Here is a 57304-nt window from a genome sequence, read left to right on the forward strand (position 1 = left end):
AGAAATCAGCCAGTGCAAAATCATTCACACCGGCGGTACGGTATGTCGCGAGAACCGTTCCTGCGTTGGAGCCGCCGCCGCTCAGGCGTTACGCAATCTGTTCATCGATCTGGCCTTTATTTCCGCTTCGTCATGGAGCATGCGCGGCCTGTCAACGCCAAACGAAGACAAGGTGATGGTCAAGCAGGCGATTATCGACGCCAGCCGACGCCGGGTACTGTTAAGCGACAGCTCAAAGTATGGCAAGGTGGCAACCTATCTGGCGTTGCCGATCGGCGTCTTTGATACCATTATTACTGACGTCCATTTGCCGGAAAGCGCGCGTGACGCAATCTTGCAGGCAAATATCGCGCTGATGATCGCGGGAGAGTAAAAGCCCCTTTGTCGGGGTAGAACGAAGCGGGTTAGTTTCGTTTTACCCCTAATTTGTTACCGCTGGCGGTGAGCGGGTTACCATGCCGCTCAGACAACGGCATTTGCATACGGCGATTTTAATCCGATATGTAGATTTATTTATCGTTTTATGTAAATGATTTTGGCATTAAAAGAAACTGATAAGTGCACTCTATAAGAATTTAAATCGTAAAATAACCTTATCGGCAAAATAAAAAACTAACTTTATCTAAATTTAAAATTAATTATATCAATAAGCCTCGGGTTTGTATAACCTTGAATTAATACCTATGAGAATTTTCCTATACCAACGAAAGTCTTTGGGTGGAGCGCTATGGGGATGGCGGCTAATTAATTGATTTAAATCAAAATTAGATAATTATTATAATTTAATTAACTTTTTTAGGCATTGATTAATGTTTTTAAAACATACAACGCCCATCGCCAGATACAACAGTGGATACCATGAAATATAGAATCAATGGACATGTTCTTTTTGATGCAGACAGCGGAAGCCTGAGTTTAATGGATTTTTCTGATGATCCTCTTGCCGTTTCCAATCCCACTAAACGCCTGTTGTTGCTATTGATTATCAATCATGGGGAACCGGTTAGCCGTGAAGTGATATTTCGTAAGGTGTGGGATGATTACGGTATGGTATCAAGTAATAATAATCTCAATCAGTGTGTCAGTAAATTACGTCGCATACTCAAGACATTGGGGATTGATGACGAGGTGATTATTACCGTACCAAAGGTTGGATTTATGCTTAGCCGCGATATAGCAATCGAATGCGCGGATGAGCCGTCCACCACATCGGCGATAAGCGAAGAAGACATTATCGCCGCCGCGGTGTCGGATCGGTTGCCCACGGTGGACGCGCGCGTGGCACCCCCACGGAAGAAAAGGCGGCCGTGGCACCGTTGGGCGGCGATCGGCGTTGCCCTGGTGTTGCTGATCGCTCTGGCAGTCGGCATGACCATTTACTTCACCAGTTACGGCAGTAATCAGGAACGGTTTATCGGTGCGACCGATCGCTGCAAGGTATTTATGTCGACCTCCGGCTTGGCTTTTACCGCTCAGGGCTCTTTTAATCGCGATATTTTATCGTATGCCAACACCAAGCCCGGCAATTGTAATGCCGATGAGTATATTTTGGCGGTACGCAGTAATCAGGTTCATACCTACATATCGGGCATATCTCGCCTGTTTCTTCTGAAGTGCAAAATATTACGCGAATATCGCGTGGAGGTCTGTTATGGCCTGCAAGATGAACAATTTCACTGAATGGGTAAAACATTTAAATCTGGGACGTGTGTTGACGTATGGCTAAAGTTCAGGCGTGATGCCGAACAATAAATCCGCGACGCCAACCGGTGCCATTCTGCAAGGATGATATCGCAATGGAACCTATGCAAATAAAGATGGAAGCAGGTAACTTTATATTTTATGACCCGGTTTCCTGGGTTCATGAGGGATTAATGGTGCTGTTACAGCCCAGCATTATTGGTTTATACCAAGCGGTAGCCTTTAATCAGATCACCGCGGCTCTGGAAATGCAGCCACGTCAAACGGTGATTATGGAGCTTTACGGTGTCAACGAACGGGTGATCGACGGCGTACGTTTTATATTGGAAGCAAAAAATCTGTGGCCGGAAACCGCCTGGGTAGTATTTACCGATATAGAAAATTACAGCGTGTTGCATCTATTGGCATCGATACCGCAGATAGCGCTCGTATCAAAACGCGATGGCATGGCGTTATTACTGACCGGTATCGAATCCGCCCGTGCCGGGCAGGGTTATCAAAGCCCGTGCATTGCACAAACGCTGCTGCGCCACCCTTGTCCTGCACCGGTGAAAGGGCTTTCCGGCAGCGAATGGCGCATCATGGCGATGATGGTCGCTGGCCTGACCCCGCAACGCATCGCCATCAGCACGCGGTTGGCGTATAAGACGGTCAGCAGCCATAAACGCAATATCTTGAACAAATTGTGTTCGACGCGGACCGGTTTTATCAAGATGTTACTGACACTGCGTAAACGTGCCATATAACTCCCTCCTTTGCTGATTCCGATCGGTACGTTTTGAATGCCGGATGCGCTATCCGGCATTTTGCTGCTGCGGCATAAAACCGCTCCCCCCGCCGAAGCGCAGCAGACAACCGATACCAGGCCATCAATGCTGAGCATCTCTCAGACTATTCCCTGTCGTTAGCCCCTGGTGCCTATGCATAAACCCGGCCATCCGGCGAATGTGCACAGTCTTGCCTGCCGTTGCCCTGATGACACGTCGGCTGGATGTGGGGTGTGCCGCTATAGGGCACGCGTAGCCATGCTGAAGATAAGGTCCACGGTCCGATAACTTACCGTGCGGCATGGTGTGCAGTGCGGGACATGATCCCTTGCAACGAGCGTGGTTAATTGCTGCTTGGTAGGCAAAATCTCAAGGGGCTTGTTCTGCTTTGAATCTCTCGCCTTGTATTTTATACCTTAAATTACATTTATTTATATTAAAAATAGAATTAATTACTAAATTTTTGACTTTTAATAGTTAATGATTCTTTTGGATTGGTTTGGCGTTAAGATTTTTCCTGTCATTCGTCGACATCATCGTTTTGGCGGATATCGCCGGGAGAGATGTCCCGCTGGCAGCTGGCTTGCCAGAGCAAAGTGGAGATGACACAGCACGTCACGTCAAAGGACGAAAGAGAACGCATTCAACATTTAAGGGAGTTTTACCATGAAAAAAATGACACTGGCATTGGCTATCGTTTCTGCATTTGTCGCGGTGAACGCCGCTCAAGCTGCCGACGTTACCGCGCAGGCCTTGGCAACCTGGTCGGCAACCGCCAAGAAAGACACCAGCAGCAAACTGGTAGTAACGCCGATTGGCAGTCTGACTTTCCAGTACGCGGAAGGCATCAAGGGTTTTAACAGCCAGAAAGGCCTGTTCGACGTCACGGTAGAAGGTGATGCCACGGCGACGGCGTTCAAACTGACTTCCAAGCTGGTTTCCAACACGCTGACGCAGCTCGACACCTCTGGCTCTACGTTGGATGTGGGCGTGAACTATAACGGTACCGAGGTAGTGAAAACGGCAGAAACCACCATGATTGATACCGCCAACGGTATTCTGGGCGGCAACCTGAGCGCGCTGTCAAACGGCTATAACGTGGCCAGCCGTAGTAGTGCACAGGATCAGTTCACCTTCAGCATTATTGGCGCAACCACCGATGGCACCACGGCAGTTACCGATTACTCCACGCTGCCAGAAGGGATCTGGAGCGGTGACGTCAGCGTCGAGTTCAACGCCACCTGGACTATCTAATCCGCTGAGCTTTTGAATTTTGCAGGGGGGAACTTCCCCCTGCTTATTCACGTTGTTGATGACTGCCATCTGGAATAGCGCCATGAAACGATTCCATCTTGCCCTTTATCTGCTGCTTCCCCTGAGCCCGGCCGCCTTTGCCCTCGACGTTGGGGAAATCAGCGCCTTTATGCACAGCGACCAGGCACGCCTGACGAAAGAAATTAAAAATACTACCGACAGCGGTCGTCTGGTGAATATCAACGTTGAACGCATTACCAACCCGTTGGAATCCGGCCAGGTGATGGCGATGGAGTCGAAAGACGAAATGCTGCTGTCGCCGGCCAGCGTGATGCTGCCAGCCAACGCCCGCGAGGTGATCCGTTTTTATTACAACGGGCCGAGCGATGCCCAGGAGCGTTATTACCGCATTGTCTGGTTCGATCAGGCCTTGAGCGATGCAGAAGAAAATAACGCCAGGCGCAATGCCGTGGCGACCACTTCTGCGCGTATCGGCACCATTTTAGTGGTAGCGCCGCGCCAGGACCGCTTCGACTACCAGTTTACCAACGGAAAAATCAAAAATACCGGCAATGCCACCTTCAAGGTGGTGGCCTATGGCACCTGCCGGACCAACAAAACCCCCGAAGGGTGCAAGGAAAACTATTTCGTGATGCCCGGTAGAGAAAAGGCCTTTAGCCGGGTTGACGTCAATGACAAGAAAGGCCGAGTGGCCCTGTGGCACGGTGAGCGATTTATTCCGGTGAAATAAGCGTCGACACCCGATGTGCAATGACCAAGGAAGGGGCGCCATGACAATGGAACAAGGGAGGCCGATGTGAAAAGGACTCTGCGTAAGGTATTGACCCACTCGTTGATGGTGACTGGCGCGGTGATGATTCCTGTTGCGCTTTTACCGGCACAAACGGCGATGGCAGCAGGGTTGACGCAAATTGATGGCGTGCTGATACCGCAGGCTTTCAGCCAGGCATTGCGCGAAGGCATGAGTATCCCGTTATTGCTGCACTATGAGAAAAATAAAGGCATCAAAGACGATCAGCGTATCGGCCATGCGTTGCTGTTTCTCGACGCGCAAGGGGTGAAAATACGCCAAATAACGCTGGAAGATAATGAGGGCGGCGCCCGTCTGACCGAAGATACCATCCGGCAGATTGAGGCGCTGAATAACGTCGGCTTTAACCCGCAGCAACGTATTGAGCTGACGGAAAACGCCTGGCTGGCGTTGAATTTCCGTCAGCTCAATCTGCAACTGGTGGTAAAAGAATCGGCGATTGGCACGGTGTTGCGCGCGCGTTCCAATGATATTGGCGCGTCCAGCGTCGATACCCTCAGCAGCACGCTCAATTACGATCTGGGAATTTATGATTACCGCGCCAAGGCCAGTGAAGGCAATACCTCGAGCTACCTTTCGCTAAACAGCGTGACGGCGTTGCGTGAGCATCATGTCGAGTTGAACGGTTCGCTGTATGGCATTGGCAGCAATAATCAGGATGTCACCTGGTACAAGGCGATGTACGAGCGTGATTTTGCCGGCCGGCGCTTTGCCGTCGGTATGCTCGATAGCTGGAACCTGCAGTCGCTTGGGCCGGTTACCGCGCTTAACGCCAGTAAGATATACGGTTTTTCCTATGGCAACCGCGCCAGTTCCACCGTGTTTGACAATTCGCAGTCGCTGACGCCGATCGTGGTGTTTTTCCCCTCGGCCGGCGAAGTGCATTTGTCTCGTGATGGACGCTTGCTCAGCGTACAGAACTTCACCATGGGTAACCACGAAGTGGATACCGCGAATCTGCCGTACGGCATTTATGACGTGGAGGTATCGGTAGTGGTGAATGGCAAGGTGGTCAACCGGCATCGGCAGCGCGTCAATAAGCTGTACAGCCCCGATCGCGGCGCCAATGCCGCGTTATCCTGGCAGGTTTGGGGCGGGATGATCCGCATGGATCGCTGGCGGCGGCAAGACGACCATGACATTGCTGCCAAAGATGCCTATCTGGCGGGGATATCCGCCACTGGCAACCTGCAAACGCTCAACTGGGCGCTGTCCGGCTATTCGTTTGACGGCAATTCGGTTGGCGAGGGGCGTTTCTCGCTTCCCTTGACCGAGTCTATCCAGTTTACCCTGCAAAACATGGCGGCATCGGACAGTTCATGGAGTCTGGTGAACAGCCTCAGCGCATCGCTGCCGGGCGGCTTCAGCTCGATCTGGCTGAATCAGGAGAAAACCCGCATTGGCAGCAGGCTGTTGCAAAGCGATGCGGAAAACCGTGCGATTGGCGGCACGCTCAACTTTGGTGCGTTAACCCCCAAACTGGGTACCTTGAGCGTCAGCTATAACGACGATGTCAAAAACGATACGCGTTACTATAACGTTGATTTTTACCAAAATGTTTTTACCGGACGCTATGGCACGCTCGGCGTGCGCGCCGGCGTTCAGCGTTACAATAACGGCCGCTCAGGCTCCGATACCGGTAAATATATTGCCTTGGACTTCTCATTGCCGCTGGGGAACTGGTTCAGCGCCGGCATTTCCAATCAGAACGGTTATACCACCGCTAACCTTGCCGCACGTAAAGAGCTGCAGGATGGGCCAATTCGTACCGTTGGTGCCAACCTGTCACGGGCCATTTCCGGTGACACCCAGGGTGACAGTAGCTTGAATGGCGGCGGCTATGTCCGCTTCGATACCAAATATTCCACCGGGACGGTCAACGTCAGCAGTTCCGCCGACGGTTATGTCAATACCAGCCTGAGCGCGAATGGCAGCCTGGGCTGGCAGGGGAAAAACATTGCCGCCAGCGGCCGCAATGAGGGCAACGCCGGCATCATCTTCAATACCGGCATCGAAAACGATGGGCTGCTGGCGGCGCGCGTCGATGGGCGCGTGGTCAAGCTGAGCGGCAACAAAAACTATCTGCCGCTGTCCCCCTACGGCCAATATGACATTGAACTGATGAACAACAAGAACTCGGCAGAAAGCTTCGACATTATCACCAAACGCAAGAGCCGACTGACGTTGTACCCGGGCAACGTGGCGGTCATTACGCCCGAAATAAAGCAGATGGTGACGGTGTTTGGCCGCATCAAGGCGGAGGACGGTACGCTGCTGACCCATGCCGATATCAAGAATCACATCGGCCGCACGCGCACCGACGACAAGGGCGAATTCGTGATGGACGTCGACAAGAAATTCCCGGTGATCGACTTTGAGCACGGTGAAAACCAGCGCTGCGAGGTGGATTTGGACCTGAGCAAGGCACGCGGGGCGATTTGGGTCGGTGACGTGGTGTGCGTCGGGTTGAAAACCTATGCCGATCGTCAGCTGACAGGAGAAAAGAATAATGAGAGTTGATAAGGTGCTATTGGCTCTGGCATTGCTTGCCCCGGCGGCGCAGGCGGCGGTCAGCGTCACCACCTGGGCGGATGCGACAGCGACCAAGTTTGCCTTTGTCGAGAACAATGCCGACGATAACTATTTTGTCACGCCCGCCGGCGCGCTGGATCCACGCATGACCGGCGCCAATCAGTGGACCGGGCTGAAATACGGCGGATCGGGCACCATTTACCAGCAAAGTCTGGGCTATGTGGACAACGGCTATAACACCGGTTTGGTGGCCAATTACCGTTTTGATATGTGGCTGGAAAATGCGCCGATCAAAAATCCGTTCCTTGGCCTGCGCTGCATCAACTGGTACGGCGGGTGCAATATGGACACCAGCCTGATCCTGCCGCAAACCACCGATGAAAAAGGCTTTTATGCGGTGACGGTGCCCAGCGGTGGGCAAAAATGGATGCATGGCATGATGTCGCCGAGTTTTTACCAATACTTGAAACAGATGGCGCCAGGCGACAGTTTCAGCATGCAGATTAACGGCTGCCAGACTTCCGCCGCCTATGATGCGGCAGCCGGCGGCCGCTGCCAGGATCAGGCCAGCGGTAACTGGTACAAACGCAAGGTAACGCACATCAAGGCGGCGCACCTGCGTTTTATCAACACCAATGCGGTGTCGGAAGTGTTCGTCAACAGCGACGGTGTGCCGATCATCGGTGAAGGCAATGCCGACTGTAAGAACCAGAGCGTCGGTACCCGCTCCGGCATTATGTGCAAGATGGTCAGCTATGACCTCCAGACCGACGGCAGCGTCAGTAACACCTCGATTCACATTTTCCCGGCGATCAACAATGCCCCGCTGAATTCCGCGGTGGCGGCGGCCGATCTGCAGTTCAGCCTCGACGGCAACGGCTGGAAGTCGACCTCCGGCATCGCCAACTACTACAATTTTAACGACTTGAAGAGCAGTAACGCCATTTACGTCTTTTTCTCGAGTAACTTCTTCAAGCAGATGGTGCGGCTGGGGATTTCCGACAGCGGCACGCGAGATTTGATCAATTTCCGTTTCCAGAACACCAGCTCGGCGGAATCCGGCTGGTACGAATTTTCTACCTCTAACCAATTGATCATCAAGCCGCGTGATTTCAGCATCAGTATCATTTCTGATGACTATGAAAATAATCCGCATCGTGAAGGTTATGTTGGCCCGACGGAGCCGGCGCTGGCGTTTGATTATATTGTCACCACCAGCGGTAAAACCTCAGCCGACAGCGTGCGGATGATGGCCACCGGCCCGACCCAGGCGCTCAACGGCATCAATTACTGCATTTTTTCTTCGCCGGATAATTCTGCGCGGGTACCTTTTCCGGCGCAACTGAGCATTCGTACCAGCACCGGCGGTCAACAGGTGTTCGATGCCGGTTGTGACGGTCAGTGGCATGACATCACCAATGCGTTGTGGAGCAGCACGCCATGGAATGATATTTCCGGCGACGTCGGGGTAATGAATAAAACCAACGTCAGGTTTACCCTGCCGATGAACGATCCGATCTCGTTGAAAACGGTGGAGGGCAATGGCTGGTACGGCAATGTCAGTGCGGCGGGCGAGATCCACGTGGAAGCAACCTGGCGTAATATCAACTAGGAGAGGGATGATGAAGGGATTGTTGCCGTGGCTGTTGTTATTGCCCTTTTCCGTCAGCGCCATCAATGTCGGAACCCTGACGTTTGCCATGGATCAACACCAGACGTTTGTCTCCAAGCGGGTGCTGAATAACAACAAAAGCGCGCGCATCTACCAGGTTGCCATTCGCGCCGTCGATCGACCCGGCGAACAGGAAGTGCGTAGCCGGCCGGCCGACGGTGAAATGCTGTATGCGCCAAAACAGCTGATGCTGCAAGCCGGACAGGACGAATACTACAAGTTTTTCTATCATGGCCCGCAAGACAACCGCGAACGTTACTATCGCATTTCGTTTCGTGAAATACCTGCCAGTTACTTTGATGTGTCGCAACGCAGTCGCAACGGTGCCAGACTGGAGCCGGTGGTAGTGATGGACACCATTCTGGTGGTACGTCCGCGCAAGATAAACTTCGCCTATCAGCTTGATAAAACAGGTGGTTCTCTGAGCAATACCGGCAATACCTACTTCAAACTGTTGATTAAACCGGGCTGTGACAGTAGCGATGAAGACGGTCGCAGTTATTATTTGCGGCCGGGGGACCGGCTGACGGAAAAGACGCTGAGCTTGCGCGGGCAGAAATTTATTATCTATAACGACAGGTTTATCAATATCGATCGCAGTTGCGAGCAGTGACGGGGGAAAGCGGGGAGAGCGTCGGTTGCTCCCCCGCCATCGGGGTTACATATCCGGGAAGGTCAGGGTATTACCCGGCGCTTCACGATGAATATGCAGGAAATTCAGGTGTTTTTCATATTGGTCAAGAATATCGCCAATCACCTGTTCTTTGCTGTAGTCCATCAGGTCATTACCTTGGGTGCCTTCCATCAGGAAGGTTTCCAGCCGGTAATAGTGTGATTTACCGGAACGGGCGCGGTAGGTGAAGCCCGGCACCGAATAACGCTGCGGCCAGATCTGGTAGACAAAATTCTGTTCTTCGCCCAGACGCACCAGTAATTCCAGATGCGGCAAACGCTCTTCTTCGCTGGGTGGAACCTCGGTAAAATCGACCTTGGCGCCGCGCAGTTCCAGCTCGCGCGCCACCTCCTGCATCGCCGGGCGGCACACCAGATCGAGCATTTTCTGGGTGTATTTGGTGCCCGGGTAGTTCATCACCCGCGACAGGCGCTGTTTCCAGTTCAGCACATCGTTGCTGGATACCGGCGTTGGCGCCGACGTGTTCAGCGCACCGGCCTTGCGGTAATCCTCGACCCGCAGCGATTTGTACAAACCGGCCATCACAAAGAAAATCACGAAGCTGAACGGCAACCCCATGATCACCGTGGCGTTTTGCAGTGCCGACACGCCGTTGGTCATCAGCATGCCGATGGTCAACAGACCGATGGCAATCGACCAGAAGATGCGCAGCCAGTTCGGCGCATCGTTGTTGATGTCGGCCAGGCGCGAGGTAAAGTTGCCCAGCACCAGCGAGCCGGAGTCGGCGGAGGTGACGTAAAATAGCAGACCGGTAATGGTCGCCACCGACGCGCTGAAGGTAAAGGCCGGGTACTGTGCCAGCAGGCTGTAGAAGCCACGCTCAGGATACTGCATCACTTCCTGCGCAAAGCCGATATTGCCGTGAATCACCTGGTACAGCGCGCTGTTGCCGAAGATAGACAGCCACAGCAGAGTGAACACAAACGGAATAATCAGCGTGCCGACCACGAACTGACGGATGGTGCGCCCGCGTGAAATACGCGCCAGGAACAGCCCGACAAACGGCGACCAGGCAACCCACCAGGCCCAGAAGAACAGCGTCCAGTTGTTCATCCACTCGACCGGACGATCGAAGGCGAAGCTGTTGAGCGTCATGCCCATAAAGCGATTGATGTAATCACCGACGTTCAGTACCAGCGCGTTCAGCAGGAATTCGGTATTGCCGAAGAACAGCACAAACGCCATCAACCCCACCGCCAGCCAGACGTTCAACTCAGACAAGATACGAATGCCCTTGTTGACCCCGGAGGTGACGGAAATGGTCGCCATCACTACCGACAGCAGGATCAGCGCCGCCTGAACCGTCAGGTTCTCCGGCAGATGGAACAGCACCTTGAGACCATAGTTCAACTGCACTACGCCAATGCCCAGGGTGGTGGCGATACCGAAAATGGTGCCAACTACCGCGGCAATATCCACGCTGTGGCCAATCGGCCCGTTAATGCGTTTACCAAAGATCGGGTACAGCGCCGAACGAATGGTCAACGGCAGGTTGTAGCGATAGCTGAAGTATCCCAGCGCGATGCCCATCAGCGCGTACATTGACCAACCGGTCAGGCCATAGTGGAACAGCGTCCACACCATGGCCTGGCGCGCGGCTTCCAGCGTCTGGCCCTGGCCTTCCGGCGGCATCATGTATTGGGTGATCGGTTCAGCGACCGAAAAGAACATCAGATCGATGCCGATGCCGGCGGCAAACAGCATGGCGGCCCAGCTTAACAGGCTGAATTCCGGTTTGGACTGTTCTGGCCCCAGCTTGATCGAACCGAAGCGAGAGGCGGCAATGAACACCACAAATACGATATACAACGTCGCGGCCAGCAGGTAATACCAGCCAAAGGTGGTTGAAACCCAATTGAGCGTCCGGGTAAGCCATTGACCGGAGAAGTCGGTGAAAAATATCGTCATCAGCGAGAAGGCCAGTATCAGCCCTGCCGAGGTAAAGAAAACCACCGGATTTAGTCGATCCTGTAGCGGTTTTGAGGAGGTTTCGCGTGTTGTCATCGTCTTCCTCTGGTTTTTAACAACTGAGTAAAATCGAGCACCTGCCGAACAGCCGACAGGGCGCGGTCGACAGACCCGCGGCAATCATTACTTTTTCTTGCCAAATATTGCCGAAGGTGCCGTTAACGCAGCCAGCCAGCACTGCGGGGTGGGAACCGCTTACAGCCACTGATTTTGGTCAGATTCGTTAAATACCTCACAAAAATCAGCCAGTTCCACAACCGAAAAGTACATTTTTGTAACCAAGCGGCAATAAAATATATGCAATTTTTATTGAACGTTCAATCAAAAAAAAGTTTAATAGTTAACGTTAAGACCTGTTTTGAGAGTCGGAGCCATGCCAAAAGTAGGAATGCAGCCGATACGAAGGCAGCAATTGATTGATGCCACGTTGGCTGCGGTAAATGAAGTGGGAATGCACGACGCCACCATCGCGCAGATTGCGCGTCGGGCCGGCGTATCGAACGGCATTATCAGTCATTATTTCAAGGACAAGAACGGCCTGCTGGAAGCCACGATGCGCTATTTGATCAGCCATCTGGGCGAAGCGGTAAAGCTGCGGTTGCAGGCACTGCAAGATAACAGCCCGGCGTCGCGCTTGCAGGCCATCGTCGCCGGCAATTTTGACGACAGCCAGATCAACAGCGCGGCGATGAAAACCTGGCTGGCATTTTGGGCCAGCAGTCTGCACCAGCCGCAGCTGAACCGGTTGCAGCAGGTGAACGGCCGCCGGCTGTATTCCAATCTCAGTGCCGAATTCCAGCGCGCGCTGCCGCAGGCGCAGGCGCGGCTGGCAGCCAAAGGGTTGGCGGCATTGATTGACGGCCTGTGGCTGCGCAGCGCATTGCGCGGTTCCGCCTTCAATCAGGCTCAGGCGCTAGCGCTGACCACCGACTACATCATGTTTCAACTCCGGGGGCATACGCCGCCCTGAGGACTGTAATAAAGGAGAACCTTATGTCCCGTTTTGGCTTACAGAAGCTCTATATCCATGGTGCTTATGTAGACAGTAGCGAAGGGAAAACCTTCAACGCCATCAACCCGGCCAATGGCGAGGTTATCGCCGAAGTGCAGGCTGCCAGCGCTGAAGACGTCAACCGTGCGGTGGCGAGTGCAGCCAGCGGGCAGAAGGTGTGGGCGGCAATGACGGCAATGGAACGCTCGCGGATCCTGCGTCGCGCGGTAGATATCCTGCGTGAGCGCAACGACCAGTTGGCCGAGTTGGAAACGCTCGACACTGGCAAGGCGCTGTCCGAAACCACGGCGGTTGATATTGTGACCGGCGCGGACGTGCTGGAATATTATGCCGGCCTGATCCCGGCCATCGAAGGGCAGCAGATCCCGTTGCGCGATACTTCCTTTGTCTATACCCGCCGTGAACCGCTCGGCGTGGTCGCCGGTATTGGTGCCTGGAACTACCCGATTCAGATTGCCTTGTGGAAATCGGCGCCGGCGCTGGCCGCGGGCAACGCGATGATCTTCAAACCCAGCGAAGTGACATCGCTGACCGCGCTGAAGCTGGCGGAAATCTACAGCGAAGCCGGTCTGCCAGACGGCGTGTTCAACGTGGTCACCGGCAGCGGGGCAGAGGTTGGCCAGTACCTGACCGATCATCCGGGCATTGCCAAAATCTCGTTTACCGGCGGCGTGAAGACCGGTAAGAAAGTGATGGCCAACGCTTCCAGCTCGACGCTAAAAGAAGTCACCATGGAACTGGGCGGCAAGTCGCCGCTGATCGTTTTCGACGATGCCGATCTCGATCGCGCGGCGGATATCGCCATGATGGCCAACTTCTACAGTTCCGGACAGGTGTGCACCAACGGTACTCGCGTCTTCGTCCCTGCGGCATTGCAATCGCAGTTTGAGGACAAAATCCTGCAGCGGGTCAAACGTATTCGCCTGGGCGATCCTACCGATCCGAGCACCAACTTCGGGCCGCTGGTCAGCTTCCCGCACATGGAGTCGGTACTGCGCTTTATCGAAAGTGGCAAAAACAGCGGCGCACGCCTGCTGTGCGGCGGTGAGCGGGTGACCGACGGTGAATACGCCAAAGGCGCATTTGTGGCGCCAACGGTGTTTAGCGACTGCACCGACGAGATGGAGATCGTACGTGAAGAGATCTTTGGGCCAGTGATGAGCATTCTCAGCTACCAGAGCGAAGCTGAAGCGATCAAACGCGCTAACGACACCACCTATGGTCTGGCCGCCGGCGTGGTTACACGCGATCTGGCCCGTGCCCATCGGGTGATTCATCAGTTGGAAGCCGGCATCTGCTGGATTAACACCTGGGGAGAATCACCGGCGGAAATGCCGGTCGGCGGTTACAAGCATTCAGGGGTTGGCCGGGAAAACGGTCTGGCCACGCTGGAACACTACACGCAAATCAAATCGGTACAGGTAGAACTGGGCGACTTCGCTTCGGTCTTCTGATCTCCCCGCCGCATTTCCAACTACAGCGTTAGCAGAGCCCGGTCACTGGTTGCGTCAATGGCCCGGGCTTTCTGACCGCCTGGCGGTAACGCGAAATCCACGGGGGAATAATGCCCCCAGATGTTGAATGAAATCTGGCCTGACCATCATGTGCAGGGCTTTCTGGCCACATTGCGCATGCAGGCAAATAATTATCAAGGAGATAATGAATGGAATTTGATTACATCATTATCGGCGCCGGCTCGGCCGGCAACGTACTCGCCACCCGTTTAACCGAAGACGCCGACGTCAGCGTGCTGCTGCTGGAAGCTGGCGGCCCGGATTATCGGATGGATTTTCGCACCCAGATGCCGGCCGCGCTGGCCTTCCCGCTGCAGGGCCGCCGCTATAACTGGGCGTATGAAACCGATCCTGAACCGCACATGAACAATCGCCGCATGGAGTGTGGCCGTGGTAAGGGGCTGGGCGGTTCGTCGCTGATCAACGGTATGTGTTACATCCGCGGTAACGCGATGGACTTTGACAACTGGGCTACGGCGCCGGGTCTGGAAGACTGGAGTTATCTCGACTGTCTGCCCTATTTCCGCAAGGCGGAAACCCGCGATATCGGGCCGAATGATTACCATGGCGGCGACGGTCCGGTGAGCGTCACCACGCCGAAGACCGGCAACAACGAACTGTTCCACGCGATGATTGAAGCGGGCGTGCAGGCCGGTTATCCGCGTACCGACGATCTGAACGGCTATCAGCAGGAGGGCTTTGGCCCGATGGATCGTACCGTGACGCCAAAAGGCCGCCGCGCCAGCACCGCTCGCGGTTATCTCGATCAGGCACGCTCACGGCCCAACCTGACCATCGTCACTCATGCGCTGACCGATCATATTGATTTTGCCGGCAAGCGTGCGGTTGGCGTCAGCTACCTGAAGGGCGAGGGTAATCGCATCCACAGCGCGCGTGCGCGTCGGGAAGTGTTGCTGTGCGCCGGCGCAATCGCCTCGCCGCAGATTCTGCAACGCTCCGGCGTCGGCCCTGCGCCGTTGTTAAACAGCCTCGATATCCCACTGGTGCACGATCTGCCGGGCGTCGGTGAAAACTTGCAGGATCACCTGGAAATGTACTTGCAGTACGCTTGCAAGAAACCGGTGTCGCTGTATCCGGCGCTGCAATGGTTCAATCAGCCGAAGATCGGCGCAGAATGGCTGTTTAACGGCAGCGGCGTCGGTGCCAGCAACCAGTTTGAAGCCGGTGGCTTTATCCGCAGCCGCGAAGAGTTCGCCTGGCCGAACATTCAGTACCATTTCCTGCCGGTGGCGATTAACTACAACGGCAGCAATGCGGTGAAAGAACATGGTTTTCAGGCACACGTTGGCTCGATGCGTTCGCCGAGCCGCGGCCGGGTTCAGGTGAAGTCGAAAGATCCGCGCCAGCACCCGAGCATTTTGTTCAACTATATGTCCAGTGAACAGGATTGGCAGGAGTTCCGCGATGCGATCCGCATTACGCGTGAAATCATGGCGCAGCCGGCGCTGGATCCCTATCGTGGTCGCGAAATCAGCCCAGGGGCCGACGTCACCAGCGACGAACAGCTGGACGCCTTTATCCGCGAACATGCGGAAACCGCCTTCCACCCGTCCTGTTCGTGCAAAATGGGCGAAGATGACATGGCGGTGGTCGACGGCCAGGGTCGGGTTCACGGCATGGAAGGGCTGCGGGTTGTGGATGCGTCGATCATGCCGCAGATCATCACCGGCAATCTGAACGCCACCACCATCATGATCGCGGAAAAGATCGCCGATCGTATTCGCAACCGCGCCGCGTTGCCGCGCAGCAGCGCAGATTACTATGTGGCGGGCGATGCGCCAGTGCGCAAATAACCCCGATTTTTGCAACATGCCCTCTCGCCGCCGAGGGGGAGGGCAGCCGTAGCAAGCACCCCTCTCCAACGCTCTTCCCTGAGGCGAGGGGGCAATTCCCGTCAATTTATCCTGCCAGCGCAATCACCTGCGCATCAAAACTGTATGGCGTAGCCATGCGCCACATACGGGCATAAAACTCGCTTTCGATCTCTTGCTGCAACAGGGCACCCGGTGCCAGATAATAGTAGATATCGGCATACACCTTGATTTCCGTAGCGGTAATACGGCGCAGCATATGATGTGACGTCAGCTGCTCTGGCCGGCTGATGCCCGCCGCTGCCAGCATTTCCGCCAGCGCTTTCAGCGTATTTTGCTGGAAGTGATAGACCCGCTCGGCCTTGTTTGGCACCACCAATGCTTTCTGGCGCAACGGATCCTGGGTGGCGACGCCGGTTGGACAATGATTGGTGTGACAGCTCTGCGACTGGATACACCCCACGGCGAACATAAAACCACGGGCGGAATTCACCCAGTCGGCGCCCAGCGTCATCACGCTGGCAATGTCAAAGGCGCTGATGATTTTGCCGCTGGCGCCGAGTTTGATTTTGTCACGCAAACCACAGCCGACCAGGGTGTTGTGCACGAACAGCAGCCCTTCGCGTAGCGGCATCCCCATGTAATTGGACAGTTCGAGCGGCGCGGCACCGGTGCCGCCTTCCTTACCGTCGATAACGATAAAATCCGGCAGGATCCGGGTGTGCAGCATCGCCTTGGCGATGGCGACAAATTCCCATGGGTGGCCAATACACAGTTTGAAGCCGATTGGCTTGCCAGCGGACAGCTCGCGCAGTTGCTCAATGAAATGCATCATTTCCACCGGCGTGCGGAAGGCGCTGTGCGATGACGGCGAAATACAATCCTCACCCTCAGGCACGCCGCGGGTGGCGGCGATTTCCGCATCAACCTTTTTAGCCGGCAGTATGCCGCCGTGACCCGGTTTGGCGCCCTGGCTGAGCTTGATTTCAATCATTTTTACCTGTGGGCTTTGCGCCTGTTCGGCAAAACGCTGCGGATCAAAATGGCCATCGGCGCTGCGGCAGCCAAAATAGCCGCTACCCAGTTCCCACACCAGATCGCCGCCGTGCTCGCGGTGATAACGGCTGATGCTGCCTTCGCCGGTGTCATGATAGAAGTTGCCTTTGGCGGCGCCAAGGTTGAGGGCGCGAATGGCGTTGGCCGATAGCGCGCCAAAACTCATCGCCGAGATGTTGAAGATGGACGCCGAGTACGGCTGGCGGCAGTCCGGCCCGCCAATCAATACGCGATAGCTGGCCGGATCGGCCACCGGCACCGGGCACATCGAATGGCCGATGCATTCATAACCGGTCTGGTAGACGTCGAGAATGGTGCCAAACGGCTTGTCACCCATTTCGTTTTTGGCGCGACGGTACACCAGCGTGCGCTGCGTGCGCGAAAAAGGGATCTGTGCGTCGTCTTCCTCAAGCAGATACTGACGCAGTTCGGGGCGGATAAATTCAAACAAGAAGCGCAGGCGACCGATGATCGGATAGTTGCGGCAAATGGCGTGGCGCCGTTGAGCCAGATCGTAAATGCCCAAGGTGGTCAATGCGCCAAAAATCAGGCTCGGCAACCAGAACCACGGCTGTTCGACGGTGCTGAATAAGCAGGCGAGGGTAACGATGATGCTCAGCACAAAGCAGGTATAACGGCTGAATAAAGAGGATTTCATAACATCTCCCGATATTGGTTTTTTAATCCAGACGACGTTGCAGTTGGCGGGGCTGGTCACGCATAAACGCTGCCCACGGCCGTGGGGCTGCCGTGGACGAATGGTAAACAATCGGCTTGTATGTTATGTGGCTGTTACTGCTGGCTCATCATTTGTTACACTAATTTAACGTCATGCGCCAGGCTGGGATTGCCATGGGCTCATGAACGCAGGCGTGGCACCGATGTGGCCGACGCCTGTGTCAATACCGTTGCGCCTACGGCATCATGGTGGTGGAACATCCGATGCGGCGGTGCGTGCGGCAGAGCCGCAGCCGGTTTGCACACCGACTGCGGCGTGGTGCAATGGGTTATTTCGCCGCAACGAAAATCGAGCTCATGCTGCGCAGCCGTAGCTTGCGCATCGCGCTGTATTTCTGCGAGAAAATGGTTTTGGGGTGGGTGCCGCGTTTTTCGGCAATATGCAACAGGCTGTCGCCGCGCAACAGATTGAAGATCACATCGCTTTCCGCCGGGCTGAGCTCGCGGGTTTTTTGTACCCGGATCCCGCCCGGTGCCTTGCTGTCCAACAGCTGCTGCAATTTTTCCTGCAACGAATAAAGTGGCATGCGGGTAGAGACCAGCTCAACGGAAATGCCCAAAATCGACAGCAGTTTCACCACCCGCTCGTCATCATAGAACACCAGGATCCGCGTTTTGCTACGGTATTGCTGATGCATCGCCACCAGGCTTTCAATCACGTTGACGCTTTGTTCCAGATTCTGCGAGGTAAAAATCAACGCAATATCATGCCTTGTTATTTTTTCCGCCTTCGAACCGCCACGCATAAAGTCTGAAAACAGGCGCAGATCGTACTGGCCATAATTTTTTTTCAGCAATACGGACAGCCCAACGTAACTGTACTTACACTCACTGATTACAAGGACACTATTTTTCGACATACTGGTTAACACCATAAATGAGTTAAAAGTATTCAGCGGTAAGAAGCGAGTTTAAATCCTTGATATTGGACTCCTTCCACAGCTTTCCCTGCAATGCGTAATAGGGCATTTCATCCAGCCATTTTTTATGGTCGGTGGTTTCCACGCCTTCAATAATCACTTTGTAATGATTCAAGTAAAAAAAACGCAATAACGCGCGCATCAACCCTTCACCGCCGGGTTTTTTCATAAAGTTCCACAAGAGAAAACGGTCTAGCTTAACAAAACGGAACTGGCTGTTATAAAGCGCGGAAAATCCGGCGTAGCCAGAACCAAAATCGTCGAGCCAGAATGAATAACCGTTCAATAGCGGATCGCCATGAACCCGATCTTTTACCAGACGCGTGGCGCTTTCACTGATTTCAAAATGAATACAATGAACCGCCCTGATTCTTTCAGCCAACTGGCTGCTGGCTAATGAATGCAGCGTAGCGTCATCGACGTTAAGCGTGACGATGACTTGATTTTTATCGAACCAGCTTTGGTATTTCTCAATCAGTTCTACCTGTTCCAGCAAAATCCCGACGCGCATTGCACTATCGGCATGCTGGAAAAACTGCTCGGGAGAAAAGTGCGCATATTCACTGTCAAACGTGAAGCGTGATAAGCATTCGACAGCCAGCAGTTGCCCCGTTCTTCCAAACATTGGCTGGAAAACAAAATAAATTCCGTTATTTTTCGATCTAAAAGAACCCTTCATTTCCCAATCCTTGGATTGAATTTTAACTGACTGTTTTTGATGGTTAAATAAATTAACGGCGCGTATTTTATAGGTAATATTCTTATATTTTCGGCCCGCTTGGCGACGCGGTGTTTTTCGTCAACAAAATGCATGCCGACTCGCAATGTCAAAAAATATCAACGCGTTACAATGTGTAACTTTACGGGATAATATCCTGATTTTAGGGGCTATTACTGATATCTATGACCTGTAAGCTTTTCAAAACACAGATTATTCCTATTCCGTTGAATCGTCAACATCGATCGATAGGTATTTGTTGATAGTTTATTCCTATCAAGGAGGGTGTTATGAATGTTTTAAACGATTTAACAATAAGAATCCGCTTAGTTTATATTTCGCCGGCAATGGATTCATCGGGCTTCATTCCTGACAAGGAGTAGCATCGTTGAATGTACTTAATAGTTGTATTAATTCATCGAGAGTCTAAATATGAAAATCACCAAATTGTCTGCTGTATTGGCATTGGCAGTAAGCACTGCTGCAATTTCTTCTTTCTCGGCGCAGGCTGCGGATGGCACTATTACTTTTAATGGCAAGGTTACTGACCAGACTTGTACTATTAGCACCCCAGGCGGTAAAGATTTCACCGTAACTCTGCCAACCGTTTCTTCTTCCACTCTGGCAGCGCAGAGCGCAACAGCAGGCCGTACTCCATTCGCTATTAACCTGACTCAGTGCTCTAAAGGCCAGGTTGCAACCTATTTCGAACCAGGTTCAACCGTTGATTTCAACACCGGCCGTCTGAATAACCAGGCGCAGGCTGATGCGGCAACCAACGTACAAATTCAACTGTTGGGGAGCAATAACCAGTTCCTGCCAATCCTGGCGGCGACCAATAACGGCGCTCAGGCTAACTCCCAATGGGTTACCGTGGCTAACGAAGGTGATTCTGCCGACCTGAACTATTATGCTGAATATTACGCTACCGCTGCTGCGGGCGCGGGTGATGTGACGTCTAACGTGCAGTACACCATTATCTACCAATAAGTAATATTCTTAATTCTGGCGGGGAATATATCCCCGCCAATATTCCCTACCTCAGTGATAAAAAATGAAAATGTCATTTAAAAAATACAGTGTATTGCTGGTTGCAACGCTTTTCAGCAGCAGCGTTTTTTCCAGTGTCATTATCAACGGTACGCGTATTATTTATCCGGGAAAACAGCGGGAAGTTACCGTTCAATTAACCAATAACGGCCAGTCTCCGGCCCTGATTCAATCCTGGATCGACGAAGGCAATCCGCAAACCACGCCGGAAAACAGCAAGGCGCCGTTTATCCTGACGCCACCCATCAGCCGCGTAGAGCCGAAAACCGGCCAGGCGCTGCGGGTATCGCTCACCAGCAGCTCGCTGGCGCAAGACAAAGAATCCCTGTTCTGGTTGAACGTGCTGGAAATACCGCCGGCGCCGACCGGAGCCAAAGACAGTGCGCCGGAAAACTTCCTGCAAGTGGCGTTTCGTACCCGCGTGAAGCTGATCTATCGCCCGGCAGGTTTGAGCGGTGAGGCCAACGATGCCCCGGAGAAACTGCAATGGCGCTTTAGCGCCGCCGGCGTCAGCATCAAAAACCCAACGCCGTATTACGTCTCGTTCACCGAAATCAACGCCGTGGTTAACCAGAAAAAGCTGCCGTTAGCGCCACACGGCGACATGCTGGCGCCAGGCCAGGAAAAAACGCTGGCGTTCTCGGGTGACAGCACGCGTATCGCCGATGTGGAATTCACCACCATCAACGATTTTGGCGGACGCGTAACACGGACGAAAAACAAACAAAAGTAACTCTTGGAACAGCGCCTCGGGCCGCTGCGCAAGCGGATGGCGGAGTGAGCTTAATTTGGTAAAGGAATGCTTATATATGAAAGAGTTACCTCTATCAGCCGCGGTAAGAACGGCATTATTCACTTATCTTCCCTGCGTTATTCAGGCGGCATCGTTATTGGCGTTGCCGGCGCTGGCTCGCGCCGCCGCGCCTGCCGCCGAAAAGCCGGCTGCGCCGGTCGAGGCCACGTTCAACAGTAACTTTTTGATCGGTGATGCTCAGGGCGTTGACCTTTCGCGTTTCCGCGACGGCAACCCGGTATTGGCCGGCAAATATTCATTGGATATCTACGTCAACGGCGAATGGAAAGGCAAAAAGAACGTTGAGTTTAAAAACGTGCCGGGTAAAAACAGTGCCGACACCTGTTTTTCGCTGCTGGCGCTCGACGAGTTTGGCGTGGATACCGCAGCGATGAGCAGCGACCCAACGGTGTCGACCTCCACCTGCCAGCCGCTGGGGCAGTGGATCCCGGAAGCGTATTACCGTTTCGATACCAGCACCCTGCGTCTGGACATCAGTATTCCGCAGGCGGCGCTGCGCCGCACCGCGCGTGGCTATGTCGATCCCAAGTTCTGGGATCGCGGCATTACCGCCGGCAGCCTGTCGTATAACTTCAACGCCTTCAACACCCACAGCTCCAGCGGCAGCAACAGTCAGGATTCGACCAATGCCTACCTGACGCTGAACGCCGGGTTAAATATTGCAGGTTGGCAATTGCGCCACGATTCCAACGTCAACTGGCGTTCGAAGGAAAGCACCCATTGGCAGAACACCGCCACCTATGCCCAGCGCGCCATTCCGTCAGTACGCGGCATGCTAACGCTGGGGGACGCTTATACCAACGGCGACTTCTTTGATTCCATCGGTTTTCGTGGCGCTCAGATCGCCAGCGATGACCGTATGTTGCCCGATTCGCTGAACGGCTATGCCCCAGTGGTACGTGGCGTAGCGCAGAGCAACGCGCTGGTGGAAATCCGTCAGAACAATCAGCTGATTTACCAGACCACGGTCGCTCCCGGCGAGTTTGTGATTAACGATCTGTACCCCACCGGCTACGGCGGCGATCTGAACGTCACCATCAACGAAGCCGACGGCAGCAAGCGCCAGTTCAGCGTACCTTATGCCTCGGTGGCACAGATGCTGCGCCCGGGCATTGCGCGCTATGCGCTGACTGCGGGCCGAGTACGCGATGATAATTTGAGCAAGGAGCCGGAAATGCTGCAGGCGACTTATCAACGCGGGTTCACCAATATTTTCACCGGCTATACCGGCGCCACGGTCAGCGATGGCTACAGCGCCGTGCTGATTGGCAGCGCGGTGGCCACCCCGGTCGGCGCCTTTGCCCTCGACGTGACGCAGGCAAATACCCGCCTGAAGCAGGGCGATCAGTCAGGCCAGAGCTACAAGCTCAGCTACAGCAAACTGATGAGTGAAACCAATACCAACTTCACCATCGCGGCTTACCGTTATTCCACCTCCGGCTATCTGTCGCTACGCGATGCGCTGTATTCCCGCGACAACGAACGCAAGGGGCTGAGCGCCGACGCGGTTAACCGCCAGCGTAGCGAATATCAGCTGACGCTGAATCAGGGACTGGGTGACAGCTGGGGATCGCTGTACATCACCGGTTCGGTGCGCGATTACTGGAACCGTGGCGGCAGCACCAAGCAATACCAGGTCGGTTACAACAACTTCTTTGGCCGCGTGACCTATGGGCTTTCCGCCATGCGCACCACCGATGCCAACAACCGCGACGAAACGCGTTATTACCTCAACTTCTCGGTGCCGTTCAACGTTGGCTCGCAGATGCTGAGCCTGAACAGTTCGCTGGGTTACAGTGATAACGGCTATGACAGCAGCCGTATCGGCGTTAACGGTTCAACCGGCGAAGATAACAACATCAGCTACAGCGCTACGCTGGCGAACGATCGCACCGGCGGCACCAATACCAGCGTCAGCGGTGAATACCGTAGCCGCTTCTCAACGCTGAACGGTTCCTACAGCTATGGCAAGGATTACCGCCAGTCTTCGGTCGGCGCCTCGGGCAGCATCGTGGCGCACAGCGGCGGCGTGACCATGACGCCGCAGCGCGGGCAGACCATGGTGCTGGTAGAAGCGCCAGACGCCGCTGGCGCGATTGTCACCAACTCGCCGGGGGTGCGCATTGATAACAATGGCTATGCGGTGGTGCCTTACGTCGCACCATACCGCATGACCAATGTGACGCTCGATCCGAGTGGCATGTCGCGCGATGTCGAGCTGGAAAGCAATAGCCAGCAAATTGCTCCGTATGCGGGAGCGATTGCACGTCTTGAATTCAAGACCAACAAAGGCCAGGCCATGGTGATCCATGCATTGGCGCCAGATGGCAGCGCATTGCCGTTCGGCGCGGAAGTGCTGGATACGCGTAACCAGGTGGTGGGGATTGTTGGCCAGGGCAGCCGTATTTATCTGCGCAGCGAATCGCAGCAAGGATTATTGCAGGTTAAATGGGGTACGCAGCCAACGCAGCAGTGCTCCGTCAGTTATCGCGCTACAGCCAACAACAGCGCCGACTACGAATTTATCGAGGCAAGTTGCAAATGAAAAACCGTATCCGCACATTGGCCCATCTGGGCAAGCGTGCCCGGCAGGCCGCGCTGTTGCTGCTGCTGTGCGCCGTGGGCCCGCAGGCTTATGCCACCTGCTATGTCACCACCAATAACCCGCAAGACATCATCATGAACGTCGGTCGGGTGTTGATTACGCCCACCACCAAGGTGGGAGACGTGCTGGCCACCGGCAAGTTCGACATTCGCCGGGACAACAGTATCTCCTGTTCTGGTCGCAGTACCCTGTACGGACGGATTTTGCAGGGGGGACCAAGTACCCTGAGCGATAAAATCTGGACCACCAACGTGCCGGGCGTCGGTATTCGTCTTTATCGCCAGATCGGCACCCAGGAAGGAGCCTATTATCCGCATGAGCTCTACCGTAACGGCGGGGTGTATCTGGCGGAAGGCTATTTTGTGGTGGAAGTGATCAAGATTGCCGAACAAACCGGTACCGGCTCGTTGGCGCCGGGGCAATACTCCACGTACTATGTTGATGGCAGCGGCCCCTCGAGGCCGATCCTGATTTCTCACGTATTGGCCAACAGCATCACCATCGTTACCTCGTCGTGCTCGGTCGACACCGGTTCGAAAAACAAGGTGATCAACCTGGCCACCGTGCCGTCCGCCACGTTCAGAGGGGTGGGCAGTACCGCAGCCGAGCAGGATTTTTCTTTGAACATCAACTGCGTTGGCGGGACTGGCACCGAGTTTCTGCCGGGCGGCGGTGGAGAAGGGTTGGTAAACGTACGCTTCGACTATACGCCGGATGGTTCCAACGCGCCGGGCGTGCTGAAGTCGTTGCAGGATACCAACGCGGCAAGCGGCGTTTCCGTGCAGTTGTTGAACGGCAGCACCTCGGCGCCGATCAAAAACGGTGAGTCGGTCTATGCCGGTCACACCATCGCCAACCAGACCAATACCATCACGCTGCCCCTCAAGGCGCGTTACTATCAGACCGGCACCCGCATCAAGGGGGGGGTGATTAAATCGATCGCCACCTTCACCATCGAATATAACTGATCGGCGGCCAGAAGGTTAAAAAGCCAATGCGGGCAACCGTATTGGCTTTTTTGACGTCGGCGTGAACTCAGTGCTGCCCCATCCAGCTATTGCACTTGCCGTCGACGCATTTATTGGCAAACAGCAACTGCAAGCCGGGCGATTCGTGGTGATGTTCCTGCAGCGGTTTGGCCTGCAAAGGTTGCGCGTCGACCACGTCCCAACGGGTGGTGCGGCGGTACACCGCCGGCGTTTTGCCAAACTGTTTCTTGAACGCGCGAGAAAATGAAGGCTGGGAATCAAAATGGAATTGCAAGGCGATATCCAGAATCGGTCTAGGGGTAGAGCGCAGCGCCTGCGCCGCCTTGGACAGACGTCGTTCACGGATGTAGCTGCCCAGCGCGTGGCCGGTAGTACTACGGAACATACGTTGCAAATGCCACTTCGAGTAGCCAGACTTGGCCGCCACGTTATCTAACAACAGCGGTTGATCCAGATGAGTTTCAATCCAATCCAGCAAGTCGTGAATGATATTGGCGCGATCCATTATTTAAATTCTCCCGCAGGTACGACATTCAGGTCACAGCAGATAAGTCTAATTATCCAAGTTCGTTCTTTGATAATAGGTGCGCAATGGCGGTTATGCAAGCGTAAACTTGGTAAATGGCGGTAGCGAAAAATGCTCCGTCAGCAGCAGGGGAATAAAAAAGGCCGCACGTGGCGGCCTTGGGCTGAAGCGAAAACTCAGTGGGTTTCCGGCTTCACATCGATATAGTTCAGCTGCAATACGTCACTGGTGTAGCGACGGATCTTGTTGGTCATTTCCACGTCGCCGTTCAGCTTGCTGCCGTAGGACGGGATAATTTCTTTCAGCTTACCCTGCCATTCCGGCGTGGCAACTTTATCCTTGAACACTTTTTCCATCAGGTGCAGCATGATAGGCGCAGCGGTTGAGGCGCCCGGTGATGCGCCCAGCAGTGCAGCTATGCTGCCGTCCTGAGAGCTGACCACTTCGGTACCGAATTGCAGTACGCCGCCTTTATCCGCATCTTTCTTGATGATCTGCACGCGCTGGCCTGCGGTCCACAGCTTCCAGTCTTCCTGCTTGGCATCCGGGTAGTATTCTTTCAGCGCGGCGAAACGGTCATCGTCGCTCATCATCAACTGGCCCAGCAGATACTTCACCAGATCAAAGTTGTCCAGGCCAACGTGGGTCATCGGCATCACGTTTGAGCTGTTCATGGACAGTACCAGATCAAACAGCGAACCGTTCTTGAGGAATTTGCTCGAGAAGGTGGCGAAAGGTCCGAACAGCAGTACGCGCTTGCCGTCGAGCATGCGGGTATCCAGGTGAGGAACCGACATTGGCGGTGAACCGACGCTGGCCAGGCCATAAACCTTCGCCAGATGCTGGTTGGCAACCGCCGGGTTGGAGGTGACCAGGAACTGGCCGCCAACCGGGAACCCACCGTAACCGTCGGCTTCCGGAATGCCGGATTTTTGCAGCAGGTGCAGCGCTGCGCCGCCTGCGCCGATAAAGACGAACTTGGCGTTAACGGTGGTTTCCTGCTCGCCATTTTTCAGATCGGCAACGGTAACGGCCCAGGTATTGTCCGGGTTGCGTTTGATATCGCGCACTTCATGGCTCAGGTTGAGCTTGAAGTTTTTGTCCTTTGACAGGGAGTCTACCAGCTGGTGAGTGATCACGCCGAAGTTGACGTCGGTGCCGAGCGGCATGCGGGTGGCGGCAACTTTCTGCGTCGCATCGCGGCCGTTCATTGCCAGCGGCGCCCACTGTTTGATTTGCGCAGCATCTTCCGAATATTCCATACCACGGAATAAGGTGCTGTGTTGCAGGGCGGCATAACGCTTGCGCAGGAAGTTGATGTTGTCATCTCCCCAGACAAAGCTCATGTGCGGTACGTTGTTAATAAAGCTTTTCGGGTCGCGCAGGATATTGTTTTTAACCTGATATGACCAGAATTGACGGGAAATTTCGAATGATTCGTTCACCACCACGGCTTTGCTGATATCAATGCTGCCGTCTTTTTTTTCCGGGGTGTAGTTCATTTCGCAAAATGCCGAATGGCCGGTACCGGCATTATTCCAGCCGTTCGAGCTTTCTTCTGCCACGCTGTCCAGACGCTCGTACATGTCGATGGTCCAGTTCGGCTCCAGCTCACGCAGGTAAGTACCCAGCGTGGCGCTCATGATACCGCCGCCGATCAAGACAACGTCAACGTTTTTGTTTTCTGCCGCTACCGCATTTTGGCCCAGGCCAAACAGGTTAAGACAGAAAAACAGGACGACTAATTTTCTCATTAAATCAAATCTCTTGTGTGTAAATTCTCTACATCTGCAGGTGAAAAGAATTAGCGGGATTACCCTGGAATACGTGAAAGGCATGACGCGGCGGCTAGCGAAATAGCCATGAAAATCCTTTTGGTTAATAGGGTATTTAACGAAAAGCGATCTGATTGCCACGATGTCGCCGTTTAATTGTGCGATTCACGTTTACGGACGGGGTATTATTGTTTGCAAGAATGTTAAAAACTACTTTTGTAACTAAAAAAAGTTTTAATTCGGTAGGCAGGGTAGGGGTATTGGTGCAGTAATAAGCGGTTTAGCGTGATTTCGCGCCGGCTTGCGTTAATTAACGCGGCCACCGTGCGGTAACGGGGTTATTTAGCGTCATCTCAGCGCAATTAACGGTAAATGGCAATCGCCAGACGGTAACAAAAAGAAAATACCGTTTATCTGCTCGATAAACGGTATTTTCCCGCGGATTATGGCATTGTCTGTCGACAGTGGCCATGCAGCAGGCTGGGGAACAGTTTTTCGGCTTTGGCATCATCCAGTGCAATACGCAGATCGGCGGTATCCAGCGGCTGCTGAATCATCACGGTATTGATCCATTGCTGATTGATATACAGCGCCATTTGCTGTTTTACATGCTGCCGGGTAAATGCGGTCAGCCGTTTGCCGGCCTCGGCAGTCAAGGTAATCTCCAGCAGGCGTAAATCAGGTGAAGCCTGCTGCGGCTCTATCAGTCTGATGCTGGCCGCGGTGAAATCGCAGGCCGAATCCAGATGGAACGGGGCTATCGCATCTTGCGCCTGCACCGTTGGGCTGATGAGCGACTGAGCCAACAGCAAAACGGCCCCCAGCACCGCTATTCGACATCTAAACATGGTTATCCCTCTCATGAATTAACCGTCGCTGATTTATACCGCTGAGCGGGTCAATCGCGCGCCGGGATCAGCAATCCGCGCTGTACCGCCGGGCGTGCCAGCCCGCGAGCCAGCCAGGCTGCCACCTGTGGGAAGCTGTCGAACTCCACCAATTCCCGCGCCTCATAGAAGCCTATCAGGTTGCGCACCCAGCCGAGCAGTGAAATATCGGCGATGCTGTACTCGTTGCCCATGATCCACTCGCGGCCTGCCAGTCGGGTTTCCAGCACGCCGAGCAGGCGTTTTGACTCTTTCTGATAGCGTTGCAGCGGGCGCTTGTCCTCATACTCACGGCCGGCGAACTTGTGGAAGAAACCGAGCTGGCCAAACATCGGGCCGACCGCCGCCATCTGGAAGAACACCCATTGCAGAGTTTCGATTCGTTGTACCGGATGGTCGGACAGCAGTTGGCCGCACTTTTCTGCCAGATACAGCAGGATGGCGCCGGATTCAAACAGCGCCAGCGGCTTGCCATCTGGCCCGGCCGGATCGAGGATCGCCGGTATTTTGCCGTTCGGGTTCAGCGTCAGAAATTCTGGCGTCCAGGTTTCGTTGTTGCCGATATCAATCAGATGGGCTTCGTAAGGCAGGCCGATCTCTTCCAGCATGATCGACACCTTGACGCCATTGGGCGTTGGCAACGAATAAAGTTGCAGCCGCTCAGGATGCTGCGCCGGCCAACGTGTGGTAATCGGGAATTGGTTGGGATCAAACATGATGGTTCCTCACCGTTTGCGGGTTCAGGTTAAGCGTACCGTTCAAGTATTGCAGTAAAGCTAACGCAGTCCATCATCACAACGCCAGACCAAAATGCGCCATCAGCGCCTTTTTGCCGGCGGTTGTCAGTTGCAGTTCGCGACCGTCGAGCCGTTTACGTAACCAACCACGTTGTTCAAAGGTGGCCAGCAGCGCCGCACCCAGCGCACCGCCGAGATGCTCGCGCCGTTCGCTCCAGTCAAGGCAACCGCAGGCAAAGCGCCGGCGGGAAGGCGTTGGTGCGCAGTTTACGCCCAACTGGTGCAACGCCGTGCGGCCGGTTTCGCTGAGTTGATAGTCGCTGTCTCCGTGCAGCCATTGCAGTTCAAATAGCCGGTTGTGCAATTTTACCGCCACTTCCCCGGCCATATGGTCATAACAGGTACGGGCGAACTGCAGTGAGTTCGGCGTACTGCTTTTGACCCGCGGCCGCTCGACGCCGGCCAGCGCCATCAATGATTCCAGCGTGGTCGCCACGGCGTTGCCGGCCAGGCGGAAATAGCGATAGCGCCCCTGTTTGACGCAAACGATCAGCTGTTGTTGTTGCAGGCGCGCCAAATGGCTACTGGCGGTAGACGCAGCCACCTCTACCGCCACGCTGAGTTCGGTGGCGGTATAGGCGCGACCGTCCATCAGCAGGCACAGCATGCGCGCGCGGGTACGGTCGGCAATGGCGGCGCTCAACGCCGCCAGTCGGTCTTCGATATCTCCGTCATGCATATTTCGTTCCTCAGCGAAGCGTTGCGGATGCGCTGAGTTTAGGCTGGCATCAACCGATCAACAAGGAGTATGCCAATGAGTCATTGTCCTTTTCATCTGACTGATGCCCAACGGGTGCAGGCCGCGCTGAGTCATGCCGAACTGACGGTACGGCCGTGGCAGCAGCCGGTACCGCTACCGTTGATCGACACGCCGGCGCAGAGCATTTTTGCTGCCATGGTGCGTATGCGCGACGGCGAGGTGCACCGGGGGCTGAAGATGGCGGTCAGCCAGGCGTTGGCGGATATCAGTGCGCAGCAGATTGAACAGCTTACGCGACACGTCGCGCAGCAGCTGGCGCCACAGATGCCTGACGCCGAGGCGCTGACGCGGTTCAATTATGCGTTGCCGGTGTGCGTGCTGGGGCTGGCGTTGGGGATTGAACCACCACACTGGGTCGCGCTGGTGGATGAGGTGCTGGATTTTGTGCGTTGTATCGCGCCAGGGGGAACGCCAGCGCAAATGGCGAGCGGGGCGGTCGCCGCTGGCCGGTTGTATCAACGGGTCAGTCAGGGGCAGGGGCCGCTGTGCGTCGCGCTGCTGAACCGTTGCAGGCAATACGGTAGCGACAGGCACAGCGCGCTGGCCAACGCGGTGGGTTTGCTGTTCCAGGCCTGTGAAGGCACCGCGGGGCTGATGGGGTTGGCATTGCTGGCCGGCGCCGCTACGGTCGTCAATGCAGAAACCGCCATTGAGCAGGTACTGCGCGATACGCCACCGATCCAGAACACCCGGCGCTTTGCCGGTCGCGACGGCGCGTGGCTGGCAGGGCAATGGCTGGCGGCTGGGCAAAGCGTACGGGTGCCGCTGTACACGCCGCAGGCCAGTTTCGCCTTCGGCCATGGCGCTCATCGCTGCCCAGGAGAAGGCTGGGCCACCATCATCGCGCTTAACGGCCTGCACCATCTGGCGGCATTGGAGATCGACCGCCGGCTGCTGCTGCATGTTCGCTGGCGCGAGTCGCAAAATGCGCGCGTCGCTGAATTTTATACTCTGGAGGAACAGCCATGATTGCAGTTATTTTTGAATTACAGGCGGCCGACGGCCAGCGCGACGGCTATTTGCAACTGGCTGCCGAACTGAAACCGCTGCTGGCGCAGATTGACGGCTTTATTTCAATCGAACGTTTTCAAAGCCTGGCCGAGCCGCAGAAATTGCTGTCGTTGTCATTCTGGCGCGACGAGGCGGCGGTGCAACAATGGCGTAATCTGGAAGCGCACCGGGTGGCACAGGGGCGAGGTCGCAGTCAACTGCTGGCGGATTATCGTTTGCGGGTAGCGCAGGTGGTCAGGGATTACGGGCTGGAACAACGCGAGCAGGCGCCGGGCGACAGTCGGCAGCTGCATGGTTGAGGCGCTGAAAACCACAGCCCGCCATATGCGGGCTGAAGCTGTACAGGGTTATTTGCGGGTGATGATTTTACCCAGAATGAAACCTGCACCGGCGGCAATCAGCAATGCGGCCAGCGGTGACGATTTGGTTTGATCCTTCACCGATTCAATCACGTCATCCACGGTATAGGCGCCGCGTGCGAGCTGTTTGCGAACTTTACCTTTGAATTCGTGCTCAGGTTGGTCAAAGGTTTTGCCAAACTGCTCCTGTCCTGCGCCGATGGCTTCATCGATCTTGTCATTAGCCTTATCGAACATATTGCCTCCTTGGTTTAGGTCAGCCCGGGGCGGGCACAGTTTTAAAGGTAGTTGAGAACGCGGGTCGCCGCGCGATTAAAATGTGTTCAAGTATTGCATCGACGCCGATAGAAACGGTTTATTGCCCTGCGGCGTCGGCATTTTTTATCAGCAAATGCTCCAGAACCAGTCGATAGTTGTGGAGCTGGCGTTCGTCCGACTCCAGTTCCAGTTTATGTACCAGTCGTGCCACCAGGGTTTTATTGGATACCGGCTGTCCATCCTGCACCATTTCGCTGACCAGGGCAGTCAGGGTTGGCGCATGCTGCCTGGTTTCGGCATCGGAGGTATTGAAGTACTCGCTAATTTCTTTGGCCGTTTGGCGAATGCTGTGCCGCATGATCGTTCTCCAACATGAAGGGGTCTTCACTCGCTGTGCTAAGCCCGGCGGTCACGGCGCCGGAAAATAAAACCACTGGAGGCAAAAAGAGTTATCGCCTCCAGAGGCGATGCAACTGCACCTTTCGTTACAGGGATGTGGCAATCCCCGCGAGTAAACTTATACAACAAGTGTTGATTTGTACAATATGTTGGCAATCAATTTGTGCTGTTTTTAAGCGCCGCCGGCCTCAGACGCCGTTTCAGCCCGTGGTTTGGCCGGTACGTTGCTGCGATAGATCAGCACCAGTGCCACTGCCAGACAAAGCAGCGCCAGCGCACGGTTAAGGGAAAACGGGATTTCCGCATTGCCCAGCCAGCCAAAGCTGTCGATCAGTACGCTCATCGCCAACTGGCCGAAAATCACCGCCACGGTGGCTACGGCGGTGCCGATGCGCTGTACCGCCAACACCATAATGATGATGTAAGGCACGCCAAACAGGGCGCCAAGCAGTTGCCACTTAGGAACGCTCAACAGGGTGGCGCTCATCGGTTGGGCGAAAAACAGAATCAGCAACGCGGTGACCAGCGCGCCGAGGAAAAAGGTGAGAAACGCACTTTTCAGCACGCCGACGCTCTGGCCCAATCGGCCGTTTATTGCCGCCTGCATGCTTAATACCGCACCGGCCAGCACCGCCAGCATAATCATGATCAATGTCATAGCTTGTCTCCTGCGATCAGTGCCAAGGCTGCGATGATAAATACCAGCGCCAGCATACGTTTGCCGTTAACCCGCCGTGCCGGGGTACCGAACCAGCCAAAATGGTCGATCAGCAGGCTTTTACCCACCTGTCCGGCCAGTATGGCGATCATCGTCATGGCAATGCCGATGGTGGGTGTCGCCAGGGTCAATACCACCACGTATACCGGGCCGAGAATGCCGCCCAGCAGTTGCCAGCCCGGCTGCGCCAGATAGGAGGGCGCATTGCGTGGACCGAAGAAGATCACCAGCAGCAGAGACAGCACCGCGCCGACGCTGAAAATACTGAAGGTAGCCCATAAATGGCCGACTTCGCCCCCCAGCGGCCCGAGCAGACCGGCTTCCACCGACAGTCCCATGCCACCTAATACCACCAGTGCGATCAAGACGATATTCATCAATTGTTGCTCCAAAAAAACCAGTCGCACACTGTAGGCTGTTGCATCGTTTCGAAAAACAGCATAATAAGAGAAACAGCTTTGCAGGATTTGCACAAATGGAAGACTTGCAACAGATCACTATCCGCACCATGCGGTTGTTTGTGGCCATCGTCGAACTGGGGAACTTTTCTGAAGTGGCCCGGCGAGAAGGCATCGCCGCCTCCTCGGTTTCGCGGGTAGTACAGCAGTTGGAAAGCGCCTTGCAGACGCAACTGCTGTATCGCAATACGCGGGCGGTAGTGCCGACCGAAGCCGGGCGGCTATTTGCCCGTTACGCCCGCTCGATGCTTGATCAGATGAACGAAGCGCAGTGGGAATTGCAGCAACAGGAGCACGAGCCGAGCGGGCTGGTGCGGCTCAATGCTCCGGTGGTGTTTGGCCAGCGGCACATTGCGCCCTGGCTGGCGGAGTTGGGCGAACGGTTCCCGCAGCTCAACATCGAACTGATGCAAACCGACGAGTTTATCGATCCTCACCGTGATGCCACCGATTTGCTGTTTCGTATTGGCGTGCTCAACAGCTCGACTTTGCATGCGCGGGTGTTTGCCACGCCACAATATCATCTGGCGGCCAGCCCGGCGTATCTGGCGCATGCACCCGCGCTGATGCAGCCCGCAGATCTGTATCAACACAACTGTCTGGTCTATCGCGGCTTTACCGGGCCGCAACGCTGGTTCTTTCTCGATAGCGACCAGCGTTGGCAGCCGCATACGTTCAGCGGATCGCTGACCTCGAATAATGCCGAAACGCTGGTCAGCGCCGCGCTGAACGGCATGGGGATGGTGGTGTTCCCGGACTGGCTGATTGGCGACGCGTTGAAGAACGGCACGCTGGTGCCGGTTTTGCCGCAGTTTGCCGTGTCCACCACGCTGGAGCCGCAGGCGATCGCGGCCATCTATCCCAACGCCCGCCGGCCGCCATTGAAGGTTCGTGCGGTGATTGACTTTTTCGTCGAGAAATACGGCTCGCCGGCCTATTGGCAATACCGCTGAGCGCCGTGGGGCTGACAATTTAGCCACCCAATGCTGCCATCAGCGCAAGCCGCACAAATCTTCACCAAAACTTCCGACGATCTCTGTGTTTCGTTATGGCATAATGCGCGCCAAATCACATTCCCAATGAAGAGCGAGCGTTGTGTTAAGTACTAACAACATCACTATGCAGTTTGGCAGTAAGCCGCTGTTTGAAAACATTTCCGTCAAGTTTGGCGGCGGTAACCGCTACGGTTTGATCGGCGCCAACGGTTGCGGCAAATCGACCTTTATGAAAATCCTGGGCGGCGATCTGGTGCCGAGCGGCGGCAACGTGTTCCTCGATCCGAACGAGCGTCTGGGTAAACTGCGTCAGGATCAGTTCGCCTTTGAACAATTCAGCGTGCTTGATACCGTGATCATGGGTCACACTGAACTGTGGGCGGTGAAGGAAGAGCGCGACCGCATCTATGCCCTGCCGGAAATGAGCGAGGAAGACGGCTATAAAGTGGCCGATCTGGAAGTCGAATACGGCGAAATGGACGGTTATACCGCCGAAGCGCGTGCCGGCGAACTGCTGCTGGGCGTGGGTATTCCGGTTGAACAGCACTACGGCCCGATGAGCGAAATCGCACCGGGCTTCAAGCTGCGCGTGTTGCTGGCTCAGGCGCTGTTCTCCGATCCGGAAATCCTGCTGCTTGACGAACCGACCAACAACCTGGACATCGATACCATTCGTTGGCTGGAGCAGGTGCTTAACGAACGTAACAGCACCATGATCATCATTTCGCACGACCGCCACTTCCTGAATATGGTCTGTACGCACATGGCGGATCTGGATTACGGCGAACTGCGCGTTTACCCGGGTAACTACGACGAATACATGACGGCGGCAACCCAGGCGCGTGAACGTCTGATGGCCGACAACGCCAAGAAGAAGGCGCAGATCAACGAACTGCAATCGTTCGTGAGCCGCTTCAGCGCCAACGCCTCCAAGTCCAAGCAGGCGACCTCGCGCGCGCGCCAGATCGACAAGATCCAGCTGGAAGAGGTCAAGGCTTCCAGCCGTCAGAACCCGTTCATCCGTTTCGAGCAGGACAAGAAACTGTTCCGTAACGCACTGGAAGTGGAAGCACTGTCCAAGGGCTTCGACAATGGCCCGCTGTTTAGCAAGTTCAATCTGATGGTTGAAGTGGGTGAGAAAGTGGCGGTGCTGGGCCCGAACGGTATCGGTAAATCTACCCTGCTGAAAACGCTGGTGGGTGATGCGCAGCCGGACAGCGGTACCGTCAAATGGTCGGAAAACGCGCGCATCGGTTATTACGCGCAGGATCACGAATACGAGTTTGATGAAACCCTGACCGTTTTCGACTGGATGAGCCAATGGAAACAGGAAAAGGACGACGAGCAAGCGGTACGCAGCGTGCTGGGCCGTCTGCTGTTTAGCCAGGACGACATCAAGAAGAAGGTGAAGGTGCTGTCAGGGGGGGAGAAGGGCCGTATGCTGTTCGGCAAGCTGATGATGCAGCGCCCTAATATCCTGATTATGGATGAACCGACCAACCACATGGACATGGAATCGATCGAATCGCTGAACATGGCGCTGGAAATGTATGAAGGTACACTGATCTTCGTTTCCCACGACCGTGAGTTCGTCAGCTCGTTGGCGACCCGCATCCTGGAGATGACGCCGAACAAGGTGATCGACTTCAGCGGCAACTACGAAGATTACCTGCGTAGCCAGGGCATCGTTTAATTGCCCGCCCTCACGCTATGTTCTGCCGAGCGTAGCGTGAGGGATTGCTAGCTTTTTCCGCACACCTCGCACTGCGCATCCTTCGGCAGCTTCATTTCGCGAAACTGCATCGACATCGCATCGAACATCAACAGCTTGCCAACCAGCGGACGGCCAAAATTCGCCAACAGCTTGATCGCTTCCATCGCCTGCAGCGTGCCGATGGTGCCGACCAGAGGGGCCATCACCCCGGCCTCGACGCAGCTGAGGGCATTGTCGCCAAACAGTCGGCTCAGGCAGCGATAGCAGGGTTCGCCAGGTTGATAGGTGAACACGCTAAGCTGCCCCTCCATGCGGATTGCCGCCCCTGACACCAGCGGTTTGCGCTGCGCATGACACACCCGGTTCAACTGGTCGCGGGTCGCTACGTTGTCGCTGCAGTCCAGCACCACGTCGGCGGTGGCTACCAGCGCCGTCATCTGCCGTTCGTCCAGTTGCTGTTGTACGGTGTCGATCTGCACATGTGGATTGATCATCTGCAGTGCCTGCTGTGCCGAGGTGACTTTGGCCATGCCGATACGGCTGTCGTTATGCAGGATCTGGCGCTGTAAATTGGACAGCGCCACGCTGTCGAAATCAACCAGAGTCAGTCGCCCTACGCCAGCCGCAGCCAGATAGGGTGCTGCGGCACAGCCCAATCCACCAAGGCCGATCACCAGCGCATGAGCGGCCTTCAGCTTTTCCTGGCCGTCAAAGTCGAAACCGCGCAGCACGATCTGACGGTTATAGCGCAGCGCTTCGGCATCGGTTAATTCCGGCAGCATCATCAGTTCCTCAGCAGCATATTGAACGGCTCAATCTCAACCATTTCCCCCGCCGCCACCGCGCCGCGATCGCGTTCGAGCACGATAAAACAGTTGCCCTGGCTGAACGAGCTGAAGACGTGCGATCCCTGATGGCCGGTGGTGCTCACTTCCAGCTCGCCGAGGGCGTTGCTGGCGAATACGCCACGCTGAAAGTCGAGGCGGCCGGGGGCTTTCTTCAAAGGCGTCAGCGCACGGGCGCGCAGGCGCGGCGGCAGATGCCATTCGTGGTGACCAGCCAGCTTGGCCAGCAGCGGCTGTACCAGTTGGTAGAAGGTCAGCGCGGCGGATACCGGGTTGCCCGGCAGGCCGCAGAACCAGGCGTGCTGCAATTTGCCGAAGGCGAACGGCTTGCCGGGTTTGATGGCCAGTTTCCAGAAACCGACCTCACCCAGTTCATCAAGCATCTGCTTGGTGTAATCCGCTTCGCCCACCGAAACACCGCCGCTGCTGATCACCAGATCGGCACTGCGATCGGCCTGTTCGAACGCTGCGCGCAGCGCCGTCCGATCGTCGCGGATGATCCCCAGATCGATGACCTCACAGCCCATCTGTTCCAGCATCAGCCGCACCGCAAAGCGGTTGGTGTCGTAAATCTGGCCGTCCTGCAGCGGTTGGCCGACCGGTTGCAGTTCGTCGCCGGTGGAAAACACCGCGACTTTCAATTTGCGCATCACCCGTAGCTCGCTGATACCCAGGGAGGCCAGTAACGGCAGCTGTGCGGCACCCAGCCTGACGCCAGCCGGCAGTACGCTGGCACCCTGCTGAATGTCTTCGCCCGCCAAACGCACGTTTTGCCCGGCGTGCACTACGGCGTTAAAGCGTACGCCTGCTTCGCTGACCTCTGCCTGTTCCTGCATGATCACTGCCTCGGTACCGGCAGGTATCGGTGCGCCGGTCATGATGCGTATGCAACTGTTTGCCGGCCAGGCGTCATTGAACGGTGCGCCGGCGAACGCCTTGCCGGCGATCGGCAATGGCGCGTTGGCGTTGAGTTCGCTGATACGCACCGCATAGCCGTCCATCGCCGAATTGGCGAACGGCGGCACGTCAATCGGTGAAATGACCGGCGTGGCGGTAATGCGCCCACAGGCGTCGTTGAGCGCGATGGATTCGGTTTCGTCAAGCGGTACCACCTGGCCGAGCATGGTGTCCAGCGCCTGTTCAAGGGAGATAAGACCGGAAGTATGGCAATGATCCATAAAGAGAACTCCGTAATCAATGTGCGCGAAAATAAGCGGCAAAGTGTGGTCATTATGGCAGATAACCCCGCGCGGGAGAATGCCGCCAACGGGTAATGCCCTGCCGGTGCTGGGGCAGGTTGCGCACGCAGCGCACGCCGGTCGGGCGGCTTTTGCGCTATACAATGATATTTGGACTGGAGAGAACGGCGATGCACAAACAGATAATCGACTTTTGGTTCGAGGAAATCGACCCGGTAATGTGGTTTAAAAAAGATGATGAGTTTGACCGTCAATTGCATAGGCGATTTGCCGAACTATGGCATGCGGCGGCGGCGGGGGAACTGGCGCAGTGGCGCGATACCATCGAGGGGCGGCTGGCGGAAATCATCGTGCTCGATCAGTTCAGTCGTAATCTGTTTCGCGGCACGCCGCGTGCGTTTTCCTGCGATGGCATGGCGCTGGTGCTGGCGCAGGAGGCGGTGCGCAGTGGGCAATGCGCCCGGCTCAGCGTGGAACAGCGCGGTTTTCTTTATTTGCCATTTATGCACTCGGAATCGGCCCTGGTGCATCAACAGGCGCTGGCGCTGTACCGTGAACTGAATAATGGCGACCAGTTGGAATACGAATTGCGCCATAAGGCGATTATCGATCGTTTTGGTCGTTATCCGCATCGCAATGCGATATTGGGGCGTACCAGTACCGCCGAAGAACAGGATTTTTTACGCCAGCCTGGCTCGTCATTCTGATATTGCCTGCCGAGCGCCGGCAAACGGTGAAATAGCCGTTTTCCGGGAACAAGATTAATTAACGAGCTGTTTTTATTCCTGAAAATAATATATCTCGCCAAAAAAATCTTAGGCGACGGCAGGAAATTCTTGGTGTGATATTAAGCCTTTACATCGATTGTCGGGCTAAATATAGTCAGAAAAGAGTGCATAATAAATCACCGCACTTCTGTTGCGGATATAATCGAGTTGACACAGGGTGGCAGGCAAATGAGCAAACCAGTGATTGCCATTCATGGCGGCGCGGGCGCTATTACGCGCGCGGCAATGAATGCAGAAAAAGAACAACGTTATATTCAGGCGCTCTCGTCGGTGGTGGCAGCCGGGCAGCAAATACTGGCGCAGGGCGGCAGCGCGCTGGATGCGGTAACCGAAGCGGTGCGGCTATTGGAAGAATGTCCGTTGTTCAATGCCGGCGTGGGATCGGTATTTACCCATCAGGGCACCCATGAAATGGATGCGTGCGTGATGGACGGTCGCACCCGCGATGCTGGCGCGGTAGCCGGCGTCAGTCGGGTGCGCAATCCGATACTGGCAGCGCGTGCGGTATTGGAAAACAGTCAGCATGTGCTGTTTGCCAGCGAAGGCGCGGAGAAGTTTGCCGCAGCCCATGGGCTGGAAATGGTCACGCCCGATTTCTTTTTTACCCAGGAACGTTTTGATCAACTGCACCGCGCTCAGGCGGAGCAGGGTCGGGTGTTGCTCGATCATGACGGCGCGGCGGCGTCACAGGCTGGCGATCCTCTCGATGCCGACCGTAAATTCGGCACCGTAGGTGCGGTGGCGCTCGACGCGCTCGGTAATCTGGCGGCGGCGACCTCCACCGGCGGCATGACCAATAAGCAGGCCGGTCGGGTGGGTGACACGCCGATTATCGGCGCCGGTTGTTATGCCAATAACGCCACCGTGGCGGTATCCAGCACCGGCACCGGCGAAATTTTCATGCGCAGCGTGGCGGCTTACGACGTTTCCGCACTGATGGAATACGCCGGGCTCAGCTTGCAGCAGGCCAGCGATAAAGTGGTGCAGGAGAAGCTGCTGGCGCTGGGCGGCAGCGGCGGACTGATCGCTATCGATCGCGACGGCAACGTGGCATTGCCGTTCAACAGCGAAGGCATGTACCGCGGCTTCGGCTATGTTGGTGATGCGCCTACGGTGGGAATTTACCGTTAACCGGCGGCCGGGAGGCAAGATGTCCGAGACTGTTCTGACGCCGGAGGCCGGCGGCGGGTTGTTGCTGCCGCCTCAGCGCGTGCTGTCGGTGCGCGATCTCAGCGTGCGGTTTCAGCGTGAGGGTGAAACCGTCGACGCGGTGCGTGGATTGAGCTTTGAGGTCGATCGCGGTGAAACGCTGGCAATCGTCGGTGAATCCGGTTCCGGCAAGTCGGTAACCTCGCTGGCGCTGATGCGTTTGGTGGAGCAGGGCGGTGGGAAACTGACCGCGGGCAGCATGGTGTTTCGCCGCCGCAACGACGCGCTGCTCGATCTGGCGCAGGCCAGTCAGAGCGCGATGCGCCGACTGCGCGGTGCCGATATGGCGATGATTTTTCAGGAACCGATGACCTCGCTGAACCCGGTATTTCCGGTCGGCGAGCAAATTGCGGAATCCCTGCGCTTGCATCAGGCGATGGATCACCGTACTGCCCGTCGCCAAGCGTTGCAGATGCTGGATCTGGTGCGTATTCCCGACGCTGGCAACGTGCTTGGCCGCTATCCGCACCAGCTATCCGGCGGTATGCGCCAACGGGTGATGATCGCCATGGCGCTGTCGTGCAAGCCGGCGCTGCTGATTGCCGACGAACCAACCACCGCGCTGGATGTCACCATTCAGGCGCAAATTCTGCAATTGATCCGCGTGCTGCAGCAAGAGATGCAGATGGGGGTGATTTTCATCACTCACGATATGGGCGTGGTGGCGGAAATCGCCGATCGGGTACTGGTGATGAAACAGGGTGAAAAGGTGGAAGCTGGCGGCGTGCGCCCGCTATTTGCCGCGCCGCAACAACCTTATACTCAGGCACTGCTGGCCGCGGTGCCCAAGCTGGGCGCGATGGCCGACGCAGATTTCCCGGCAAAATTTCCACTGCCGGGCGACGAGCAGGCGGTTCAGCCGCAGGATACCGTACCACGCGACGCGCAGCCGATTCTACGCGTCGACCGGTTGGTTACGCGTTTTGACGTGCGCAGCGGCATTTTCAACCGCGTTACGCGGCGAGTGCATGCGGTGGAAAACGTCAGTTTCGATCTCTATCCCGGGGAAACGCTGGGGCTGGTGGGCGAATCCGGCTGCGGCAAATCGACCACCGGCCGCTCGCTGTTGCGGCTGGTGGAAAGCCAGCACGGTACCATTACCTTCAACGGTCAAACCATCAATCAACTGCAAGGCGCAGCGTTACAGCACCTGCGGCGCGATATTCAGTTCATTTTCCAGGATCCCTATGCTTCGCTCGATCCGCGGCTGACGGTGGGCTTTTCCATCATGGAGCCGCTGCTGGTGCACAACGTGGCGCGCGGCAAGGCGGCGGAACAGCGGGTCGCCTGGCTGTTGGAGCGCGTTGGCCTGCGGCCGGAACACGCGCGCCGCTACCCGCACGAGTTTTCCGGCGGCCAGCGCCAGCGGATCTGCATCGCCCGCGCGCTGGCGCTCAACCCGAAAGTGGTGATCGCCGATGAGTCGGTATCGGCGCTCGACGTGTCGATTCAGGCGCAGATCGTCAACCTGCTGCTGGATCTGCAGCGTGAATTCGGCATTGCCTTTTTGTTTATTTCGCACGACATGGCGGTGGTGGAACGCGTCAGCCACCGGGTGGCGGTGATGTACCTTGGCCAGATTGTCGAAATCGGCCCGCGCAGAGCGGTGTTTGAAAACCCGCAGCATGCCTATACCCGCAAGCTGATGGCCGCAGTGCCGGTGGCCGATCCGCGCCGTGCACACCTGCGCCAGCCGTTGCTGGTGGATGAAATACCCAGCCCGATTCGCCCGTTAGGCGATGAACCGGTGACTGCACCGCTGGTCGAGGTCGGTCCTGCGCATTTTGTCGCACGCCATCCTATTGCCGGCATCTATTAATCTTTGGGAGAACAAGCCACATGACTCAGAAACGCAGTTTATTGGCCGTTGCCGTGCTATTGGCCGTAACCGGCGCAGCGCCGGCCTGGGCAGCGAAAGATGCGGTGATCGCCGTCGCCTCCAACTTCACCACCCTCGATCCCTATGACGCCAACGACACGCTGTCGCAGGCGGTGGCGAAATCGTTTTACCAGGGGCTGTTCGGCTTTGACAAGGACATGAAGCTGGTCAACGTGCTGGCCGACAGCTACCAGGCCAGCGCCGACGGCCTGAGCTACACCATCAAGTTGCGCTCCGGGATAAAGTTCCACGATGGCAGCGAGTTCAACGCCGAGGCGGTAAAGGCCAACCTGGATCGCGCCAGCAATCCGGACAGCCACCTGAAACGCTATAACCTGTTCAAAATGATCGACAAAACCGAGGTGGTCGATCCGACCACGGTGAAGATCGTATTGAAAGCGCCGTTTTCGGCGTTTATCAATAACCTGGCGCACCCGGCTGCCGCGATGATTTCGCCGGCGGCGCTGAAGCAGTACGGCAAGGAGATCGGTTTCCACCCGGTGGGCACCGGGCCGTACCAGTTCGACACCTGGAACCAGACCGACTACGTCAAGGTGAAGAAATTTGCCGGTTACTGGCAGCCGGGACTGCCGAAACTCGACAGCATTACCTGGCGCCCGGTGGTCGACAACAATACTCGGGCGGCGATGTTGCAAACCGGCGAGGCGACGTTTGCCTTCCCGATCCCGTATGAGCAGGCCAAGGTTTTGCAAAACAACGACAAACTGGCGGTGGTGACCGCGCCGTCGATCATGCAGCGCTACATCAGTATCAACGTCACCCAGAAGCCGTTTGATGACCCGAAAGTACGCCAGGCCTTGAACTACGCCATCAACAAGCAGGCGCTGATTAAAGTGGCGTTTGCCGGTTATGCGGTGCCGGCGGAGGGGCCGGTGCCACCGTCGATCGATTTTGCCACCCGCTATCAACCGTGGCCGTACGATCCGGCCAAGGCGCGTGAATTGCTGAAACAGGCCGGTTACCCGAACGGTTTCACCACCACGCTGTGGTCTTCGCATAACCACAGTACCGCGCAAAAAGTGTTGCAGTTCGCCCAGCAGCAGTTGGCGCAGGTGGGGGTAAAAGTGAAGGTCACCGCCATGGACGCCGGGCAGCGAGCGGCGCAGGTTGAAAGCGTTGGCGTCAAGGATACCGGCGTGCGCCTGTTCTATACCGGCTGGTCGGCTTCGACCGGCGAGGCCGACTGGGCGCTATCGCCGCTGTTTGCCAGCCAGTCGGCGCCGCCGAAGCTGTTCAATACCGCGTTCTACAGCAATCCGCAGGTCGATCGGGATCTGGGCGATGCGCTGGCAACCACCGATCGAGCCAGGAAGCAGCAGCTGTACAAGGACGCGCAGGATCGCATCTGGGCCGATGCGCCGTGGATCTTCCTGGCCACCGAGCGCTTGCTGTCCGCCAACAACAAACAGCTCAGCGGTTTTTACGTGATGCCTGATACGTCATTCAGCTTTGAAAACGCCGATCTCAAGTAAGCGCTGCATTGCCGTCCTCTCCGTGCGGGGAGGGCGGTATGAGGGGTTAACCAACCGATGCTTAATTATTTTGTTAAACGGCTGCTCGGGCTGATCCCGACGCTGTTGATCGTCGCGGTGCTGGTGTTCCTGTTTGTTCACCTGCTGCCGGGCGATCCGGCGCGGCTGGCGGCCGGGCCCGAGGCCGACGAGTCGGTGGTGCAGCTGGTGCGTAAAGACCTGGGGCTGGACAAACCGCTGCCGCAGCAGTTCGTGCATTTCTTCGTTAATGCGCTGCAAGGGGATTTCGGCCACTCGATAGTGTCCAAACGGCCGGTCAGCGAAGAGATCGCCAGCCGTTTTATGCCGACCTTCTGGCTGACCGTGAGCAGCATGCTTTGGGCGGTGATCATCGGCATGGCGATTGGCATGGTGTCGGCGGTGTGGCGCAATCGCTGGCCTGACCGTTTGGGCATGACGCTGGCGGTGTCCGGTATTTCGTTCCCGGCGTTTGCGCTTGGCATGCTGTTGATGCAGGTGTTCTCGGTTGAACTCGGCTGGTTGCCGACGGTGGGCGCCGACAGCTGGCAGCACTATATTTTGCCGTCGATAACCCTGGGGGCTGCGGTGGCGGCGGTGATGGCGCGTTTTACCCGAGCCTCGTTCGTGGAAGTGATGCAGGAAGACTATATGCGCACGGCGCGCGCCAAGGGCGTGCGGGAAACGGCGGTGATCGTCAAGCATGGTCTGCGTAATGCGATGATCCCGGTGATCACCATGATGGGCTTGCAGTTCGGCTTTTTGCTCGGCGGTTCGATCGTGGTGGAAAAGGTGTTCAACTGGCCGGGTCTGGGGCGCTTGCTGGTCGATTCGGTAGAGATGCGCGATTATCCGGTGATTCAGGCTGAAGTGCTGCTGTTCTCACTGGAATTTATTCTGATTAACCTGTTGGTGGATATGCTGTATGCGGCGATCAACCCGGCAATACGCTACAAATGAGGGCACGGCATGATTAATTGGCGACGCAATGCCGCAATGAGCACGCTGCCGGTGCTGAACCCGCAGGCGGTACGTACGCCGTGGCATGAGTTCTGGCGGCGCTTTCGCCAGCAGCGGGTGGCGGTGATAGCGGCGCTGTTTGTGCTGTTACTGGCGGCCGCGGCGGTGTTCGCTCCGTGGCTGGTGCCGTACGATGCGGAAAACTACTTCGATTATGACCGGCTGAATGAGGGGCCGTCGCTGGTGCACTGGCTGGGGGTCGACTCGCTTGGGCGTGACATTTTCAGTCGGGTGCTGATGGGCACGCGTATTTCGCTGAGCGCCGGGGTATTTTCGGTGCTGGTTGGCGGTGTGATTGGCACGCTGCTGGGGCTGTTGGCCGGCTACTATGAAGGCTGGTGGGACCGGATCGTTATGCGTATCAGTGACGTGCTGTTTGCCTTTCCCGGTATTTTGCTGGCGATCGGCGTAGTGGCGGTGATGGGCAGTGGTATGGCGAACGTTATCGTTGCGGTGGCGATTTTCAGCATTCCGGCGTTTGCCCGACTGGTGCGCGGCAATACCCTGGTATTGAAGCATTTAACCTATATCGAGTCGGCGCGCAGCATTGGCGCCTCTGACTGGACCATTATCATGCGCCATATCCTGCCGGGCACCATTTCGTCGATCGTAGTCTATTTCACCATGCGGATTGGCACCTCGATCATTACCGCCGCCAGCCTGTCGTTTCTCGGGCTGGGGGCGCAGCCGCCAACGCCGGAGTGGGGTGCGATGCTCAACGAAGCGCGTGCGGATATGGTGATTGCACCGCACGTGGCGATCTTTCCGAGTCTGGCGATCTTCCTGACCGTACTGGCGTTTAATTTGCTGGGGGACGGGTTGCGCGATGCGCTGGATCCAAAATTGAAGGGTTAACGGTGATAATTCAAAGGCATGAGCGATAAGCGTGCCGCCTGGCAGGATAAGCAACCGATTGATGTTCAGCGTCAGTCACCCGGCGCAACGCGTCGTAATCAATAACAAGCTGTTATTGCTTGTCGATTTTTATCGTTGGTATTCAGACGTTCCACCGCAGTAAGCCGCGTTTGTGACGGATGAGCGTAGCTTTTTCATTGGCGTCATTAGATAAATTATAGCTACAGGGTGACGAGCGCTGGGGTTACGGAGGTTATGCCACAACAATTATTATGGATTAAAGCGCCGAAAATTGTCGCTATCGGTAATGACTGCTTGCGACCATCCTTAGCGCAAGCAGCGGTCTGGCTATCAGCGGAACAGGTGTTCCGCATGGAAGCGCAAATGGTCTTCAATAAAGGTCGCGATGGTGAAGTAGCTGTGATCGTAACCCGGCTGTATGCGCAGCGTTAACGGCCAGTCGCGCTGGCGCGCCAGTTCGGCCAGCTTGGCCGGTTGCAGTTGATCGGCCAGGAACTGATCGTCATCGCCCTGATCGACCAGCACCGGCATTTTTTCCGCGCCGCTGGCCAGCAGGTGACAGCTATCGTATTGCAGCCACTGGCTTTCGTCGTCGCCGAGATAGGCGCTAAAGGCTCGGCGCCCCCAGGGTACCTGACACGGATTGACGATCGGCGCAAACGCCGACACCGAGCGGTAACGCTGCGGATTGCGCAACGCCATCATCAACGCACCATGGCCGCCCATCGAGTGGCCAAAGATCGACTGGCGATCGCTGACGCTGAAATGCTGGCCGATCAGCGCCGGCAGCTCGTCACTGATGTAGTCGTACATGCGGAAATGCCGGTTCCACGGTGCCTGGGTGGCGTTGAGATAAAATCCCGCGCCCTGGCCGAGATCGTAACCTTCGTCATCCGGCACCTCATCGCCGCGCGGGCTGGTATCGGCCATCACCAGCACCAGTCCCAGTTCGGCTGCGATGCGCTGTGCGCCGGCCTTCAACGTGAAGTTTTCGTCGTTACAGGTCAGACCGGACAGCCAGTACAGCACCGGCGGCGGGTTATCATCACGCGGTGGCGGCAGATAGATGCTGAACGTCATATTGCAGTTCAGGCTTTGCGCCGCGTGGCGGTAGCGCTGTTGCCAGCCGCCGAACATGCGGTGCTCTTCGAGAAGTTCAAGTGACGTATTCATGCCGGATTTGCCTCCCTGCTTATTTATCGAAATGAATTACAGAACGAATCGATTTGCCTTCATGCATTAAATCGAACGCTTGGTTAATCTGCTCCAGGCCCATGGTATGAGTGATAAAGTCGTTCAGGGCGAACTCGCCGTCGAGATAGCGCTGAACAATGCCCGGCAGCTGTGAGCGCCCCTTGACGCCACCAAAGGCGGAACCACGCCAGACGCGGCCGGTTACCAGCTGGAACGGGCGGGTAGCGATCTCTTCACCGGCGCCGGCAACGCCGATGATCACCGACTCGCCCCAACCCTTGTGACAGCATTCCAGCGCGGAACGCATCACGTTAACGTTACCGATGCACTCAAACGAGAAGTCGACGCCGCCATCGGTCAGCTCGACGATGACTTCCTGGATCGGCTGGTCGTAGTCTCGCGGATTGATCAGATCGGTGGCACCCAACTTGCGTGCCAGATCGAATTTACTGGTATTGATATCGATGCCGATAATACGACCTGCGCCGGCCATTTGCGCGCCAATGATCGCCGACAGGCCGATACCACCCAGTCCGAAAATCGCTACCGTATCACCGGCCTGGACTTTGGCGGTATTGATCACCGCCCCCATGCCGGTGGTGACGCCACAGCCGAGCAGACAAACTTCTTCCAGCGGCGCTTCCTTGCTGATTTTCGCCAGCGAAATTTCCGGGACAACGGTGTATTCGGAGAAGGTGGAAGTGCCCATATAGTGGAAAATCGGCTGACCGTCCTTGAAGAAGCGAGTGGTGCCGTCTGGCATCAGGCCTTTGCCCTGGGTGGAGCGGATCGCCTGGCACAGGTTGGTCTTGCCGGATTTGCAGAACTTGCATTCGCCGCATTCCGGGGTGTATAGCGGAATGACGTGATCGCCGATCGCGACGCTGGTGACACCTTCGCCGACGGCTTCCACCACGCCGCCGCCTTCATGGCCGAGGATCGCTGGGAAAACGCCTTCCGGATCTTTGCCCGAGAGGGTATAGGCATCGGTATGACATACCCCGCTGGCGACGATACGCACCAGCACTTCGCCTTTTTGCGGCGGCATCAGATCGACTTCTTCGATCTTCAACGGCTGGTTGGGGCCCCAGGCGACGGCGGCGCGGGTTTTGATCATTTCCATTACATTCTCCTCAGTGGTATAGATTTTTAAGCGAGTTCGCTGTGTGCGACGGCTGGGGTTTCAGCCTGTTCTATAATCAGTTGTTTCAAGGCGCGTACGTTGGGGCCGAAGGCGTCACGACGCCACAGCAGCCAGGTGGCGGTTTCGGCAATGTCGGGCGGCAAGGGATGGATGCTGACCCGTTCATGCCCCGGCAACAGCGTCAGCACCGAATGGGGGATCATCGCCAGCCCGGAACCGCTGGCGACGCAGGCCAGCATGGCGTGATATGACTGAATTTCCATGATCTGACCGGGCAATGCGCCATCGCGCTTGAACCACGATTCCAGCCGTAGTCGATAGGAACAGCTGGGGCGGAAGGCAAACAGCGTTTCGCCCTTGGCATCCTGCGCGCTGTGGATGGGCGCATGGTCAAGACAGGAGATCGCCACCATGCGCTCCTCGAAGGCGACACAACCGTTCAGTTCGTCGTGCTGCAGCGGACCATCGACCAGCGCCGCCGCCAGCGTACCGGCGCGCACGCGTTCGGTGATTTCGCCGGAGGTGCCGGTGATCAACGACAGGGAAACCCGAGGGAAACGCTGGTGATAGGCTGCCAGCAGCGTGGGCAGGCGCGTCGCGGCGGTGCTTTCCATCGAGCCTAGCGCAAAGTTACCCGCCGGTTCGCCAGCGTGGGTGATGCTCATCGCCTCTTCGCTCAGCGCCAGAATGCGGTTGGCGTAACACAGAAAATTATGGCCCATCGGCGAAAGACGCAGGCGCTGTTTTTCGCGAATAAACAGATCGGCACCCAGCTCGTGCTCGAGCTGGCGTAGACGGGTGGTCAGGTTCGACGGCACCCGATGCAGCTGTTCGGCGGCACGCGCGACGGAGCCGGTTTCGGCGACGCTGCAAAACATGCGAAGTTGGGTCAGATCCATGCCTTTCTCTTTTCGTGATGAACTTTGTGATAATTATTCAGTTTTTGTGAGTGTAATACTGCGGCATGATACTGGCAACTTTCTTTTAACCGTTGGGATGGCCAAATGGCATTGAGAATTGCATTGAGTGGATTTGTGGCTCTGATTGTAGCGATGGGGATCGGCCGCTTCGCGTTTACGCCGCAGGTGCCGCTGATGATTGCCGAACATCAGTTTACGCTGACCAGCGCCGGGCTGGTGGCGGCGCTGAATTACCTGGGTTATCTGTGCGGAGCCTACGATGCGATGCGCGCCAGCCGTCATGTCGAACGTCGGCTGTGGCTGGGCGTATGGGGCGCGGTAGCGCTGACGCTGCTGTCCGCCTGGGTAGAAGGCGCGTGGTGGCACGGCGCGGTGCGTTTTGCCATTGGCTGGGCCAGCGGCTGGGCGATGGTGCTGGTGGCGGCATGGACCAACGAGCGTTTGGCGCATTACGGCCGTCCGGCGCTGAGTGCGGCGGTATTTGCCGGCCCCGGTGCGGGGATCTTTATCAGCGGCATGCTGGCGGTGGGCATCCACGGGTTGGCACTGAGTGCCGGCCAGGCCTGGCTGGTGTACGGCGTATTGGCATTGCTGTTGATTGGCGCCATCAGCGTCAATTTACCGCGCGCTGGGGAACTGCATCGACCGAACCTGACGCCGGAACCGCTGGTGTTGACGCCGGCGCTGAAACGTCTGGTGTGGAGCTACAGCCTGGCCGGCTTCGGCTATATTCTGCCGGCGACGTTTCTGTCGCAAATGGCCAGCGAGCGTTTCCCGGGCAGCGTATTTGCCCAGTTTGTCTGGCCGGTGTTTGGCGGCGCGGCGGTGTTGGGAATTGTGTTGGGTATTCTCACTCGCCACCGATTGACCACCCAGACCCGTCTGGCGCTGACGTTATGGGTACAGGCGCTGGGGGTGCTGTGTGCGGAGGTAGTACCGGGCGTCACCGGCCTGGCGTTGGGGGCGTTGTTCACCGGCGGCGGTTTTCTCAGCGTGGTGCAGCTGGCGTTGCAGCATGGCCGTGAACTGGCGCCAAACCATGCGCGCTACATGGCCGGCCTGCTGACTACCGGTTATGCCGTCGGTCAGTTGGTGGGGCCGATGCTGTCGGCGTTGTCCAGCGCGCTGACCCAACGTCTGGAGCCGGCATTGTATGTCGCCGTGGTCAGCTTGATGGTGGCCGGTTTGCTGGTGGTGAACACCCCGGCGCGTGCCGCAGTGGGCAATTTGTCGCGCAATTGTACAAAATAGCAACAAAAATCCGCAACCAGCCCGATCGTGCTATATGCGGATTTTTCACCACTGGTTGAAACACAATCACTGGATAAACGACTCACTCTCATTTACAGTGGGCAAAATCTTGATCGGCTTCACGCTGTTGGCGTTAAATGTCGGTCGGAGACAAGAATCAATCCCTGCTCCATCATTCAACGTTACGGCAACAGTCTGGACGGGTAATCAGGGTAGCCTGCTGGAGACACACACAAAATGACTACATTAAGTAAAGAAGCGGCATTGGTTCATGCCGCGCTGGAATCGCGCGGTCTGGAAACCCCGTTACGCGGCGAAATGCTGGATCGTGAAACGCGCAAGCGTCGTATTCAGGAGCACATGACGGAAATCATGCAACTGCTGAACCTCGATCTGACCGACGACAGCCTGGCGGAAACCCCTCATCGTATCGCCAAAATGTACGTCGACGAGATTTTCTCCGGCCTGGATTACGCCAACTTCCCTAAAATCACCGTCATTGAAAATAAAATGAAGGTAGATGAAATGGTGACGGTGCGTGATATCACATTGACCAGCACCTGCGAACACCACTTCGTCACCATCGACGGCAAGGCCACCGTGGCTTATATTCCGAAAGATGCGGTGATTGGCCTGTCGAAAATCAACCGTATTGTGCAGTTCTTCGCCCAGCGCCCTCAGGTGCAGGAGCGTTTGACGCAGCAAATCCTGGTGGCTTTGCAAACGCTGCTGGGCACCAATAATGTGGCGGTATCTATCGATGCGGTCCATTATTGTGTCAAGGCGCGCGGTATCCGCGATGCGACCAGCGCCACGACCACCACCTCGTTGGGCGGACTGTTCAAGTCCAGCCAGAATACCCGTCAGGAATTCCTGCGTGCGGTACGCCATCATCAGGGGTAAGGGTTACAGCGTTACGCGACAGGCGCCTGCGGGCGCCTTTTTAATGAGCGAAATACGGCGAAACAGATGAATAACCAATCGACAGCCCCCTTGCCGCGTATCGCAACCCTGGATTGCGTACGCGGTATCGCCATTCTCGGCATTCTGTTGCTGAATATCAGCGCCTTTGGCTTGCCAAAAGCAGCCTATCTCAACCCGGCCTATGCCGGGCTGCCGGCACTCCATGACGCCTGGACCTGGGCGTTGCTGGATCTGCTGGCACAGGCCAAGTTTCTGGCGATGTTTGCGCTGCTGTTTGGTGCCGGTTTGCAGCTGTTGCTGCACCGCGGCAAGGGCTGGATGCGTGCACGTTTGAGCTGGTTGGTGCTGTTTGGCCTGGGGCACGCCATTTTCCTGTGGGACGGTGATATCTTGCTGGCTTATGGTCTGATCGGGCTGGTGTGCTGGCGCATGATCCGTGAGGCGAAAGATACGTTTACGCTGCTGAAAACCGGCGTAGTGCTGTATCTGATCGGCGTCGCGGTGCTGTTGCTGCTGGGGATTATCAGCCGCGGAGAGCCCGGCAGCTTTTGGCAGCCTGGCCCGGCGGTTCTGCAATATGAGCAGTTCTGGAAGTTGCAGGGCGGGATGGAGGCCTGGCGTAATCGTGTCGATCTACTCTCTTCCAGCCTGTTGGCGATTGGCGCGCAGTACGGTTGGGAATTGGCTGGCATGATGCTGTTCGGTGCGGGCCTGATGCGCAGCGGTTGGCTGCGTGGTCATTTCTCGCCGGGGTATTATCGCCGGCAGGCCGCCTGGCTGATACCGCTGGCGCTGGCGATCCAACTGCCCGCAGTGGTGCTGCAATGGCATTTGCAGTGGGATTACCGCTGGAGCGGCTTCCTGCTGCAAGTGCCACGCGAACTGGGCGCGCCGTTGCAGGCGATGGGCTATCTGGCATTGTGCTACGGTTTCTGGCCGCAGCTGGCGCGGCTGCCGCTTGGCCGTTGGCTGACGCAGGTAGGGCGCATGGCACTGAGCAACTACCTGCTGCAAACGCTGGTGTGCACCACGCTGTTCTACCGTTTCGGCTGGTATCAGCAGTTTGATCGCCTGCAGCTGCTGGCACTGGTACCGCTGGTATGGGTAATCAATCTGCTGTTTTCTACCCTGTGGCTACGTTATTTTAGCCAGGGACCGATGGAATGGTTATGGCGTAAATTGACAGCGCTTGGTGCAGGTAACAGCGATCGCCGGCGGCAAAGCGAGATGTAAACTGGTTAAGTTAAAAAAATGTATGTAAACGTTTTCTTTTATGTGACGCAATTCGCGTAGGGAGAGCGGGATCTCGGGGTAGGATAGCGCCACACGTAGCTTACCCCGAACCAGGATCCTTGATGCGTCCAGCCCATCTCATCACTATTCGTGACGTTGCCGAACGTGCCGGCGTTTCGGTGGCGACCGTTTCTCGCGTATTAAACAACAGCGCGGTGGCCAGCCCACAGACGCGCGAGCGAGTGTTGCAGGCGGCAGCGGCGCTGGGTTATCGACCGAATGCCAATGCCCAGGCGTTGGCGACGCAGAACAGCGAAACCATTGGCGTGGTGGTGATGGACGTGTCGGATCCGTTCTTCGGCGCGCTGGTGAAAGCGGTTGATACCGTTGCGCAGCAGCATCACAAATATTTGCTGATCGGCAACAGTTATCATCAGGCGGAAAAAGAGCGACATGCCATTGAAGTGTTGCTGCGCCAGCGCTGCAATGCGCTGATAGTGCATGCAAAAGCGCTGGATGACGACGAACTGGCGGCGTTTATGGACCAGGTGCCCGGCATGGTGCTGGTTAACCGTATCGTGGCCGGTTACGAGCACCGCTGCGTGGGGCTGGCCAACGTCTGCGGCGCGGAAATGGCGCTGCGGTTGCTGTTATCGCAAGGGCACCGGCGTATCGGCTACCTGGGCTCCAACCATGGCATCGAGGACGGCCCGCTGCGCCAGCAAGGGTATCTGCAGGCCATGACGGCAGCCGGGGTGCAGGTGGGGGAAAGTTGGTGCGCCTTTAATTCGCCGGACTTGCAGGGTGGCGAAGCGGGGATGGTCGAGCTGCTGGGGCGCAATCTGCGTTTAAGCGCGGTGTTCGCCTACAATGACGCCATGGCCGCAGGCGCCATGGCGGTGCTAAAAGAAAACGGTATCACGGTACCGCAGCAATTTTCGCTGATCGGCTTTGATGATATTCCGATTGCGCGTTACACCAGTCCCAAACTCACTACCGTACGCTATCCCATTGTATCCATGGCCACTCTGGCGGCCGAGCTGGCGCTCAAGGGGGCCGCAGGGCAGCTGGAACCCCAGGCCAGCCATCTGTTCATGCCGACGCTGGTACGACGCCATTCGGTGGCGCCGTGGCAAAGTGAGGCGGTGGTCACTCTCTGAACATTTAATCTTGTGTAACCGTTTTCAATCTGTGAGAAAATTCACAGAATATTAACATAGTGCCGTTTATGCTCTAGGCGTTTTCCGGCGCAAAGGCTCTTGCCACCGATTATTTATCCGCGCGCTGACACAGCATTTTCAGGAATAACATGATTCAAGGATGACAGGGATCCTGCCAGGCTCGGTCGTGTGCGCACGCCGTGAAATCTGGCTTATTACATCGAGAACGACCCTCTATAAACCGGAGACACACAATGAATAAGAAGGTTTTCACCCTGGCCGCACTGGCCGCCAGCATGCTGTTTGGCGCTGCGCACGCAGATACCCGCATTGGCGTTACCGTTTACAAATACGATGATAACTTTATGTCGGTGGTGCGTAAGGCGTTGGAAAAAGATGCCAAGGCGGCACCGGATATCACTTTGCTGATGAATGATTCGCAGAATGACCAATCCAAGCAAAACGATCAGATCGATGTGCTGATTGCCAAGGGTGTTAAAGCGCTGGCGATCAACCTGGTTGACCCGGCTGCGGCGCCGGTGGTGATCGACAAGGCGCGTGCCAACGACATTCCCGTGGTGTTTTACAACAAGGAACCTTCGCGCAAGGCGCTCGACAGCTATGACAAAGCCTATTATGTCGGCACCGACTCCAAAGAATCCGGCGTTATCCAGGGCGAGCTGATTGCCAAGCATTGGCAGGCCAATCCGAACTGGGATCTGAACAAAGACGGCCAAATTCAATACGTGTTGCTGAAAGGCGAACCGGGCCACCCGGATGCCGAAGCGCGTACTACTTACGTAGTGAAGACGCTGAATGAAAAGGGCATTAAGACCCAGCAGCTGCAGATGGACACCGCCATGTGGGATACCGCCCAGGCGAAAGACAAGGTGGATGCCTGGATGTCGGGCCCGAACGCCAGCAAGGTTGAAGTGGTCATCGCCAACAACGATGCCATGGCAATGGGCGCCATTGAGGCGCTGAAGGCGCATAACAAGTCGGCTATTCCGGTGTTCGGCGTGGATGCGCTGCCAGAAGCGCTGGCGCTGGTGAAATCGGGAGCGATGGCCGGTACCGTGCTGAACGACGCCGACAACCAGGCGAAAGCTACCTTTGCACTGGCGAAGAATCTGGCGGCGGGCAAACCGGCCGCTGAAGGCACCAATTACAAGATCGACAATAAAGTGGTGCGTATTCCTTACGTCGGCGTAGATAAAGACAACCTGTCACAATTCGTTAAATAAACTTCGGTTATACCCGGGCTTATGCGCGTTGCATCTATCGGCCAGGGCCAGGATGCAGCGTGAACGAGCACGGGTAGAGACTAGCGTTCCCCGCCGGCGGCGACCTGACGCCAACACCCATTGGCCGTGCGGCGGGGAATTTCAGTACATTAAGGTATATCTATGGCCGACAGTTCTCGCGAATATCTGCTGGAAATGACCGACGTCAATAAGTCATTCCCCGGCGTCAAGGCATTGGATAATGTCAATCTACGCGTTCGTCCACACTCCATTCATGCATTAATGGGAGAAAACGGCGCCGGTAAATCGACGTTATTAAAATGTCTGTTTGGCATTTATAAAAAAGATTCGGGCAGCATTGTTTTTCAGGGGAAGGAAGTCGATTTTAAAAGTTCCAAAGAAGCGCTGGAGCATGGCGTTTCCATGGTACATCAGGAATTGAATCTGGTATTGCAGCGTACCGTCATGGACAACATGTGGCTGGGGCGTTACCCCACCAAAGGTCTGTTTGTCGATCAGCACAAGATGTACCAGGATACCAAAAGCATTTTCGACGAGCTGGATATTGATATTGATCCGCGCGCCAAGGTCGGTACGCTGTCGGTGTCGCAGATGCAGATGATTGAAATTGCCAAGGCATTTTCCTATGACGCAAAAATAGTGATTATGGATGAGCCAACCTCGTCATTAACGGAAAAGGAGGTCAATCATTTATTCACCATTATCCGTAAATTGAAACAGCGCGGCTGCGGCATCGTGTATATCTCGCACAAGATGGAGGAGATATTCCAGCTGTGCGACGAAATAACCATCCTGCGCGACGGCCAATGGATTGCTACCCAGCCGCTGGAAGGGCTGGATATGGACAAGATCATCGCCATGATGGTCGGACGTTCACTGAGCCAGCGTTTTCCCGATCGCCAGAATACGCCGGGAGAGGTGATTTTACAGGTGAAGAACCTGACATCACTGCGCCAACCGTCGATCCGCGACGTGTCGTTTGATTTGCACCAGGGTGAAATTCTGGGTATCGCCGGGTTGGTCGGCGCCAAGCGTACCGATATTGTCGAAACCCTGTTCGGTATTCGCGAGAAAGTGAGCGGCACCATCACACTGCACGGCAAAGCGATTAATAACCACAGCGCCAACGAAGCAATCAACCACGGATTTGCCCTGGTAACCGAGGAGCGGCGTTCGACCGGTATTTATGCTTTTCTGGATATCGGTTTTAACTCGCTGATTTCCAATATTCGCAATTATAAAAATAAGATCGGCCTGCTGGATAATGCGCGCATGAAAAGCGATACCCAATGGGTGATCGACGCGATGCGGGTAAAAACGCCGGGGCATCGTACCAATATCGGTTCCCTGTCTGGCGGTAATCAGCAGAAGGTGATTATTGGTCGCTGGCTGCTGACCCAGCCGGAAATATTGATGCTGGATGAACCGACGCGCGGTATTGACGTTGGCGCAAAGTTTGAAATTTATCAGTTGATGACCGAGTTGGCGAAAAAGGGCAAGGGGATCATTATCATCTCGTCCGAAATGCCGGAGCTTTTGGGGATTACCGACAGAATATTGGTGATGAGTAATGGTCAGGTTGCGGGCATCGTTAATACCAAACAGACCTCGCAAAATGAAATCTTACGCTTAGCCTCCTTGCATCTTTAAGGGAAACGAATTATGAGCGCGCTAAACAAAAAAACGTTATTCACCTATTTTAAAGAGGGTGGCATCTATATGGTGTTGCTGGTTTTACTGGCAATCATCATTATTCAGGATCCGACCTTTCTCAGCTTGATGAACCTGAGCAATATCCTGACCCAATCTTCGGTACGTATTATCATCGCCCTGGGCGTGGCGGGGCTGATTGTTACCCAGGGTACCGATCTGTCGGCCGGTCGCCAGGTGGGATTGGCGGCGGTGGTGGCAGCAACGCTGCTGCAATCGATGGATAACGTCAACAAGGTGTTCCCGCAGATGGAGACCTGGTCGATTCCATTGGTGATTTTGCTGGTCTGCGCCATCGGTGCGCTGATCGGTCTGGTTAACGGCCTGATTATTGCCTACCTGAACGTGACGCCGTTCATTACTACCCTGGGCACCATGATCATCGTCTACGGCATCAACTCGCTGTATTACGATTCGGTCGGTGCGTCGCCGGTGGCGGGCTTTGATCCCGGTTTTTCCAGCTTTGCGCAGGGCTTCTTGAAGTTCGGCGATTTCAAACTGTCGTACATCACCTTTTATGCGTTGATCGCCATCGTTTTTGTCTGGATCCTGTGGAACAAGACCCGCTTTGGCAAAAACATCTTCGCCATCGGCGGTAACCCCGAGGCGGCGAAAGTCTCCGGCGTTAACGTTCCGCTTAACCTGATCCTGATTTATGCCTTGTCCGGGGTGTTCTATGCCTTCGGCGGCATGCTGGAGGCCGGGCGTATCGGCAGCGCTACCAATAATCTGGGCTTTATGTATGAGCTGGATGCCATTGCTGCCTGCGTGGTCGGCGGGGTGTCATTTGCCGGCGGCGTCGGCACGGTATTGGGGGTTGTGACCGGGGTTATTATTTTCACCGTTATCAACTACGGTTTGACCTATATCGGCGTCAATCCGTATTGGCAATACATTATCAAGGGCGGCATCATTATTTTCGCCGTGGCGCTGGATTCGCTCAAGTACGCCAAGAAAAAGTAATCAATTGCGCAGTAACAACACAACGGCCAGCAATTGCTGGCCGTTGTTGTTTGTGCCGCGCCGATGGCGCGCGTGCGATTATGATTTGCCGCGCGCTTTCTGTTTCTCTGCGGCCAGTTTATGTTCCAGCTCTACCAGCTGTTCCGGCGACACCGCCGGATAGCCCTGCGCATCCTCCGGCACCTTGTGCATCGAGGAAATCGGTATCAGCGGGCCGAGGAAGCGTGGTTCGCGTTTCAGGATATACAGGTCGTTCAGCGCCCCCAGACGGGCGAAAATCTCGCGCACCCGCACCGTCAGCATGTCTTTTGGCGACGGCACGGCGAAACATTGCGCCTGGATGCCCATATGCAGGGCAATGAACAGCGCGCGCTCGCAGTGAAAACGCTGGGTAATGATGGTGAAATCATTGGCGTCGAACACTTTGCGGGTGCGTACAATTGAATCCAGGGTACGGAATCCGGCGTAATCAAGCACGATATCGCTCGGCGCGATGCCGGCGGCGATCAGATCGCGCCGCATGGTCATCGGTTCATTATAGCTCTGCAGTGCGTTATCGCCGCTCAGCAGCAGGTATTTTACCTTGCCGCTGTTGTAGGCATTTATCGCTCCCTGAATGCGGTAGCGGTAATACTGATTGATCACACCGGTGCGGTAATATTTGGCGGTGCCGAGTACCACGCCAACCTGACGGTTTGGCAACTGTTGCAGCTCGTCATAAATATAGGGCGCGGTTTTCCAACTGATCCAGCGATCGAGCGCGATAGCCGATAGCATCAACACCGCGGTGATGACGAAAAGGCTGATAATCAGGCGTTTCCACATGTTGAGGCCTTACGCGCACAAATCTGAAAAAGGGTGGATCAAGGCTACTGTACCTGACTGGCG

At 56.0% G+C, this 57304-nt stretch carries 51 protein-coding genes (1 of these 51 only partly in view); 32 read left to right on the forward strand and 19 right to left on the reverse strand.

Going from position 1 to position 57304, the window contains the following annotated elements:
• The 8 genes from ygbI to AC2AXP_RS02855 form a co-directional block, all read left to right on the forward strand.
• Window positions 1-373, forward strand: partial view of a DNA-binding transcriptional repressor YgbI gene (ygbI, locus tag AC2AXP_RS02820; RefSeq protein ID WP_484381406.1) — the end only. Its footprint begins 392 nt before the window's first position; the window shows 373 of its 765 coding nt (coding positions 393-765); its start codon lies off the left edge, out of view; the stop codon is at window positions 371-373.
• Window positions 374-858: 485 nt separating this feature from the next.
• The gene (locus tag AC2AXP_RS02825; RefSeq protein WP_198772808.1) at window positions 859-1680 is read left to right on the forward strand and encodes a winged helix-turn-helix domain-containing protein; all 822 of its coding nucleotides are present in this window, start codon (window positions 859-861) and stop codon (window positions 1678-1680) included.
• Between the two features lie 194 nt (window positions 1681-1874).
• The gene (locus AC2AXP_RS02830) at window positions 1875-2447 is read left to right on the forward strand and encodes a helix-turn-helix transcriptional regulator (RefSeq protein ID WP_050763135.1); all 573 of its coding nucleotides are present in this window, start codon (window positions 1875-1877) and stop codon (window positions 2445-2447) included.
• Window positions 2448-3134: 687 nt separating this feature from the next.
• On the forward strand, window positions 3135-3722 hold the full coding sequence (ecpA, locus tag AC2AXP_RS02835) for a common pilus major fimbrillin subunit EcpA (RefSeq protein ID WP_088499628.1): 588 nt from the start codon (window positions 3135-3137) through the stop codon (window positions 3720-3722).
• Between the two features lie 82 nt (window positions 3723-3804).
• Window positions 3805-4473, forward strand: coding sequence for an EcpB family pilus assembly chaperone (locus tag AC2AXP_RS02840; protein WP_039992309.1), 669 nt, complete (start codon window positions 3805-3807; stop codon window positions 4471-4473).
• A gap of 105 nt (window positions 4474-4578) precedes the next feature.
• The gene (locus tag AC2AXP_RS02845; RefSeq protein ID WP_273867993.1) at window positions 4579-7074 is read left to right on the forward strand and encodes a CS1-pili formation C-terminal domain-containing protein; all 2496 of its coding nucleotides are present in this window, start codon (window positions 4579-4581) and stop codon (window positions 7072-7074) included.
• Window positions 7064-8698: a fimbrial adhesin EcpD gene (gene ecpD / locus AC2AXP_RS02850; RefSeq protein WP_004965397.1), complete on the forward strand. Its 1635-nt coding sequence runs from the start codon at window positions 7064-7066 to the stop codon at window positions 8696-8698. Before AC2AXP_RS02845 ends, ecpD begins: the two co-directional genes overlap by 11 nt.
• Before the next feature lie 10 nt (window positions 8699-8708).
• Window positions 8709-9371, forward strand: coding sequence for a fimbria/pilus periplasmic chaperone (locus AC2AXP_RS02855; RefSeq protein ID WP_039992308.1), 663 nt, complete (start codon window positions 8709-8711; stop codon window positions 9369-9371).
• A gap of 45 nt (window positions 9372-9416) precedes the next feature.
• Here AC2AXP_RS02855 and AC2AXP_RS02860 read toward each other — a convergent pair whose 3' ends face one another.
• On the reverse strand, window positions 9417-11456 hold the full coding sequence (locus AC2AXP_RS02860) for a choline transporter (protein ID WP_039992307.1): 2040 nt from the start codon (window positions 11454-11456) through the stop codon (window positions 9417-9419).
• Between the two features lie 337 nt (window positions 11457-11793).
• Between AC2AXP_RS02860 and betI the strand changes: the two genes are divergently transcribed.
• From betI to betA, 3 genes are all read left to right on the forward strand, one after another.
• Window positions 11794-12390, forward strand: a complete 597-nt coding sequence (gene betI / locus AC2AXP_RS02865; RefSeq protein ID WP_039992306.1) for a transcriptional regulator BetI — start codon at window positions 11794-11796, stop codon at window positions 12388-12390.
• Between the two features lie 23 nt (window positions 12391-12413).
• Entirely contained in the window at window positions 12414-13886 is a 1473-nt protein-coding gene (betB, locus tag AC2AXP_RS02870) for a betaine-aldehyde dehydrogenase (RefSeq protein ID WP_004965388.1), read from the forward strand.
• A 209-nt stretch (window positions 13887-14095) separates the two neighbouring features.
• Window positions 14096-15760, forward strand: coding sequence for a choline dehydrogenase (betA, locus tag AC2AXP_RS02875; RefSeq protein WP_273867137.1), 1665 nt, complete (start codon window positions 14096-14098; stop codon window positions 15758-15760).
• A 106-nt stretch (window positions 15761-15866) separates the two neighbouring features.
• On the opposite strand, the gene AC2AXP_RS02880 is transcribed toward betA, so the two are convergent.
• The 3 genes from AC2AXP_RS02880 to AC2AXP_RS02890 form a co-directional block, all read right to left on the reverse strand.
• Entirely contained in the window at window positions 15867-17492 is a 1626-nt protein-coding gene (locus AC2AXP_RS02880; protein WP_004965384.1) for an FMN-binding glutamate synthase family protein, read from the reverse strand.
• A 349-nt stretch (window positions 17493-17841) separates the two neighbouring features.
• A complete protein-coding gene (locus tag AC2AXP_RS02885) occupies window positions 17842-18432 on the reverse strand; it encodes a LuxR family transcriptional regulator (protein ID WP_039992817.1) in 591 nt (196 codons plus the stop codon).
• A gap of 22 nt (window positions 18433-18454) precedes the next feature.
• Complete coding sequence (locus AC2AXP_RS02890; protein ID WP_088499629.1) at window positions 18455-19171, reverse strand: EAL domain-containing protein; 717 nt, start codon at window positions 19169-19171, stop codon at window positions 18455-18457.
• 471 nt (window positions 19172-19642) lie between these two features.
• On the opposite strand from AC2AXP_RS02890, the gene AC2AXP_RS02895 reads away from it, so the two are divergent.
• The 4 genes from AC2AXP_RS02895 (at window position 19643) to AC2AXP_RS02910 (ending at window position 24647) form a co-directional block, all read left to right on the forward strand.
• Window positions 19643-20200 (forward strand): fimbrial protein, encoded by a 558-nt coding sequence (locus tag AC2AXP_RS02895; RefSeq protein WP_004965375.1) that lies wholly within the window; start codon window positions 19643-19645, stop codon window positions 20198-20200.
• 64 nt (window positions 20201-20264) lie between these two features.
• Entirely contained in the window at window positions 20265-20993 is a 729-nt protein-coding gene (locus tag AC2AXP_RS02900; protein ID WP_198772804.1) for a fimbrial biogenesis chaperone, read from the forward strand.
• 76 nt (window positions 20994-21069) lie between these two features.
• A complete protein-coding gene (locus tag AC2AXP_RS02905) occupies window positions 21070-23619 on the forward strand; it encodes a fimbria/pilus outer membrane usher protein (protein WP_371901464.1) in 2550 nt (849 codons plus the stop codon).
• Window positions 23616-24647, forward strand: a complete 1032-nt coding sequence (locus AC2AXP_RS02910) for a fimbrial protein (RefSeq protein WP_004965372.1) — start codon at window positions 23616-23618, stop codon at window positions 24645-24647. The genes AC2AXP_RS02905 and AC2AXP_RS02910 overlap by 4 nt, the downstream gene beginning before the upstream one ends.
• Window positions 24648-24714: 67 nt before the next feature.
• On the opposite strand, the gene AC2AXP_RS02915 is transcribed toward AC2AXP_RS02910, so the two are convergent.
• The 5 genes from AC2AXP_RS02915 to AC2AXP_RS02935 form a co-directional block, all read right to left on the reverse strand.
• Window positions 24715-25173 carry a helix-turn-helix domain-containing protein gene (locus tag AC2AXP_RS02915; protein ID WP_004965371.1) on the reverse strand — a complete coding sequence of 153 codons (459 nt, stop codon included), beginning with the start codon at window positions 25171-25173 and terminating at the stop codon, window positions 24715-24717.
• Between the two features lie 197 nt (window positions 25174-25370).
• Window positions 25371-26948, reverse strand: a complete 1578-nt coding sequence (locus AC2AXP_RS02920; RefSeq protein WP_004965370.1) for a malate:quinone oxidoreductase — start codon at window positions 26946-26948, stop codon at window positions 25371-25373.
• A 464-nt stretch (window positions 26949-27412) separates the two neighbouring features.
• Window positions 27413-27817 (reverse strand): hypothetical protein, encoded by a 405-nt coding sequence (locus AC2AXP_RS02925; protein WP_127913611.1) that lies wholly within the window; start codon window positions 27815-27817, stop codon window positions 27413-27415.
• A 50-nt stretch (window positions 27818-27867) separates the two neighbouring features.
• Window positions 27868-28572: a glutathione S-transferase N-terminal domain-containing protein gene (locus AC2AXP_RS02930; protein ID WP_004965368.1), complete on the reverse strand. Its 705-nt coding sequence runs from the start codon at window positions 28570-28572 to the stop codon at window positions 27868-27870.
• A 76-nt stretch (window positions 28573-28648) separates the two neighbouring features.
• The gene (locus AC2AXP_RS02935) at window positions 28649-29332 is read right to left on the reverse strand and encodes an ArsR/SmtB family transcription factor (RefSeq protein ID WP_004965367.1); all 684 of its coding nucleotides are present in this window, start codon (window positions 29330-29332) and stop codon (window positions 28649-28651) included.
• A 75-nt stretch (window positions 29333-29407) separates the two neighbouring features.
• Between AC2AXP_RS02935 and AC2AXP_RS02940 the strand changes: the two genes are divergently transcribed.
• Window positions 29408-30382, forward strand: coding sequence for a cytochrome P450 family protein (locus tag AC2AXP_RS02940; protein WP_273867160.1), 975 nt, complete (start codon window positions 29408-29410; stop codon window positions 30380-30382).
• The gene (locus AC2AXP_RS02945) at window positions 30379-30723 is read left to right on the forward strand and encodes an antibiotic biosynthesis monooxygenase family protein (RefSeq protein WP_004965364.1); all 345 of its coding nucleotides are present in this window, start codon (window positions 30379-30381) and stop codon (window positions 30721-30723) included. The genes AC2AXP_RS02940 and AC2AXP_RS02945 overlap by 4 nt, the downstream gene beginning before the upstream one ends.
• 48 nt (window positions 30724-30771) lie before the next feature.
• On the opposite strand, the gene AC2AXP_RS02950 is transcribed toward AC2AXP_RS02945, so the two are convergent.
• From AC2AXP_RS02950 to AC2AXP_RS02965, 4 genes are all read right to left on the reverse strand, one after another.
• Complete coding sequence (locus AC2AXP_RS02950) at window positions 30772-31020, reverse strand: hypothetical protein (protein WP_004965363.1); 249 nt, start codon at window positions 31018-31020, stop codon at window positions 30772-30774.
• Window positions 31021-31138: 118 nt separating this feature from the next.
• Window positions 31139-31399, reverse strand: coding sequence for a biofilm development regulator YmgB/AriR family protein (locus AC2AXP_RS02955; protein WP_004965360.1), 261 nt, complete (start codon window positions 31397-31399; stop codon window positions 31139-31141).
• 213 nt (window positions 31400-31612) lie between these two features.
• Window positions 31613-32098: a DMT family transporter gene (locus AC2AXP_RS02960; RefSeq protein WP_004965358.1), complete on the reverse strand. Its 486-nt coding sequence runs from the start codon at window positions 32096-32098 to the stop codon at window positions 31613-31615.
• Window positions 32095-32535 carry a DMT family transporter gene (locus AC2AXP_RS02965; protein ID WP_004965356.1) on the reverse strand — a complete coding sequence of 147 codons (441 nt, stop codon included), beginning with the start codon at window positions 32533-32535 and terminating at the stop codon, window positions 32095-32097. Before AC2AXP_RS02965 ends, AC2AXP_RS02960 begins: the two co-directional genes overlap by 4 nt.
• A gap of 98 nt (window positions 32536-32633) precedes the next feature.
• Here AC2AXP_RS02965 and AC2AXP_RS02970 point away from each other — a divergent pair, with 98 nt between their 5' ends.
• Window positions 32634-33569 (forward strand): LysR family transcriptional regulator, encoded by a 936-nt coding sequence (locus AC2AXP_RS02970; protein ID WP_484381407.1) that lies wholly within the window; start codon window positions 32634-32636, stop codon window positions 33567-33569.
• Window positions 33570-33711: 142 nt separating this feature from the next.
• The gene (locus tag AC2AXP_RS02975) at window positions 33712-35304 is read left to right on the forward strand and encodes an ABC-F family ATPase (protein ID WP_071586689.1); all 1593 of its coding nucleotides are present in this window, start codon (window positions 33712-33714) and stop codon (window positions 35302-35304) included.
• 47 nt (window positions 35305-35351) lie between these two features.
• Here the strand turns inward: AC2AXP_RS02975 and moeB are convergent, their stop codons facing one another.
• Both moeB and moeA read right to left on the reverse strand, forming a co-directional pair.
• Window positions 35352-36107 (reverse strand): molybdopterin-synthase adenylyltransferase MoeB, encoded by a 756-nt coding sequence (gene moeB / locus AC2AXP_RS02980; RefSeq protein ID WP_039992303.1) that lies wholly within the window; start codon window positions 36105-36107, stop codon window positions 35352-35354.
• 2 nt (window positions 36108-36109) lie between these two features.
• Entirely contained in the window at window positions 36110-37348 is a 1239-nt protein-coding gene (moeA, locus tag AC2AXP_RS02985) for a molybdopterin molybdotransferase MoeA (protein ID WP_004965346.1), read from the reverse strand.
• A gap of 191 nt (window positions 37349-37539) precedes the next feature.
• Between moeA and AC2AXP_RS02990 the strand changes: the two genes are divergently transcribed.
• From AC2AXP_RS02990 to gsiD, 6 genes are all read left to right on the forward strand, one after another.
• A complete protein-coding gene (locus AC2AXP_RS02990) occupies window positions 37540-38076 on the forward strand; it encodes a DUF924 family protein (RefSeq protein ID WP_039992302.1) in 537 nt (178 codons plus the stop codon).
• Between the two features lie 249 nt (window positions 38077-38325).
• On the forward strand, window positions 38326-39288 hold the full coding sequence (locus AC2AXP_RS02995; RefSeq protein ID WP_004965341.1) for an isoaspartyl peptidase/L-asparaginase family protein: 963 nt from the start codon (window positions 38326-38328) through the stop codon (window positions 39286-39288).
• A gap of 19 nt (window positions 39289-39307) precedes the next feature.
• A complete protein-coding gene (locus tag AC2AXP_RS03000; protein ID WP_004965340.1) occupies window positions 39308-41185 on the forward strand; it encodes a dipeptide ABC transporter ATP-binding protein in 1878 nt (625 codons plus the stop codon).
• Between the two features lie 20 nt (window positions 41186-41205).
• A complete protein-coding gene (gene gsiB / locus AC2AXP_RS03005; protein WP_198772800.1) occupies window positions 41206-42738 on the forward strand; it encodes a glutathione ABC transporter substrate-binding protein GsiB in 1533 nt (510 codons plus the stop codon).
• A 57-nt stretch (window positions 42739-42795) separates the two neighbouring features.
• Complete coding sequence (gene gsiC, locus AC2AXP_RS03010) at window positions 42796-43716, forward strand: glutathione ABC transporter permease GsiC (protein ID WP_004965336.1); 921 nt, start codon at window positions 42796-42798, stop codon at window positions 43714-43716.
• Window positions 43717-43725: 9 nt separating this feature from the next.
• Window positions 43726-44631 carry a glutathione ABC transporter permease GsiD gene (gsiD, locus tag AC2AXP_RS03015; protein ID WP_004965334.1) on the forward strand — a complete coding sequence of 302 codons (906 nt, stop codon included), beginning with the start codon at window positions 43726-43728 and terminating at the stop codon, window positions 44629-44631.
• A 351-nt stretch (window positions 44632-44982) separates the two neighbouring features.
• On the opposite strand, the gene fghA is transcribed toward gsiD, so the two are convergent.
• Genes fghA through ptrR form a run of 3 tightly spaced genes read right to left on the reverse strand, consistent with a single transcriptional unit; the run spans window position 44983 to window position 47889 of the window.
• On the reverse strand, window positions 44983-45825 hold the full coding sequence (fghA, locus tag AC2AXP_RS03020) for an S-formylglutathione hydrolase (RefSeq protein ID WP_004965333.1): 843 nt from the start codon (window positions 45823-45825) through the stop codon (window positions 44983-44985).
• A gap of 19 nt (window positions 45826-45844) precedes the next feature.
• Window positions 45845-46969 carry an S-(hydroxymethyl)glutathione dehydrogenase/class III alcohol dehydrogenase gene (locus AC2AXP_RS03025; protein ID WP_004965331.1) on the reverse strand — a complete coding sequence of 375 codons (1125 nt, stop codon included), beginning with the start codon at window positions 46967-46969 and terminating at the stop codon, window positions 45845-45847.
• Window positions 46970-46995: 26 nt separating this feature from the next.
• The gene (gene ptrR, locus AC2AXP_RS03030) at window positions 46996-47889 is read right to left on the reverse strand and encodes a putrescine utilization regulator PtrR (RefSeq protein WP_198772799.1); all 894 of its coding nucleotides are present in this window, start codon (window positions 47887-47889) and stop codon (window positions 46996-46998) included.
• A 105-nt stretch (window positions 47890-47994) separates the two neighbouring features.
• Between ptrR and AC2AXP_RS03035 the strand changes: the two genes are divergently transcribed.
• The 7 genes from AC2AXP_RS03035 to mglC all read left to right on the forward strand — a co-directional run bounded on the left by AC2AXP_RS03035 (window position 47995) and on the right by mglC (window position 56416).
• Window positions 47995-49161, forward strand: a complete 1167-nt coding sequence (locus AC2AXP_RS03035) for a YbfB/YjiJ family MFS transporter (protein ID WP_273867183.1) — start codon at window positions 47995-47997, stop codon at window positions 49159-49161.
• A 237-nt stretch (window positions 49162-49398) separates the two neighbouring features.
• On the forward strand, window positions 49399-50064 hold the full coding sequence (gene folE, locus AC2AXP_RS03040; protein WP_004965325.1) for a GTP cyclohydrolase I FolE: 666 nt from the start codon (window positions 49399-49401) through the stop codon (window positions 50062-50064).
• A 66-nt stretch (window positions 50065-50130) separates the two neighbouring features.
• Window positions 50131-51318 (forward strand): DUF418 domain-containing protein YeiB, encoded by a 1188-nt coding sequence (gene yeiB / locus AC2AXP_RS03045; protein ID WP_004965322.1) that lies wholly within the window; start codon window positions 50131-50133, stop codon window positions 51316-51318.
• 122 nt (window positions 51319-51440) lie between these two features.
• The gene (gene galS / locus AC2AXP_RS03050) at window positions 51441-52478 is read left to right on the forward strand and encodes an HTH-type transcriptional regulator GalS (RefSeq protein WP_004965320.1); all 1038 of its coding nucleotides are present in this window, start codon (window positions 51441-51443) and stop codon (window positions 52476-52478) included.
• A 254-nt stretch (window positions 52479-52732) separates the two neighbouring features.
• Window positions 52733-53722, forward strand: coding sequence for a galactose/glucose ABC transporter substrate-binding protein MglB (gene mglB, locus AC2AXP_RS03055; protein ID WP_004965318.1), 990 nt, complete (start codon window positions 52733-52735; stop codon window positions 53720-53722).
• A 162-nt stretch (window positions 53723-53884) separates the two neighbouring features.
• Entirely contained in the window at window positions 53885-55393 is a 1509-nt protein-coding gene (mglA, locus tag AC2AXP_RS03060) for a galactose/methyl galactoside ABC transporter ATP-binding protein MglA (protein WP_004965317.1), read from the forward strand.
• Between the two features lie 12 nt (window positions 55394-55405).
• A complete protein-coding gene (mglC, locus tag AC2AXP_RS03065) occupies window positions 55406-56416 on the forward strand; it encodes a galactose/methyl galactoside ABC transporter permease MglC (protein WP_088499630.1) in 1011 nt (336 codons plus the stop codon).
• Between the two features lie 78 nt (window positions 56417-56494).
• On the opposite strand, the gene sanA is transcribed toward mglC, so the two are convergent.
• The gene (gene sanA, locus AC2AXP_RS03070) at window positions 56495-57241 is read right to left on the reverse strand and encodes an outer membrane permeability protein SanA (protein ID WP_004965313.1); all 747 of its coding nucleotides are present in this window, start codon (window positions 57239-57241) and stop codon (window positions 56495-56497) included.
• Between the last annotated feature and the right edge of the window lie 63 nt (window positions 57242-57304).

Source organism: Serratia sp. Sp408, assembly GCF_057180665.1.

Excerpts from the sequence above, each read along its gene's own strand:
- AC2AXP_RS02880 (WP_004965384.1), bottom strand. The coding sequence starts at position 17,492 with ATGAAATCCTCTTTATTCAGCCGTTATACCTGCTTTGTGCTGAGCATC.
- galS (WP_004965320.1), top strand. The coding sequence starts at position 51,441 with ATGCGTCCAGCCCATCTCATCACTATTCGTGACGTTGCCGAACGTGCC.
- AC2AXP_RS02920 (WP_004965370.1), bottom strand. The coding sequence starts at position 26,948 with ATGAGAAAATTAGTCGTCCTGTTTTTCTGTCTTAACCTGTTTGGCCTG.
- AC2AXP_RS02960 (WP_004965358.1), bottom strand. The coding sequence starts at position 32,098 with ATGACATTGATCATGATTATGCTGGCGGTGCTGGCCGGTGCGGTATTA.
- AC2AXP_RS02905 (WP_371901464.1), top strand. The coding sequence starts at position 21,070 with ATGAAAGAGTTACCTCTATCAGCCGCGGTAAGAACGGCATTATTCACT.
- moeA (WP_004965346.1), bottom strand. The coding sequence starts at position 37,348 with ATGGATCATTGCCATACTTCCGGTCTTATCTCCCTTGAACAGGCGCTG.
- AC2AXP_RS02935 (WP_004965367.1), bottom strand. The coding sequence starts at position 29,332 with ATGCATGACGGAGATATCGAAGACCGACTGGCGGCGTTGAGCGCCGCC.
- gsiB (WP_198772800.1), top strand. The coding sequence starts at position 41,206 with ATGACTCAGAAACGCAGTTTATTGGCCGTTGCCGTGCTATTGGCCGTA.
- AC2AXP_RS02845 (WP_273867993.1), top strand. The coding sequence starts at position 4,579 with ATGGTGACTGGCGCGGTGATGATTCCTGTTGCGCTTTTACCGGCACAA.
- betA (WP_273867137.1), top strand. The coding sequence starts at position 14,096 with ATGGAATTTGATTACATCATTATCGGCGCCGGCTCGGCCGGCAACGTA.
- AC2AXP_RS03025 (WP_004965331.1), bottom strand. The coding sequence starts at position 46,969 with ATGGAAATGATCAAAACCCGCGCCGCCGTCGCCTGGGGCCCCAACCAG.
- AC2AXP_RS02895 (WP_004965375.1), top strand. The coding sequence starts at position 19,643 with ATGAAAATCACCAAATTGTCTGCTGTATTGGCATTGGCAGTAAGCACT.
- AC2AXP_RS02945 (WP_004965364.1), top strand. The coding sequence starts at position 30,379 with ATGATTGCAGTTATTTTTGAATTACAGGCGGCCGACGGCCAGCGCGAC.
- AC2AXP_RS02930 (WP_004965368.1), bottom strand. The coding sequence starts at position 28,572 with ATGTTTGATCCCAACCAATTCCCGATTACCACACGTTGGCCGGCGCAG.
- AC2AXP_RS02860 (WP_039992307.1), bottom strand. The coding sequence starts at position 11,456 with ATGACAACACGCGAAACCTCCTCAAAACCGCTACAGGATCGACTAAAT.
- AC2AXP_RS03000 (WP_004965340.1), top strand. The coding sequence starts at position 39,308 with ATGTCCGAGACTGTTCTGACGCCGGAGGCCGGCGGCGGGTTGTTGCTG.
- AC2AXP_RS02995 (WP_004965341.1), top strand. The coding sequence starts at position 38,326 with ATGAGCAAACCAGTGATTGCCATTCATGGCGGCGCGGGCGCTATTACG.
- AC2AXP_RS02830 (WP_050763135.1), top strand. The coding sequence starts at position 1,875 with ATGGTGCTGTTACAGCCCAGCATTATTGGTTTATACCAAGCGGTAGCC.
- ptrR (WP_198772799.1), bottom strand. The coding sequence starts at position 47,889 with ATGGATCTGACCCAACTTCGCATGTTTTGCAGCGTCGCCGAAACCGGC.
- AC2AXP_RS02885 (WP_039992817.1), bottom strand. The coding sequence starts at position 18,432 with ATGTCGAAAAATAGTGTCCTTGTAATCAGTGAGTGTAAGTACAGTTAC.
- ecpD (WP_004965397.1), top strand. The coding sequence starts at position 7,064 with ATGAGAGTTGATAAGGTGCTATTGGCTCTGGCATTGCTTGCCCCGGCG.
- AC2AXP_RS02915 (WP_004965371.1), bottom strand. The coding sequence starts at position 25,173 with ATGGATCGCGCCAATATCATTCACGACTTGCTGGATTGGATTGAAACT.
- AC2AXP_RS02950 (WP_004965363.1), bottom strand. The coding sequence starts at position 31,020 with ATGTTCGATAAGGCTAATGACAAGATCGATGAAGCCATCGGCGCAGGA.
- mglC (WP_088499630.1), top strand. The coding sequence starts at position 55,406 with ATGAGCGCGCTAAACAAAAAAACGTTATTCACCTATTTTAAAGAGGGT.
- AC2AXP_RS02910 (WP_004965372.1), top strand. The coding sequence starts at position 23,616 with ATGAAAAACCGTATCCGCACATTGGCCCATCTGGGCAAGCGTGCCCGG.
- AC2AXP_RS02900 (WP_198772804.1), top strand. The coding sequence starts at position 20,265 with ATGAAAATGTCATTTAAAAAATACAGTGTATTGCTGGTTGCAACGCTT.
- AC2AXP_RS02965 (WP_004965356.1), bottom strand. The coding sequence starts at position 32,535 with ATGAATATCGTCTTGATCGCACTGGTGGTATTAGGTGGCATGGGACTG.
- ecpA (WP_088499628.1), top strand. The coding sequence starts at position 3,135 with ATGAAAAAAATGACACTGGCATTGGCTATCGTTTCTGCATTTGTCGCG.
- moeB (WP_039992303.1), bottom strand. The coding sequence starts at position 36,107 with ATGCTGCCGGAATTAACCGATGCCGAAGCGCTGCGCTATAACCGTCAG.
- betI (WP_039992306.1), top strand. The coding sequence starts at position 11,794 with ATGCCAAAAGTAGGAATGCAGCCGATACGAAGGCAGCAATTGATTGAT.
- mglA (WP_004965317.1), top strand. The coding sequence starts at position 53,885 with ATGGCCGACAGTTCTCGCGAATATCTGCTGGAAATGACCGACGTCAAT.
- AC2AXP_RS02840 (WP_039992309.1), top strand. The coding sequence starts at position 3,805 with ATGAAACGATTCCATCTTGCCCTTTATCTGCTGCTTCCCCTGAGCCCG.
- gsiC (WP_004965336.1), top strand. The coding sequence starts at position 42,796 with ATGCTTAATTATTTTGTTAAACGGCTGCTCGGGCTGATCCCGACGCTG.
- AC2AXP_RS02925 (WP_127913611.1), bottom strand. The coding sequence starts at position 27,817 with ATGTTTAGATGTCGAATAGCGGTGCTGGGGGCCGTTTTGCTGTTGGCT.
- mglB (WP_004965318.1), top strand. The coding sequence starts at position 52,733 with ATGAATAAGAAGGTTTTCACCCTGGCCGCACTGGCCGCCAGCATGCTG.
- AC2AXP_RS02855 (WP_039992308.1), top strand. The coding sequence starts at position 8,709 with ATGAAGGGATTGTTGCCGTGGCTGTTGTTATTGCCCTTTTCCGTCAGC.
- folE (WP_004965325.1), top strand. The coding sequence starts at position 49,399 with ATGACTACATTAAGTAAAGAAGCGGCATTGGTTCATGCCGCGCTGGAA.
- gsiD (WP_004965334.1), top strand. The coding sequence starts at position 43,726 with ATGATTAATTGGCGACGCAATGCCGCAATGAGCACGCTGCCGGTGCTG.
- AC2AXP_RS02890 (WP_088499629.1), bottom strand. The coding sequence starts at position 19,171 with ATGAAGGGTTCTTTTAGATCGAAAAATAACGGAATTTATTTTGTTTTC.
- AC2AXP_RS02970 (WP_484381407.1), top strand. The coding sequence starts at position 32,634 with ATGGAAGACTTGCAACAGATCACTATCCGCACCATGCGGTTGTTTGTG.
- sanA (WP_004965313.1), bottom strand. The coding sequence starts at position 57,241 with ATGTGGAAACGCCTGATTATCAGCCTTTTCGTCATCACCGCGGTGTTG.
- AC2AXP_RS02955 (WP_004965360.1), bottom strand. The coding sequence starts at position 31,399 with ATGCGGCACAGCATTCGCCAAACGGCCAAAGAAATTAGCGAGTACTTC.
- fghA (WP_004965333.1), bottom strand. The coding sequence starts at position 45,825 with ATGAATACGTCACTTGAACTTCTCGAAGAGCACCGCATGTTCGGCGGC.
- AC2AXP_RS02990 (WP_039992302.1), top strand. The coding sequence starts at position 37,540 with ATGCACAAACAGATAATCGACTTTTGGTTCGAGGAAATCGACCCGGTA.
- yeiB (WP_004965322.1), top strand. The coding sequence starts at position 50,131 with ATGAATAACCAATCGACAGCCCCCTTGCCGCGTATCGCAACCCTGGAT.
- AC2AXP_RS02940 (WP_273867160.1), top strand. The coding sequence starts at position 29,408 with ATGAGTCATTGTCCTTTTCATCTGACTGATGCCCAACGGGTGCAGGCC.
- AC2AXP_RS02825 (WP_198772808.1), top strand. The coding sequence starts at position 859 with ATGAAATATAGAATCAATGGACATGTTCTTTTTGATGCAGACAGCGGA.
- AC2AXP_RS03035 (WP_273867183.1), top strand. The coding sequence starts at position 47,995 with ATGGCATTGAGAATTGCATTGAGTGGATTTGTGGCTCTGATTGTAGCG.
- betB (WP_004965388.1), top strand. The coding sequence starts at position 12,414 with ATGTCCCGTTTTGGCTTACAGAAGCTCTATATCCATGGTGCTTATGTA.